Raw genomic sequence first — 48,420 nt, 5'->3', positions numbered from 1 at the left:
ATCCGCGAAGAATAAGGCAATCAAAATGACGCAGAAAATTGAACAATCTCAACGACAAGAACGGGTAGCGGCCTGGAATCGTCGCGCTGAATGCGATCTTGCCGCTTTCCAGAACTCGCCAAAGCAAACCTACCAGGCTGAAAAAGCGCGCGATCGCAAACTGTGCGCCAACCTGGAAGAAGCGATTCGTCGCTCTGGTTTACAGGACGGCATGACGGCTTCCTTCCATCACGCTTTCCGTGGCGGTGACCTGATCGTCAATATGGTGATGGACGTCATCGCGAAGATGGGCTTTAAAAACCTGACTCTGGCCTCCAGCTCCCTGAGTGATTGCCATGCGCCGCTGGTAGAACACATTCGCCAGGGCGTGGTTACCCGCATTTATACCTCTGGCCTGCGCGGTCCACTGGCGGAAGAAATCTCCCGTGGTCTGCTGGCGGAACCGGTGCAAATCCACTCTCACGGCGGACGTGTGCATCTGGTACAGAGCGGCGAACTGAATATCGATGTGGCTTTCCTCGGCGTCCCGTCCTGTGATGAATTCGGTAATGCCAACGGCTACTCCGGTAAAGCCTGCTGCGGCTCCCTCGGCTATGCAATGGTTGATGCCGACAACGCAAAACAGGTCGTGATGCTTACCGAAGAACTGCTGCCTTATCCGCATAATCCGGCAAGCATTGAGCAAGATCAGGTTGATCTGATCGTCAAAGTTGATCGCGTTGGCGATGCTGCAAAAATCGGCGCTGGTGCTACCCGTATGACCACTAACCCGCGCGAACTGCTTATTGCCCGTAGCGCTGCGGATGTGATTGTTAACTCTGGCTACTTCAAAGAAGGTTTCTCTATGCAGACCGGCACCGGCGGCGCTTCGCTGGCGGTAACCCGTTTCCTGGAAGACAAAATGCGTAGCCGCGATATTCGCGCCGACTTCGCCCTCGGCGGTATTACCGCAACGATGGTTGATCTGCACGAAAAAGGTCTGATCCGCAAACTGCTGGATGTGCAGAGCTTTGACAGCCATGCTGCGCAATCGCTGGCCCGTAACCCCAATCACATCGAAATCAGCGCCAACCAGTACGCTAACTGGGGGTCGAAAGGCGCATCGGTTGATCGTCTCGACGTGGTGGTACTGAGTGCGCTGGAAATTGACACCCAGTTCAACGTTAACGTGCTGACCGGCTCTGACGGCGTACTGCGTGGTGCTTCCGGTGGTCACTGCGATACCGCAATTGCCTCTGCGCTTTCCATCATCGTCGCGCCGCTGGTACGCGGTCGTATTCCGACGCTGGTGGATAACGTGCTGACCTGCATCACCCCGGGCTCCAGTGTCGATATTCTGGTCACAGACCACGGCATCGCTGTTAACCCGGCACGTCCGGAGCTGGCAGAACGTCTGCAGGAAGCGGGGATCAAAGTGGTTTCTATTGAGTGGCTGCGTGAACGTGCGCGTCTGCTGACCGGTGAACCACAGCCGATTGAATTCACCGACCGCGTCGTTGCCGTTGTGCGTTACCGCGATGGCTCGGTGATCGATGTTGTGCATCAGGTGAAGGAATAAGTCATGCACCTGCTTCCTGAACTCGCCAGCCACCATGCGGTGTCAATTCCCGAGCTGCTCGTCAGCCGGGATGAAAGGCAAGCACGGCAACACGCCTGGCTCAAGCGCCATCCTGTTCCACTGGTCTCCTTTACCGTGGTTGCGCCTGGGCCGATTAAAGACAGCGAGGTCACACGCCGAATTTTTAATCATGGCGTGACAGCCTTGCGTGCCTTAGCCGCAAAACAGGGCTGGCAAATTCAGGAGCAGGCTGCACTGGTTTCCGCCAGCGGGCCGGAGGGCATGTTGAGCATTGCCGCCCCGGCTCGCGACCTCAAGCTCGCCACCATTGAGCTTGAACATAATCATCCTCTCGGGCGGTTATGGGATATCGATGTCCTGACGCCCGAAGGCGACATTCTCTCCCGCCGCGATTATTCACTGCCGCCTCGCCGCTGCCTGTTGTGCGAGCAAAGCGCAGCTGTTTGCGCGCGTGGAAAAACCCATCAACTGACCGATTTACTCAACCGCATGGAGGCGCTGCTGAACGATGTCGATGCCTGCAACGTCAACTAAAACCACAAAGCTTGCGACGTCATTAATCGATGAGTACGCCCTGCTGGGCTGGCGCGCCATGCTGACTGAAGTCAATCTGTCACCGAAACCAGGCCTCGTGGATCGGATTAACTGCGGTGCGCATAAAGATATGGCGCTGGAAGATTTTCACCGCAGCGCGCTGGCGATTCAGGGCTGGTTACCCCGTTTCATTGAATTTGGTGCCTGTAGTGCAGAAATGGCACCGGAAGCGGTACTCCACGGATTACGCCCAATTGGTATGGCTTGCGAAGGTGATATGTTCCGCGCCACTGCGGGCGTAAACACGCATAAAGGCAGCATTTTTTCTTTAGGGCTGCTATGTGCGGCAATTGGCCGTTTGCTTCAGCTCAACCAGCCGGTAACGCCAACAACCGTATGTTCTACGGCGGCAAGTTTCTGCCGTGGCCTGACCGATCGTGAACTGCGTACCAATAATTCACAACTGACGGCAGGTCAACGGTTGTACCAGCAGCTAGGCCTTACCGGCGCACGCGGTGAAGCCGAAGCGGGTTATCCACTGGTGATCAACCACGCCTTGCCGCATTACCTCACTCTGCTGGATCAGGGATTAGATCCTGAACTGGCATTGCTCGATACCTTGCTCCTACTGATGGCTACCAACGGCGATACCAACGTTGCATCGCGCGGTGGCGAGGGGGGCCTGCGCTGGCTACAGCGCGAGGCGCAAACATTATTGCAAAAAGGGGGCATCCGAACCCTCGCCGATCTCGATTATCTCCGGCAGTTCGACAGGGAGTGTATCGAACGAAATCTCAGTCCAGGCGGCAGTGCCGATTTGCTAATTGTCACCTGGTTTTTAGCGTCCCTAACCGGGCGCTGAATCATTAATATATCCGGAGTTAACTATGTTAAAAGAATACCGTAAGCATGTAGCTGAGCGTGCCGCTGAGGGGATTGCGCCCAAACCCCTGGATGCAAACCAAATGGCCGCGCTTGTAGAGCTGCTGAAAAACCCGCCCGCGGGCGAAGAAGAATTCCTGTTAGATCTGTTAACCAACCGTGTTCCCCCTGGCGTTGATGAAGCCGCCTATGTCAAAGCAGGCTTCCTGGCTGCTGTCGCCAAAGGTGAAGCCAAATCCCCACTGCTGACACCGGAAAAGGCCATCGAACTGCTGGGCACCATGCAGGGTGGTTACAACATTCATCCGCTGATCGACGCGCTGGATGATGCCAAACTGGCACCGATCGCTGCCAAAGCACTTTCTCACACGCTGCTGATGTTCGATAACTTCTATGACGTAGAAGAGAAAGCCAAAGCAGGCAACGAATATGCGAAGCAGGTAATGCAGTCCTGGGCGGATGCCGAATGGTTCCTGAATCGCCCGGCGCTGGCTGAAAAACTGACCGTTACCGTCTTCAAAGTCACTGGCGAAACCAACACCGATGACCTCTCTCCGGCACCGGATGCGTGGTCACGCCCGGATATCCCACTGCACGCGCTGGCGATGCTGAAAAACGCCCGTGAAGGCATCGAGCCAGATCAGCCTGGTGTTGTTGGCCCGATCAAACAGATTGAAGCTCTGCAACAGAAAGGTTTCCCGCTGGCGTACGTCGGTGACGTTGTGGGTACGGGGTCATCGCGTAAATCCGCCACGAACTCCGTTCTGTGGTTTATGGGCGATGATATTCCACATGTGCCGAACAAACGCGGCGGTGGTTTGTGCCTCGGCGGTAAAATTGCACCCATCTTCTTTAACACGATGGAAGATGCGGGTGCACTGCCAATCGAAGTCGACGTCTCTAACCTGAACATGGGCGACGTAATTGACGTTTACCCGTACAAAGGTGAAGTGCGTAACCACGAAACCGGCGAACTGCTGGCAACCTTCGAACTGAAAACCGACGTGCTGATTGATGAAGTGCGTGCTGGCGGCCGTATTCCGCTGATTATCGGGCGTGGCCTGACCACCAAAGCGCGTGAAGCACTTGGCCTGCCGCACAGTGATGTGTTCCGTCAGGCGAAAGATGTCGCTGAGAGCGATCGCGGCTTCTCGCTGGCGCAGAAAATGGTAGGTCGTGCCTGCGGTGTGAAAGGCATTCGTCCGGGCGCGTACTGCGAACCGAAAATGACTTCTGTAGGTTCACAGGACACCACCGGCCCGATGACCCGTGATGAACTGAAAGACCTGGCGTGCCTGGGCTTCTCGGCTGACCTGGTGATGCAGTCTTTCTGCCACACCGCGGCGTATCCGAAACCAGTTGACGTGAATACGCACCACACGCTGCCGGACTTCATTATGAACCGTGGCGGTGTGTCGCTGCGTCCGGGTGACGGCGTAATCCACTCCTGGCTGAACCGTATGCTGCTGCCGGATACCGTCGGTACCGGTGGTGATTCCCATACCCGTTTCCCGATCGGCATTTCTTTCCCGGCAGGCTCCGGTCTGGTGGCATTTGCTGCTGCAACTGGCGTCATGCCGCTGGATATGCCGGAATCCGTTCTGGTGCGCTTCAAAGGCAAAATGCAGCCGGGCATCACCCTGCGCGATTTGGTACACGCTATTCCGCTGTATGCGATCAAACAAGGTCTGCTGACCGTTGAGAAGAAAGGCAAGAAAAACATCTTCTCTGGCCGCATCCTGGAAATTGAAGGTCTGCCGGATCTGAAAGTTGAGCAGGCCTTTGAGCTGACCGATGCGTCCGCCGAGCGTTCTGCTGCCGGTTGTACCATCAAGCTGAACAAAGAACCGATCATCGAATACCTGAACTCCAACATCGTCCTGCTGAAGTGGATGATCGCGGAAGGTTACGGCGATCATCGTACCCTGGAACGCCGTATTCAGGGCATGGAAAAATGGCTGGCGAATCCTGAGCTGCTGGAAGCCGATGCAGATGCGGAATACGCGGCAGTGATCGACATCGATCTGGCGGATATCAAAGAGCCAATCCTCTGTGCTCCGAACGACCCGGATGACGCGCGTCCGCTGTCTGCGGTACAGGGCGAGAAGATCGACGAAGTGTTTATCGGTTCCTGCATGACCAACATCGGTCACTTCCGTGCTGCGGGTAAACTGCTGGATGCGCATAAAGGCCAGCTGCCGACCCGCCTGTGGGTGGCACCGCCAACCCGTATGGACGCCGCGCAGTTGACCGAAGAAGGCTACTACAGCGTCTTCGGTAAGAGTGGTGCGCGTATCGAGATCCCTGGCTGTTCCCTGTGTATGGGTAACCAGGCGCGTGTAGCAGACGGTGCGACGGTGGTTTCCACCTCTACCCGTAACTTTCCGAACCGTTTGGGTACTGGCGCGAATGTCTTCCTGGCTTCTGCGGAACTGGCCGCTGTTGCGGCGCTGATTGGCAAACTGCCGACGCCGGAAGAGTACCAGACCTACGTGGCGCAGGTAGATAAAACCGCCGTTGATACTTACCGTTATCTGAACTTCAACCAGCTTTCTCAGTATACCGAGAAAGCGGATAGGGTGATTTTTCCTAGTGTGGTTTAAGAAGTCAGTGTGCTGCGTATAAAAAGCTAATACCAGGCTGCCTGTCATATCGATTTCATGCAGGATAAGTAGAACTCCGTCTAATCTAGACGGAGTTCTATTGTATTGATGGCTTTGGTAGAAGCGTAAGTGTACAGCGAGAGCTGTATTGACAGGAATGCGTTATTCAGTTGGCAGTGTATTGCGCAGGGGGAGCCGTTCGCTGACGTAAGCGGCTCGTCAGAACCGTATTGATATTTACTGAGCGGTCAGTTCAACTTTCCAGGGCAACAGATCACGTACCCGGTTTGCCGGCCAGTCCTGGATATGTTCAATGACGTAACGCAGCCATTTTCTGGCTCCTCATTGTTCAGACGGCATGTGCCGATCAGCGAGTACAACACCGCCGCATGTTCGCCACCGTTGTCGGAACCCACGAAGAGCCAGTTTTTCCGGCCTACGGCCACTCCCCGTAAGGCGTTCTCTGCGATGTTGTTGTCGATTTCCACCCAGCCATTGCTGCAGTACACATTCAGGCCATCCCACTGTTTCAGCAGGTATGCGAACGCTTTTGCCGTATCCGAGTGACGCGACAGTGTTTTCATCTGAGTCTGTATCCAGTCATACAGTGACTGCATCAGTGGCGCAGCTCTGGCTTTTCTTGCTGCCAGACGCTGTTCTGCTGAACATCCCCGGACTTCTGCCTCGGTGGCATACAGTTCACCGATACGCTGCAGGGCTTCCGTGGTGATGTCGGTTGGCACTCTTACATGCACATCGTGGATTCTTCTCCGGGAATGAGCCATACACGCGGCTTCCGTTACTCTGCCGGATTCGTATAACGCCTAAGCATCGGCCTGAAGCACACCACAAAGACTGGCCTTCAGGCTGTACACGCAGCCAAAGCGTTTATCGTTGAACACCACATTTTTCTGGCTGATGTCCCATTCTTCACGCAGCATAGCAATCAGTTGTGGTGTGCAGGTAAGCAGCAAGCGAAAAGGCAGTTCAAAACTGGTGACGTAATCCACATTCAGCAGGGCAATACGCAGCAGTTCTTCTGGCCCTGCCTCTGTCTGCCGACACTCCTCCAGAACATCCTGCTACTGCCGACGAAGATATGGAGATTCATTCAATTCTGTAAAACCGTATTTATCCGCCAGATAGTCAATTCGTGTACGCATACTGAAAAGAATTCCGTATAAAAATTCAGCAGACAAAACTTTATCAGCCCATAAGAATCAACGGAAGAGCCAGTAACGTACCAGATTATCACCTGGCTATTGTTGCCATAACGGGTAACATAAGGGACTGAACAGTTGTCTTTAGCACAACGAACTGATCTAATGTACCTGAACGGTCAACCTGAAAACAGCTTTCCAACCGACATTGTCCGCCAGCGTTTATCCCCGACCAGGTCTGTTGCAGTAAATCCACCACTTGCGAACATTCTTCATCAACTGTGGCACTGACCCGCAGATGGCAAATGCTCGCCTGGCTGAGCAGCAACAGGCATCGTATTGTTGCTTCTCCATGTTGTTCCAGCAACCAGCGTAATACCACCGGCGGTGCTGGACTGGCAGTGTGATTACGCTCAGTAATATGTTCTTGCACCTGTCGGTAAAAGGCAGTACAGAATGCATGAATCTGTTGCCCGTTGATGTTTCCTTCTGCCGAATAGAGCGTGAAGTGGACTGCCAGCAGACGCGGCCAGTGGTCCACCGCCTGCTGAACAAAACGCCAGATATCTCCCGGCTCTGAAAGTAACGCTTCGGTTATTTGCACGGAATACTACTCCTTCAGACTCTGTTAAGTTTTGTTTGTTAAACCGGTGCAGACCTGCAGGAAAGCACGCCAGCACCGGCACTGTACGATATAAACATCCGGTACCGGGGATACGAATGGAATGACGAATACGCCAGAAAAGGGATAACAACCTTCCTCATAATGGTGAAATCATTCGCTATCGGTTACACGGTACGCGATGTCGCCAAAGGCAGCTGGATCGACGAATCCACGGTCACGCTACCGAAAGCGCCGCCGCTTAACACCCTGCCTCGGGCGACCAAAGTGCCGGAGCCACTGCCGCCGCAGGAAGATTACACCTTTGAAGGTTACCGCAACGCCGACGGCAGCGTGGGCACCAAAAACCTGTTGGGTATTACCACCAGCGTGCACTACATGGCAGACGTTGAGGACTACGTGGTTAAAATTATCGAACGCGACCTGCTGCCGAAATACCCGAGCATCGACGGCGTGGTCGACTTGAACCACCTCTACGGCTGTGGCGTAGCGATTAATGTACCGGCCGCCGTGGTGCCAATTCGCACCATCCATAATATTGCGCTGAACCCAAACTTCGGTGGCGAAGTGATGGTGGTGGGCATGCAGTGCGGTGGCAGCGACGCGTTCTCCGGCGTTACCACTAACCCCGCTGTCGGCTACGACTCTGACCTGCTGGTGCGCTGCGGCGCAACGGTGATGTTCTCCGAAGTCACTGAAGTACGCGACGCCATTCATCTGTTAACGCCACGCGCCATCAATGAAGAAGTGGGCAGGCGTCTGCTCGAAGAGATGGCCTGATACGATAACTATCCCGATATGGGCAAAACCGACCGCAGCGCCAACCCTTCGCCGGGCAACAAAAAGGGCGGCCTCGCCAACGTGGTAAAGAAAGCACTCGGCTCCATTGCTAAATCGGGTAAAACCGCAATTGTTGAAGTGCTGTCGCCCGGTCAACACCCGACTAAACGCGGATTAATTTACGCCGCGACGCCAGCCAGCGATTTTGTCTGTGGCACGCAACAGGTGGCTTCGGGTATCACCGTGCAAGTGTTTACGACCGGCCGTGGTACGACGTACGGCCTGATGGCGGTACCCGTCATTAAAATGGCGACCCGCACCGGGCTGGCGAACCACTGGTTTGATTTAATGGATATTAACGCAGGCACTATCGCTACCGGCGAAGAGACCATTGAAGAGGTGGGCTGGAAGTTGTTCCACTTTATTCTCGACGTCGCCAGCGGGAAGAAGAAAACTTTCTCGGATCAATGGGGATTGCATAACCAGCTGGCAGTGTTTAACCCGGCACCGGTGGCCTGATATTCTCTTCATACATTAAGTTGTATTATGCCCGATAACGCTTGTTTATCGGGCATAGTGAATCACAGCGAAGACGCGAGCTCCCCGACCAGAATCACTTCAACCCCAGCCTTTCGCAAGCCTTCCAGACTATCCGCAGGAATGCCTTCATCAACAATGATCATGTCGATACGTTTAGTATCAATGATCTTATGTAAACTGGAACGATTGAACTTACTGGAATCGGTGACCACGATGATCCGTTCCGCAACTTCGCACATCCGGCGGTTTAAACGGGCTTCATCTTCATTATGCGTGCTGACGCCGCGCTCCAGATCGATCGCATCTACACCAAGAAACAGCATATCGAAGTGGTAATTTTGCAGCGATTGCTCAGCCTGATCGCCGTAAAAAGATTGCGACTGACGGCGCAAATGCCCGCCGGTCATCAGCAGCTCAACGCCTTCCGCTTCCAGCAACGCATTAGCCACGTTCATACCGTTGGTCATCGCAATTACGTCAGTGTGCTTGCGCATCAGACGAGCAATCTCAAAAGTGGTGGTCCCGGAATCGAGGAGCACCCGATGACCTGGCTGAATCAACTCAACGGCAGCTTTCGCAACGCTGCGTTTCATCGCGGTGTTCAGTGCGCTTTTGTCTTCCACTGATGGCTCGACTGACGGCGTCGTGCTATCGCAGATCAACGCGCCACCATAGGCACGCACAGCGATCCTCTGCTTTTCCAGAAACGCCAGATCGTTGCGGATCGTCACAGTAGATACGCCATACAATGCCGACAGATCGTTAACCTGCACACTCCCTTGCTGTCGCAGACGCTGAATGATCTGTTCTCGTCGCTCGCTGGTGCCTGTCACTCGCTTCTCACCTGAAGCGTCGGTATTACTCATAGTAAGTCCTTTCGTAAAACTTTCGTTTCATTTCGTTTTGCCTATTAACGCCTTTCTATTAAGCAAATGCAAGCCCACCTTGCCCATTGGCGCAAGCTACTCTCGTTTCACTGACTTTCATTATGTTTCTTTTGTGAATCGGATCAGAAAACCATTATCTTTCGTTTTATTTTTATCTCACCATGACGCAGTATGAACTGAAACAAAACGAAAGATTAATATCGCAGCAATCTGAACTGGAGAGGAAAGTGAAACATCTGACAGAAATGGTGAGGCAGTACAAAGCGGGCAAAACAAATGGAATTTATGCCGTTTGTTTTGCCCGCTTTGTGCTGCATGGGGCGAGCGATGTGCCGGATGAGTATGTTCGTCGCACCATTGGGCCAGGCGTCTGCAAAGTCAACGTTGCAACCGAGTTGAAGATCGCCTTCTCTGACGCCATCAAAGCTTGGTTTGCTGAAAATCAGCAGAGCAACGATCCGTGCTTTTACATGCGGGTTGGCATGGACGCCATGAAAGAGGTGGTCAGAAGCAAAATCGCCGTCTGCGGCTCGGCAAATCGATTACGGCTACCGGCGGAGGCCTGATCCAACAGCGTATTACCTCAATATTTCAAAATAATTATAAGTCTCACAAATATGAAGGCGCGTCCTTAAACCGGGTAGCGCCTTCCATTATCCTAAAATTCGAGGAGCCCTATATGACACAAAAAAAATCTTTTAAATCAAAATTATGGGAGTTTTTACAAAGTCTGGGAAAAACCTTTATGTTCCCGGTTTCGCTTCTTGCCTTTATGGGATTGCTGCTGGGTATCGGTAGTTCAGTCACCAGCCCTTCCACCATTACTAGTTTTCCCTTTCTGGGCGGCGAATTTACCCAGTTGACCTTTGGCTTTATCGCTATGGTCGGTGGCTTTGCTTTTACCTATCTGCCGCTGATGTTTGCCATGGCGATCCCCATGGGGCTTGCCAAGCGCAACAAAGCGGTCGCTGCCTTTGCCGGGTTCGTTGGCTACATGCTGATGAACATGAGCATTAATTATTACCTGACGGCTACCCACCAGCTTGCCGACCCCGCCACCATGAAACAGGTAGGACAATCGATCGTGCTGGGCATTCAAACCCTGGAGATGGGGGTATTAGGTGGCATTGTGGTTGGGGTTATCACCTATTTTCTGCATGACCGTTTTCAGGACACGGTTCTGCATGACGCCTTCGCCTTCTTTAGCGGCATTCGTTTCGTGCCGATTATTACCGCGCTCACCCTGTCGCTGGTGGGTCTGTTCATTCCCATGCTGTGGGAATACGTCGCGCTGGGCATCGCGGGTATTGGGCATATCATCCAGAGCACCAGCGTTTTCGGCCCCTTCCTCTACGGCGTAGGCGTGCTGCTGCTTAAACCTTTTGGTCTGCACCACATCCTGCTGGCGATGGTGCGTTTTACCCCAGCAGGCGGCATTGAAATGGTAAATGGCCATGAGGTCGCCGGGGCGCTGAATATCTTCTACGCCGAGCTCAAAGCCGGCCTGCCGTTTAGCCCGCACGTTACCGCGTTTCTGTCACAAGGGTTTATGCCGACCTTTATCTTCGGTTTACCCGCCGTGGCTTACGCCATCTACCGCACCGCGCGTCCGGAAAATCGGCCGGTCATTAAGGGGTTGCTGCTTTCCGGCGTGCTGGTTTCCGTCGTCACCGGTATTTCAGAGCCGATTGAGTTCCTGTTCCTGTTTATCGCCCCCGCGCTTTACGCCTTCCATATCGTCATGTCTGGCCTGGCGCTGATGGTAATGGCCCTGCTGGGAGTGACCATCGGCAATACCGACGGCGGCATTCTGGATCTGCTGATTTTCGGCGTGATGCAGGGAATGTCGACCAAATGGTATCTGCTGTTCCCGGTTGGTATTGCCTGGTTTGCCATCTACTTCTTTGTCTTCCGCTGGTACATCCTCAAACACAACATCAAAACGCCGGGCCGCGAGGTGGATGTTCAGGGGGCACAGCAAGCCGTCGAGGCGAACACCCGCGCGCGCGGAAAATCAAAATACGATCACGAGCTTATCCTGCGTGCGCTCGGAGGTAAAGAGAACATTGAGTCGCTTGATAACTGTATTACCCGCTTGCGTCTGGTGGTGAAAGATATGGGCCTTATCGATCAGCAGGCGCTGAAAGCGGCAGGCGCGTTGTCAGTGGTGGTGCTTGATGCGCATAGCGTGCAGGTGATCATCGGACCGCAGGTACAGAGCGTCAAAACCGGCATTGAAGCCTTAATTTAACAGGAGGAGTGATGTTTGATTTCGACAAAATCATTGAGCGTCAAAGTGATAAGTGCCGTAAATGGGACCATACCTTTGTTTGCTCGCGTTTCGGTGACGTCCCGGAGTCCTTTATCCCCCTGTGGATAGCCGATATGGATTTCACCTCACCACCTGCGGTGATTGACGGTTTCCGGCGCATCGTGGAGCACGGCACCTTTGGTTATACCTGGTGCTTTGACGAATTCTACGACGCGGTCATTGCCTTCCAGCGCAAACGTCATCAGGTTGAGGTGGAAAAGTCGTGGATCACGTTGACCTACGGCACCGTATCCACGCTGCACTACACGGTTCAGGCATTCTGCAAACCGGGTGACAGCGTGATGATGAACACGCCGGTCTACGATCCTTTTGCGATGGCGGCACAGCGCCAGGGCGTGCAGGTACTGGCTAACCCGCTGCGCGTGGAGGAAAACCGCTATCAGCTTGATTTTAATCTGATAGAAGAACAGCTCAAAACCCACCGTCCAACGCTGTGGTTCTTCTGCTCGCCACATAACCCGTCCGGCAGGATCTGGCGCGAGGAAGAAATACGCCAGGTGTCCGATCTCTGTCAACGCTACGGCACGATTCTGGTGGTCGATGAGGTTCACGCTGAACACATTCTGGATGGCAAATTCGTCAGTTGTCTCACCTCTGGCTGTGCCGCCCAGGACAACCTGATCGTGCTCACATCGCCCAACAAAGCGTTCAATTTGGGCGGGCTGAAAACCTCCTACTCCATGATTCCAGACGACTCGCTGCGCCAGCGCTTCCGCCAGCAGCTCGAGAAGAACTCCATTACCTCGCCCAATTTGTTCGGGGTATGGGGAATCATTCTGGCCTATCAACACGGTCTGCCCTGGCTCGACGCGCTGAACGGTTATCTGCAAGGCAACGCCCGGTATCTGGCGGATGCCCTCCAGACCCACTTCCCGGCGTGGAAGATGATGAACCCGGAATCGTCGTATCTGGCGTGGATAGACGTAAGCGCGGATGAGCGTAGCGCAACGCAGCTAACCCAACATTTCGCACGGCAGGCAGGCGTGGTCATAGAAGACGGCAGCCACTATGTACAAAACGGTGAAAACTACCTGCGGATTAATTTTGGCACCCAGCGCTACTGGCTGGAGCAGTCCATTAACCGAATGCTGAAAAATGACAAATAAGGATCTTACCCCGATGAAGAAAGTGCTCACTCTCTCACTGCTGGCTCTCTGCGTTTCTCATGGTGCAGCGGCAGCAAACTACGCGCTCAATAACGACAATATTGCCCTCTTGTTTGATGATACAAACTCAACGGTCGTGGTGAAGGACAACAAGGCTAACCATCCGCTCACGCCGCAGGAGTTGTTCTTTCTGACGCTGCCGGATGAGAGTAAAATCCACACCGTGGATTTCAAAATCAAGCACGTCGAAAAGCAGGATAACGCGATTATCATCGACTTTACGCACCCGGATTTTAACGTCACGGTGAAGCTGAACCTAGTGAAGGGAAAATACGCCAACATCGGCTACACCATTGCCGCCGTGGGGCAGCCGCGCGACGTCGCTAAAATCACCTTCTTCCCGACCCAAAAACAGTCTCAGGCTCCTTACGTAGACGGCGCAATCAATAGCTCTCCGATCGTTGCGGACTCGTTCTTTATCCTGCCGGATAAACCGATCGTGAATACCTACGCCTATGAAGCCACCACCAATCTCAACGTAGAGCTGAAAACGCCGATTCAGCCAGAGGCGCCGGTCAGCTTTACTACTTGGTTCGGCACTTTCCCGGAAACCAGCCAGCTGCGCCGCAGCGTGAACCAGTTTATTAATGACGTACGTCCACGCCCATACAAGCCTTATCTGCACTACAACAGCTGGATGGATATCGGCTTTTTCACTCCCTACACTGAACAGGATGTGCTGGGGCGTATGGACGAGTGGAACAAGGAGTTCATTACGGGCCGCGGCGTGGCGCTGGACGCCTTCCTGCTGGATGATGGCTGGGACGATCTGACCGGACGCTGGCTATTTGGCACGGCATTCAGAAACGGTTTTAGCAAAGTACGGGAGAAAGCCGACAGCCTGCACAGCTCCGTTGGGCTATGGCTTTCACCGTGGGGTGGCTACAACAAACCGCGCGACGTTCGCGTTTCGCATGCAAAAGAGTATGGGTTCGAAACCGTGGACGGCAAACTGGCGCTGTCGGGAGCGAACTACTTTAAAAACTTCAATGAGCGGATCATCAAGCTTATCAAAAACGAGCACATCACCTCGTTTAAACTCGACGGGATGGGTAACGCCAGTTCGCATATCAAAGGCAGCTCGTTCGCCTCAGATTTCGATGCATCAATCGCCCTGCTGCACAATATGCGCAGCGCAACTCCGAATCTGTTTATCAACCTGACCACCGGCACCGACGCCAGCCCGTCCTGGCTGTTCTACGCTGATTCTATCTGGCGTCAGGGAGATGACATCAACCTGTATGGTTCCGGTACGCCGGTGCAGCAGTGGATGACCTACCGCGATGCCGAGACGTACCGCTCCATTGTCCGTAAAGGCCCTCTGTTCCCGCTGAACTCGCTGATGTACCACGGGATAGTCAGCGCCGAGAATGCCTATTACGGGTTAGAGAAGGTGCAAACGGACAGCGACTTTGCCGATCAGGTCTGGAGCTACTTCGCGACCGGCACCCAGCTGCAGGAGCTGTATATTACCCCGTCCATGCTGAACAAGGTGAAGTGGGATACGCTGGCGAAGGCTGCAAAATGGTCGAAGGAAAATGCCAGCGTGCTGGTTGATACCCACTGGATTGGCGGCGACCCAACGGCGCTTGCCGTGTACGGCTGGGCATCCTGGAGCAAAGACAAAGCCATTCTCGGTTTGCGCAACCCATCGGATAAGCCACAGACCTACTATCTGGATTTGGCGAAGGATTTCGAAATACCGACAGGAGACGCGGCGCAGTTTAGTCTGAAAGCGGTATACGGCAGCAATAAAACCGTGCCCGTTGAGTATAAAAACGCGACGGTGATTACGTTGCAGCCGCTGGAAACGCTGGTGTTTGAGGCGGTGCCCGTTAACTAAACGCTTGTCCCAATGAGCAGACCGAGTAAGGCGCAAGCGCCACCCGGCAAAACCGGCAGCAGGGGCTTATTCCCCCTGCTTTTCCAGCGCATACTTATACAACGCATTCTTCTTCACTCCGTGGATTTCTGCCGCCAACGCCGCCGCTTGCTTCAACGGCAGCTCAGCCTACAACAGCGCCAGCGTACGCAGCGCATTGGCGGGCAGTTCGTCATCCTGGGCTTTATGGCCTTCAATAATCAGCACCATCTCGCCTTTGCGAGGGTTTTTATCTTCTTTGATCCACGCCAGCAGTTCGCCGACCGACGTGCCGTGGATGGTTCCCAGGCGGGTGTTCATCACATAACGGTATAGGGCATCATTCAGCGGAGCCATTAACTGGCAGCACGCGTCAACCCAGTTGGAGAGTAATGCACGGCTCAGCTCGACGCCCTAACGGGCAAAGATTTCACTCTGACGGTACAGTGGCAGATGTTCGCAGTATTTCCCGTTAACACACGGGCAAGCAAGCCGGGACCTGCGATACCACGCTCTATCGGACGGGACGGCGCCGGTGCTTCAACAATACAGTCACATTTTGTACAGGCTTTTTTTACCCGAACAGTGCGGATCACTTTCAGGGCACTGCTCACCAGTTCCAGCTGCTCAGCACTGACTTCCCCCAGATAATCCAGCTCACTGCCACACTCCTGGCAACAACTTTCTTCAGGTTCCAGGCGGTGTATTTCACGGGGAAGATGTGCCGGTAACGGACGACGATGACGTGACTGTCGCAACTGGCGGGGAACCTGCGGGTCATCCTCTCGCCCACTGTAACGATCGCTGTCCTGTTCTCGTTGTTTCAGTTGGGACTCAGCCTGTTCAACCTCACGCTGCAGTTTTTCAGAACGGGTACCGAACAGCATCCGGCGCAGTTTTTCTATCTGAGCCCGAAGATGTTCTATTTCCCGTTCCTCCTCTTCGATCTTTTCTTCGGCGCGGGCCAGCGCAGAGCGCAGGAAGGCCTCCGTCTCTTCAACCAGACTCAGTTGCTGGTCTTTCTGACGGAGGGCTTCAGCCTGCTCAGAGAGCAACCTTTCCAGTTCTGCAATGCGAATGAGGTATTTCTGACTCATGACCGTTTTTATAATGCGGTCAGGAGTTTTTTACAACATTGTCAGTGAGTTAAGGCGGGATGTTTTTGGCTGACGCCAGTCCAGCTTATCGAGGAGCATTGCCAGTTGCGAGCGGGTAATGGATACCTTGCCGTCACGTACCGCAGGCCAGATAAACTGGCCTTCCTCCAGGTGTTTGGTGAACTGGCACAGACCATCAGAATCGGCCCAGAGTATTTTAACAGTGTCACACCGTCGGCCACGAAAGATAAACAGGTGACCTGAGAAGGGGTTCTCATCCAGCACATGTTGTACCTGTTCTCCCAGACCGTTGAAGGATTTACGCATATCGGTAACGCCGGCAACGAGCCAGATGCGGGTACCTGATGGGCGTGAGATCATCTTCCCCTCCCGGTCAGTTCACGGATCAACACAGTGAGCAGCTCTGGTGAAGGATTTTCCAGTGTCATTTTACCGTAATGGAATTCCACATGGCAGGAAGCCGCACAAGCAACTGATAATGCCTCCGGAGCAGGAGCATCTGTAGCACAGAGCGGGGTGTCGGTAAGTTCCACTGGAACCAGAGTCGGAGAGGCCGGAAAAGATTGTGGTACTGTAGGGCCTACAATAGTTGGAGGTATTCTACGAGAAATACGTATTTCTCTTTGCCAGAGGCGTAGCCATTTAAAAATCAGGTTGTTATCAACGCCATGTTCCCGGGCCAGTTGTGCAACATTGGCATTTGGTTTCGAAGCCAGTTCAACCATATGAAGCTTAAATTCATTAGAAAATATCCGGCGGGTCCCAGTGCGCCAGTCTGTAGATTTATCCATCAATAGAACTCCGTCTAATTTAGAAGGAGCTCTAATTTAGTCTGCAAGGATCAGGTGTTACAGACGGCACTGGCTTTACGTTTACAAACAGTACGTGATGAGTATGAGGCTTTTTTATCTGTATATAATCCCTCATTCTGTAAATTGGGATAGGGCAATTTCACAATCATCCTCCTCCCATATCACCAGTATATACTGAGCCGTGTTTATCTATTTGGTTAAAATTCGCTACAATCCCATTTTCTCTTTTGGGAATATAACAGTCTCCATTGTCTCTTTATTGGTTAATGGAGACTGTGTTTAAAGGAAGAAATCAGGAGTGATTGACAGGGTACCTGTCAGCAATCAATACAATTCAGATTCCAGTTTTCCGTTCCCTGCAATTTTATTTAGTCCGGGAGAGTTCAATCTCTCCAGACATAACGAAAACAGTTCAACACCTGTATCCAGCACATTTTCATCAAAATCAAAATCAACTTCGTGATGACCTGCTTTTAAATCACTGCCAAGTATTATATATGCAGCTTTTCCTCCTCTCTTCTGTACACGGCGAATAAGGATCGTTGCATCTTCACTGCCCCCAAATGATTTATCTGTCAAAGACATGTTCATATCTTCTTGTGCTATATAGTGTATCAGATTGACAAGTAAAGGGTCATTATGTAAATCCGTTGCTTCACCAACCACTTTGTACTCAAAACGTAAACCAAATATGGAAGAAATACCTTGTGCTATTTTTAGAGCATGTTCACGCATGTATTGATTTATTGTTTCCGTTTCTCCACGAACTTCAAGCTGCATCCTTGCAAAAGACGGGATTATGTTCCTTCCTTCACCTGCGTTTAGAGTGCCAATATTTATCCGGGACATACCTTCACCATGGCGTGGAATGGCAAGTAATTGCGTTGCACAGTGACAAGCTGCTGCCAGTGCATTATTTCCCAGGTGAGGATTTACACCAGCATGTGCCGGAGTACCATAGAAAAAGAAATCCATTTTTGTCGTACACAACAAATCTGTAGGTGAAGCGACAACATTTCCTGTAGGAACTCCCATACCAATATGTGCAGAAAGGAAGTAGTCGCAGTCATCAAGAATACCACCTTCTGCAATAGGTTTTGCACCGCGAACGCCTTCTTCTGCAGCCTGAAAAATTAGCTTAATTTTCCCGCATAACTTATGGTTATTTTCAGATACCCATTGTGCCAATCCTAAACCAATCGATATATGACCATCATGTCCACATGCATGCATTAAGCCAGAGTGTATGGATGCAAATCCCATTTTTTCAGGAATATGATCTTTCGATTTTGATTCACTTACCTGTACACAATCAATGTCAAAACGAAACGCAGTGACAGCTCCATTTTTTCCTGTATCCCATAAAGCAACACACCCTGTAAAGCCATCCATTTCATCCAGCAATTCATGGGGAACGCCTGAATCAACTGCACGTTTTATACTATCTGCAACTTCAGTTGCATTACGGCCCATAATATATTCTATTGACAGGTATTTATTCCCCGTAATAACCTGCCATCCCATACCACGCAGAATAGTAATTATCTTTGACGTTGTGATAAATTCGCACCACCCACTTTCCGGAATATGGTGAAATTCTCTCCGCCATTTTTGTAACTGATTCAGTTCAGACATATACGCCTCCTGTTAAAGGAATAATAATGCAATAAACAATACCGTCACAATCATTCCGGGGGCAGTGCGTTTTGCAATTTCAACTGGATTAACTCCAGCCAGACCGGCACAGATAATAGTTGCACCAGCCAACGGAGACATGTTTCTCCCCAGCGCAGAAGCCAGCATAACTGCAGCACCCAGAGTATTTGTATCGTAACCAAAATTGTTCGCATGTGGTGTGACAACTTCATTGAATGCGAATGCAGTCGCATCCCCTGTTCCGGTTATAAGTCCCATCAGGAATGGCCCCAATGTACCGCCCCAGCGGGCAAATTCTGGTGAGTCAATAAGAAATCTGATAAACACATCAATGATACCAACAGATTTTAAACCTTCAATGAAAACAGCTGCGGCAATTATGATCCCAAGAATATTTGCATATGATGTCCCCATACCCTCAAAGAAGCTGGAAACTAATTCTTTGGGATTGGATTTACTGACAATCAGGGCATAAAGACAACCGAGAATCATTGCGGCTGGAACGGTTATTTTAGTCTCTCCAAGAAAACCAAATTCAGCCAGCATAAGTAATGCTATGGGAAGAAATGGTGCTACAGATTTCAGATAAAAACAGATACCACGGTCAGTGAACTCAACCTGTGTTTGTTCTGATATGTTTCCTGCAGAATCACATTTTGTTTCTTTTCTTACAATAGCAACAACTGTAAGAATAACAGCACATATTACACCACATGTTATCGTAGTCGGAGTATGGAATACAACGAATTCCATTAATGGTGTTTGTGATATTTTAGATATAAATGCATTATGTGCAACACCGGGATTGAGGTAAGCACCTATAGTTCCTGAAAGGATAGCTGCCCCGGCTATTGCAGGATGAATACGTGCTGAAATAAGTAATGGTATCAACGTTGCACCAACAGCAGCTGATGCGCCAGCAGCAGATGGAATCGCGATGCAAATAATAAAACTGACGGTAACCGCAGCAGGAATAAGAAAGATACCAAGACGAGATAATCCTTTCGTTAGAAAATGAACCAGGCATGTATCACAACCAGTGAATTTCATAACACAGGCAAAGCCCATACTGGTACAAATAGCCTGAATAAGGCCGGACTCAGTCATTCTGCTTGCAAATGCCGAAAATGCGTTTAAAGGTGACATGGCAACTATACATAGCAGAAGACCTGCACCAATTAGTGTCGTTCGTGTGTCGTATCTTTTTATCAAAAGCACAACTGTGATTATCAGAATCACACATCCAGTTATCACGTTAAACATGAGATCCACCTCCTTCAAAGATAGATAATCTTTACTTTATGTGATTTGCTCAAATATTGATCATGAACAAAAAAAACAATTAACCGGGGATACTATTATGATGGAGGTGATAACAGAAAATTATCAGGCGAAAAAATGAAACATATGCCTAAACTTCAACAAATTAAATTTTTTAATGAAATAGTCCTGTGCGGAAGTTTAAGATCTGCCGCCCGTAAAATGAATATATCTCAGCCAGCATTAAGCAGAACGATAAAAGAATTGGAGAATGTATTAGGATGTAACCTTCTGATTCGAACAAGGGATGGTATCGTTTTAACAGAAGCTGGAAAGATATTCTCGGTCCATTCACGTATGATTCTTGAAGAGGTTGAAACTGCAGCTCTTGAAGTTGCGAAAGTAAATATAGATAACACAGGGAAAGTAGCTTTTGGAATTTCTTCGCTGTTTGGCGTAACAATACTGAATAATGTACTTGATAACTTCCGGATGAAATATCCGAAAACGCGTGTGATGATAAGAGAGGGACAGTTGTCTTCCCTTATCCCTTACCTGAGAGAAGGTGTTCTGGATTTTGCAATGGGTACATTAACAAAAGACATGCCAGTTGGAGATTTTATTGCGGTTGAATTGTTTAACGCACCGTTCACTATAGTGGCAAGAAAACACCATCCTTTAAGGAACTGTACATCAATTGATGAACTTGCAACTGCAAGATGGGTATTCCCGGAAACTCAAATGGGATACTATCATTATATATCCCGTCTTATTCCCTTTGGACATCCTGATGAACCATATGCTCCAATATTTACCGATTCGGTAGTTTGTATTATGAATCTTGTTCTCTATGATGACTATATAACGGTTCTCTCCAGAGCAAGGTTACAGGAAGCAAGATTCAAAGAAATATTGTGTTCAATTCCTGTTAAGTATCAACTACCCGTTAGCCAGTACGGGCTTATTTATCCACGAAAAAGGTTAATGACGGCACCAGCACAAATAATGATTGAATATTTTCAACAAGAGATACAACGATATGACTGGAATGGATGAGCAATACCCGGAATGATGGTGCCGTTACGGGGAAGTCATCTTCACAGAAATTTTCAGTCCATTAGCATTCCGGTATTCGTACAACTTCCTTTGGTGGAGAGTAAACAATGACCAGGATGCGATGGACGCTTGACCAGAAAAAACATCACGTTGCTGCATGGCGTGCCAGTGGTCTTACACGCCAGCAATACTGTGAACTCAACGATATTCCCTTCACATCACTTCGCGAATGGCCGCAGGATGTCGCAAAAGCTGAACGCCGGGCAAATGAACCGACCGTTCTTCCCGTTCATATTGCGCCACCACTGCATGCTGATGTATCACAGCCCGTCACGAATGAGCCAGTCACGCTCTTCCTCCCCGGCGGAGTACGGATGTGCTGTCAGCCGTCACAACTTACCGATGTCTTCAGGGCGCTCAAATGTGCTCAGTCCTGATAATGTCTTCATCGCGATTAAACCTGCTGATATGCGCCGGGGCATCGACACACTGACGCAGTATATACAGGATGAACTCAGGTCGACATGGCATGAGGGAGCCGCCTTCGTCTTTGTTAACAAAGCCCGTTCGCGTATCAAAGTTCTGCGCTGGGATAAACACGGGGTGTGGTTGTGTACCCGTCGTCTGCATAAAGGCAGCTTCCGCTGGCCACGTACAAATGACGTTGCCTGGCACCTCACTCCCGACGAGTTTAATTGGCTTATTGCCGGTGTTGCCTGGCAGCAAGTTAAGGGACATGACCTGACGAAATGGGTCTGGCTGAATGAAGCTGAACTGCGTGCTATGGCACTTGCCATGGTGCAAAAAGTCATGTCGGAGAATGCCGAAAAAGAGCGGGAATTACTGGAGAAAAGCCGGCGCATCCAGCTTCTGGACGAAATGCTGAAACTGGTTCGTCAACAGCGCTTCGGTAAAAATGTGAGACGCTGGCTGGTATGCAACGCTCCCTGTTCGAAGAGGATGTTGATGCCGATATCGCCGCGCTCACCGCACATCTGGATAAACTGCTCCCGCAATCCCCTGAAGAAGACGAAAAAGCGCCCCGTTCATGCCCGATACGCAAACCCTTACCGGTCCATCTTCCACGGGTGGAAAAAATTATCCAGCCGGACACTGACCATTGCCCTGAATGTGACGAGCTGCTGCACTATATCCGTGATGCGGTGAGTGAAAAGCTGGAGTATATTCCCGCTCACTTCGTGGTGAACCGTTATGTCCGTCCGCAATACAGTTGTCCCTGTTGCCTGAAGGTGTTTAGCGGTGAAATGCCGGCACATATCCTCCCGAAAAGTGCCGTTGAGCCGTCAGTCATCGCACAGGTGATCATCAATAAATACAGTGACCACCAGCCTCTGTATCGCCAGCAACAGATCTTTGCCCGTTCAGATGTCGGGCTGCCCGTCAGTTCGATGGCTGATATGGTTGGCGCGTCGGGAGCCACATTATCCCCCCTGGCGGCGTTACTCCATCGCGAGTTGATAAGCCGTCAGGTGGTGCATGCAGATGAGACTACCCTGAAGATCCTGAACACGAAGAAAGGCGGTAAATCCTGCTCCTGTTATCTGTGGGCATACGTCAGTGGAGAAAGGACAGGACCGTCAGTTGTGTGTTTCGACTGCCGGACCGGACGTAGCCATGAGTATCCTGAAAACTGGCTTCAGAGCTGGGTCGGGACACTGGTTGTTGACGGACATAAAGCTTACCGGACTCTGGCAAACAAAGTGCCGGAGATCACGCTGGCCGGATGCTGGGCCCATGTCAGTCATGCCAGTGAAACTGGTGATGTAGTTCATGTCGATCAGTAGAGTGTTGGCACGCAGCAATACGCTGTCGTGGCTTGTTGTGGCCAACATGGTCAGAATGTCCTCTGTGAGATTTATGAAGGTTGTGCGAATGCGGGGGAATCTGCTGAACGGTGCTTTCAGAGCTGGCCTGCTACGGGATACCCGGGATTACCTGCGAGGTAATGGGCTTCCGGATCGCACACCTCACGACGATCGCAGGCGAAATCACTGAATGCTCTTTGAGTATATCTTCGCTGTCAGGTAACCAATGAACCCGTTCCACATCCCGGGAGCTTCTGGTACTGCGCCGCTTCGTCCGGTGACACAAAGCTCTTACATTGCCCATGGCATCCATAATCAACTGCTCCAGAACAGGGGCATCGAAATACGCCTTTCGGGCACATCACACCACTTTATATTCCGGCATATCAGGAGCATAGTTCCGGGTCAGAAGTACCGGTCATCAGATCGAGCAGGATGTCAGTCAATGCTGCCCCCGGGATTAACTATGCAGAAACAGTCCTGAGACACAGACAAGATCAGAGACGACGCACGCGTGTGGTTGATTGACACCAACGTGCGGGTTCAGCGAATCAGCGATCACGGTGCGATTTCGCGCCACAGTACACAATCAATAGTAAGCGTAAACTGACCGCCGTATGTAGCCATTAAGCCTGTATTGGTAACGTAGGTGCCCACTTTTTCAACTAGTGGACACCTGTTATGGAACAGAAAATATTATCCGCAGAACCCCGCAGAACATTTTCAAATGAGTTTAAACTTCAAATGGTTAAACTGGCTTCACAACCAGGAGCCTCTGTTGCCCGTATTGCCAGGGAACACGATATCAATGATAATCTTCTGCTCAAATGGCTCTGGCTGATCGGCCTTCCCCCACTTTTTACGCGAGGTGATTATGAAGATCAATGACTAGCCGTCGAACCGTGTGCATGAACTGCTGCACTGAAACTTCTCAGCTGTAAAGTAATCCTTACGCTACGTACTTCTCGGAGCGCTTACGATTAATCAGATGCAGTCCTGACTGGAAGAAAGAAAAATGGAAAAATAAGAGGAATTAATATATTCCACGTTCCTGAAATCCTGGAGGATATTAATGTCATCAAAATATTAGCGAACGATAATCCCTAACAAAATACCCAGTACGCCAAAGTCAGCATCACTGGAGGTGGTGTTAGCAAAACCAATATCATCCAGCACAGGCAATAAGAATACTGGCGGGAAGGTAATAGGCAAGCCTTGAGCGAAGGCACCCAAAATCGCACCACGACGTCCCCCCGTTGCATTACCGAATACCCCTGCAGTTGCACCTACGAAGAAGTGCGGCACCATACCAGGAATAATCACGATCATGTTCAGCAGATACAACGTGAACATACCGATTAAACCTGCAGCAAAGCTGCTCAGGAAACCAACCAGTATAGCGTTAGGTGCGTAAGGGAAGACGACCCGGGAATCGAGAGCTGGTCTGGCATTCGGAACCAGCTTGTCTGAAATACCTTTGAATGCCGGGACAATCTCCGCAATCACCATGCGCACACCCTGCAGAATGATGTAAACACCTGCTGCGAAGGTAATAGATTGCATGATGGAGAACATGAACCAGTTTTTACCACCACTAAGCTCTTTCACCACATCTGCACGCGCAAACAGGCACGTCACCAGGAAAATTATGCTCATGGTAAAAGAGATAGCAACCGGCGTGTCGCGCAAGAACAGCAGACTTTTCGGCACATTCATGTCTTCAGTCGAGTGGTCTTTATTACCAAACTTGCTGCCGATGAAACCGGCCAATACATAAGATAATGTTGAGAAGTGGCCGATGGCAACGTCATCAGAACCGGTCACTTTCTTCATGTACGGATGCGCAATAGCCGGGAAAAAGACCATTGCCACGCCAACAACCAAAGAGCCAACGGCTATAAGCGTAATGCCGGTCATGCCTGCTGTTGCCAGAATTACCGCTACCATCATCGACATAAACAACGTGTGATGACCGGTCAGGAAGATAAATTTCCACGGTGTGAAACGGGCAATCAGAATGTTGATAACCATCAGAAACGCTGGACTATCCCTCGGAAACGTTAGCTGAGATCCGCCATACCGGCGCACGAGCCGGGCTGGCATTTAATCCGGCGACCCCAATCGACGCCTGGCAATATCTGGCGTCTGAGCTGGACGGCGTGATGGTGATGACCTGTGAGCCCGATGGGCACGGACAGCGGTTTATTCCCTCTATGTGCGAGAAAATCCAAAAAGTACGCACGGCTTTTCCTCAGACCGAGTGCTGGGCCGACGGTGGAATTACGCTGGCGGCAGCACAGCAACTGGCTGCAGCCGGGGGGCAGCATATGGTGATTGGGCGCGTCTTGTTCTTTTCATCTGACTATCGCGCGACCTTAGTTCAATTCGCCACCCTGTAAGAGGAGATTGTTTCTGATGAGCCAACAGAGACCTGACCGTATCAAACAGATGCTGCACTACCTGTGGCAACATCGTCACCTCTCCACACAGCAGGCCATGGAGCTTTTTGGCTATGCGGAGGCGACTGTCCGTCGTGATTTTCAGTATATTGCCAACCAGTACCCAGGCATGATCCGCGGTCACGGTTGTCTCGACTTCGACGACAGTACTGACGACAAAGAGTACGTTTTCGATGTGAAACGTACATTGCAATCTGTGGCGAAGAGAGAAATAGTCGCCCTTGCCCGAACGATGATCAAAGATGGCGACTGCTTTTTTCTCGACTCCGGCTCAACCTGCCTCGAACTGGCGAAATGCCTGGCCGATGCACGGGTGAAGGTCTCCTGCAACGACATTAAAATCGCCAATGAGCTGGGCTGTTTTCCCCATGTGGAAAGCTATATTATCGGTGGACTGATTCGCCCGGGGTATTTTTCGGTAGGAGAGAGTCTGGCGCTGGAGATGATCAATGCCTTTTCCGTAGAACGTGCGTTTATCTCCTGCGATGCGCTGTCGCTGGAGACGGGGATCACCAATGCCACCATGTTTGAGGTCCGGGTGAAAACACGGATTATTCAACGCTCGCGTGAAGTTATTCTCATGGCCGAACACTCAAAATTTGATGCCGTTGAGCCGCATGCTGTAGCAACACTCTCATGTATTAAAACGATCATTAGTGACAGCGGGTTACCTGAGACTATTGCACAGCGTTATCAGCGAGCCGGATGTCAGTTGTTTTTACCTCATTCAATAAAGTGATAGGTAAGTTCGTTCGAGAGGGATTTCAAGCAAAAACAATCAATGGCACCCAATAGAAAATATTGGCGATGTGCTCGAACGAATAAAGAAGCCCTATGCGCAATCCACACGCTACGATGTTGCAACAACACTCCATCTACTTTTTATTCTCATTCACTAAATGTGGCTGTTCTGGATTCATTATTCAAAGTGTGTACAAGATCACATTTAATCACTTCATTACGGTTCAGCATGCTGAACAAAGCATATTTTCCACTATGTAATGCCGATACCATTTATTCCATGAGCAAGGAGGAGCCATTATGGTTCGCAAAGGGTGTAATTCATTAGTCCGTGCTGAAAAAATATTAACCCATATTGCATGGGTTGGTATGGCAAGTTATATGGAGTTATTAAATAAATTTCAGTACCCAAAAAGCAGCCTGCTTAATTTATTGAATGTAATGGTGGAGTGTGGTTTCTTAATTAAAAACAAAAACGGCTACTATTCACTGGGAATAAAAAACTACGAATTGGGTTGTCAGGCGTTACACCGCCAAAATATATTTGAGGTGACTAAGCGGCCAATGCAGGAGTTGTCGCTGAAAAGTGGACTGGTTTGTCATCTTGGGGCGATGGAGAGCATTTCAGCTATTTATCTCGACAAGATCGAAAGTCCGGACTCTGTACCGACGAGCAAAAGCTGGATTGGCAAAAAACTTGAGTTGCATATTACCGCGTTGGGTAAGGCATTATTAGCCTGGAAGACACGAGAAGAACTGGATTATTTTTTAGAAGTACTCACGTTAACTCCGCATACGCGCAATACATTTACCGATAAAAAATCATTTCTGGAAGAATTACAAAAAACACGCCTTCGGGGATGGGCCATAGACAACGAAGAATCAACCTATGGTGCGGTATGTTTAAGTATGCCGGTATTCAATATGTATAACAGAGTTAACTATGCAATCTCACTTTCTGGCGATCCGGTAATTTATTCAGGAAATAAGATAGACAGCTATCTGGAGTTGCTCCGGAAATGCACAGGGCAAATATCATATGGGCTGGGATACAGAAACGAAAATGAACATTTACGAAAAGGAAACTGAGGTAATGAAAAAATTCAGCGGCATTATTCCACCGGTATCCAGCACGTTTCATCGTGACGGAACCCTTGATAAAAAGGCAATGCGCGAAGTTGCCGACTTCCTGATTAATAAAGGGGTTGACGGGCTGTTTTATCTGGGTACCGGTGGTGAATTTAGCCAGATGAATACAGCCCAGCGCATGGCGCTCGCCGAAGAAGCTGTAACCATTGTCGACGGGCGAGTGCCGGTATTGATTGGCATCGGTTCCCCTTCCACTGACGAAGCGGTCAAACTGGCGCAGCATGCGCAAGCCTGCGGCGCTGATGGTATCGTCGCCATCAACCCCTACTACTGGAAAGTTGCGGCGCGGAATCTTGACGACTACTACCAGCAGATCGCCCGCAGCGTCACACTGCCGGTGATCCTGTACAACTTTCCGGATCTAACCGGTCAGGACTTAACCCCGGAGACCGTGAAACGTCTGGCACTGCAAAATGAAAATATCGTCGGCATCAAAGACACCATCGACAGCGTCGGCCATCTGCGCACGATGATCAACACCGTTAAGTCTGTACGTCCGTCATTTTCGGTATTCTGCGGCTTCGACGACCATTTACTGAATACCCTGCTGCTGGGCGGCGATGGCGCGATATCCGCCAGCGCTAATTTTGCTCCGGAACTCTCTGTCGGTATCTACCGCGCCTGGCGCGAGGGCGATCTGGCAACTGCCGCCACCCTGAATAAAAAGCTCCTGCAACTGCCCGCGATTTACGGCCTTGAAACGCCGTTTGTCTCACTGATCAAATACAGCATGCAGTGCGTGGGGTTGCCGGTGGAGACATATTGCCTGCCGCCGATTCTTGACGTCTCAGAAGAAGCCAAAGAAAAAGTCCACGCACTGCTGGCCGCGCAGGGCATTTTATCGGACTGAGGAGAAGATCATGTCTGTTCGCCATATTTTTGCTGACGAAAGTCGCGATATCTACACCGTCAGAACCCACGCCGATGGCCCTGACGGAGAACTGCCGCTTACGGCGGAAATGCTCATCAACCGCCCGAGCGGGGATCTGTTCGGGATGACCATGAATGCCGGAATGGGCTGGTCCCCAGACGAACTGGATCGGGACGGTATTCTACTGCTCAGCACGCTGGGAGGGTTACGCGGGGCAGACGGTAAGCCCATCGCGCTGGCGCTGCACCAGGGTCACTACGAGCTGGATATCCAGATGAAAGCGGCCGCGGAGGTCATCAAAGCGAACCGTGTCCTGCCCTATGCCGTGTATGTTTCCGATCCGTGCGACGGACGAACTCAGGGTACGACGGGTATGTTTGACTCGCTACCGTACCGTAATGACGCCGCCATGGTGATGCGTCGTCTAATCCGCTCTCTGCCCGATGCGAAAGCCGTCATTGGCGTGGCGAGCTGCGACAAGGGACTTCCGGCCACCATGATGGCACTTGCCGCGCAGCATGACAAAGCGACGGTGCTGGTGCCCGGTGGCGCGACGCTACCCGCAAGGGATGGGGAGGATAACGGCAAGGTGCAGACCATCGGCGCCCGCTTCGCCAATGGCGAGTTATCGCTACAGGATGCCCGCCGTGCGGGTTGTAAAGCCTGCGCCTCCTCCGGCGGCGGCTGTCAATTTCTGGGCACCGCCGGGACATCGCAGGTCGTAGCCGAAGGATTAGGACTGGCCATCCCGCACTCAGCACTGGCCCCTTCCGGCGAACCGGTGTGGCAGGAGATAGCCAGAGCCTCCGCGAAGGCGGCGTTGAACTTATGTAAACAAGGCATCACCACCCGGGAAATACTCACCGATAAAGCGATTGAGAATGCGATGACGGTCCATGCGGCGTTCGGTGGTTCAACAAATCTGTTGCTGCATATTCCGGCGATTGCCCATCAGGCCGGCTGCCATATTCCAACCGTTGACGACTGGATCCGCATCAACAAGCGGGTGCCCCGACTGGTAAGCGTACTCCCCAATGGTCCGGTTTATCACCCGACAGTGAATGCCTTCATGGCGGGAGGTGTGCCGGAGGTGATGCTGCATCTTCGTAGTCTGGGATTGCTGCATGAAGACGTGATGACGGTCACCGGCAGCACGCTGAAAGAAAACCTGGACTGGTGGGAGCATTCCGAACGGCGTCAGCGGTTCAAACAGCTTCTGCGCGAACAGGAGCAGATCGATGCCGACGAGGTGATCATGTCGCCACAGCGGGCACGGGAGCGCGGCCTGACCTCAACGATCACTTTCCCGGTGGGCAATATTGCCCCGGAAGGGTCGGTTATCAAATCCACCGCCATCGATCCCTCGGTGATTGATGATCGGGGCATCTATTACCATAAAGGCGTGGCGAAGGTTTATCTGTCCGAGAAAAGCGCGATTTACGATATCAAGCACGAGAAGATTAAAGCGGGCGATATTCTGGTCATCATCGGCGTTGGCCCTTCCGGCACCGGGATGGAGGAAACCTACCAGGTCACCAGCGCCCTGAAACATCTGTCCTATGGCAAGCATGTTTCACTGATCACCGATGCGCGTTTCTCGGGTGTTTCCACGGGAGCCTGTATCGGCCACACAGGGCCAGAAGCACTGGCCGGAGGGCCAATCGGTAAATTACGCACCGGAGATATTATTGAAATTAAAATTGATTGTCGCGAGCTTCAGGGCGAAGTCAATTTCCTCGGAACCCGTAACGATGAAACATTACCCTCACGGGAGGAGGCCACCGCAATATTAAACGCCCGACCCAGTCATCAGGATTTACTTCCTGATCCTGAGCTGCCCGATGACACCCGACTCTGGGCGATGCTCCAGGCGGTAAGCGGCGGGACATGGACGGGTTGTATTTATGATGTAAATAAAATCGGCGCGGCCTTGCGCGATTATATGAATAAGAACTGAAAGCAAAAATAAAAACATCCAGACACCTGAATTATCCGGTTACGCATTATTCATCCTGTGCGCAGCCGGATAATGACGGGTCGTTACCCTATGATGAGAGGACGTTATGCCACTAATTATCGTTGTGGCAGGGATTGCTTTACTCCTGCTTTTAACCATAAAAATTAAGCTTAATACGTTTGTTTCGTTAATTATTGTCTCGATTGCTGTCGCCATCGCCAGTGGTATGGATTTGAGTAAAGTCGTCACCTCAGTCGAATCCGGACTTGGCGGTACGCTGGGCCATATTGGTTTGATATTTGGGTTCGGTGTTATGCTCGGTCGCTTGCTGGCCGATGCGGGGGGGGCGCAGCGAATAGCGCTGACCATGCTGAATTATTTCGGGAAAAATAAACTTGACTGGGCAGTGGTCTGTTCGGCGTTTATTGTCGGTATCGCACTTTTTTTCGAAGTCGGTTTAATTCTTCTGGTACCTATTTTATTCGCTATTGCCCGTGAAGCAAAAATATCACCGATGTTTATGTGTGTGCCGATGCTTTCCGGTTTGCTGGTCGCACACGGTTTTTTGCCGCCGCACCCCGGCCCGACAGTAATCGCCAGAGAATATGGTGCTGATGTAGGATTGGTACTGATATACGGTATCATTGTCGGCATTCCAACCTTTATTCTTTGCGGCCCGGTATTGAATAAATTCTGCCAGCGCATTATTCCGGAAGCCTTTAAAAAAGAGGGGAATATAGCCTCTCTCGGCGCGACCCGCCGGTTCAGCGAAAGCGAAATGCCTGGCTTTGGGATCAGTTTTCTCACGGCAATGCTGCCGGTGATCCTGATGGCGGTTGTCACCATCATCCAGATGACTCATGCCAAAAGTGCCGCGGATTCAGGCTTATTCTACAACGTGCTACTGTTCTTAGGTAATTCGACGATCGCCATGCTGATTTCACTGCTGTTCGCGATCTATACCATGGGCCTGGGGCGCGGGAAAACAATCCCTGACCTGATGGATTCTTGCGGAAAAGCTATCGCGGGTATTGCCGGTCTGCTGCTGATTATCGGTGGTGGTGGTGCATTCAAGCAAGTTCTCATCGACTCTGGCGTTGGTCAGTATATTTCCACCCTGGTTTCGGGTATGGATATTAACCCGATCCTGATGGCCTGGGGCGTGGCCGCATTCCTGCGTATTTGTCTGGGTTCAGCCACCGTCGCGGCGATCTCTACCGCCGGTCTGGTCATCCCATTGTTGGCAGTACATCCCAATACCAACCTGGCCTTGATTACGCTGGCTACCGGTGCCGGATCCTGTATTTGTTCTCACGTTAACGATGCCAGTTTCTGGATGATTAAAGACTTTTTTGGCCTGACCACCAAAGAAACGCTGTTATCCTGGACGCTGATGTCCACACTCTTATCCATCAGTGGGCTGATTTTTATTCTGCTCGCCAGCTTAGTTTTATAATCGGGTTCTTGCCAGTGAGCCAACCTGTTGTTCACTGTCCCCCATAATTTAGTGAGTGACGGCAACCGTCTGCACGGTGACGAATCGCTGGCGATCAAAAAGGGGCGATATTGAACCGTCGATTATGCTTGTTGAGTGTACTCTCAGTAATACTGTAAAGCCGGAGCATGTCTCCGGCTTTACAGTATGGGGGAACAGCGGGAGATCGCTCAAATGGTATGCTGGTTTATTTCATGTAAAAGAATAAAATATCTGTATAAAATCATGCCACTGGCAATCTGCATCAACTCTCCGGGTAAACAGGGTTAAGATGAGCATTTCCCCGGTTTAATACAGGTATACAAAAGTGGATAGAGATCAAACAAACAGCAGCCTGTTCAATGATGATCCCGTACTTCATGCAACATGGCTGTACTATCAGGAAGGCAAAAGCCAGACTGAAGTTGCAGCTATCATGGGGGTGTCCCGCGTCACGGTTGTCAAATACCTGCAAACAGCCCGGGAAAATGGACTGGTTCATATCAACCTGGATGTGAATGTCTTTGGCTCTATCGACGCTGCTTTGCAAATTCGCGATAAATTCAATCTCCTGAGAGTGATCATCGTGCCGGATGGCGAACATGCCGGAAAACGTGATGATACAAAGCTGATGCGGACTCGCCTTTCACGTGCCGGTGGCATGTATCTGAATCAGGTGATTGAGAATGGTGATGTGCTGGGGGTTGCCTGGGGAAGAACAATCCATCAGATGAGCAAAACCATGACGCCGAAGTCATGTAAAAATGTCACCGTTATACAGATGCTCGGTTCCATGCCATCTCAGCCAGACCTGACGATCATTGAATCCTCATCGCAAATCGCCTACAAGCTTTCAGGCCGTGTCGCTTCGCTGCACGTGCCCGCCGTGGTATCAAGCGCCAGACTGGCCATGGAGTTACAGGCAGAGCCTATTATTCGATCGAATTTTGACGTTCTGACTCGCTGTACGAAAGCCTTTTTTGTCGTGGGTAACACGCTTGATGAAAATCCCCTGATTCGGGTGGGCGTGCTGAATAAGAAGGAAATGCAGACGTATCGAGATTTAGGCGCAGTAGGTGTCATTTGTGGCCGCTTCTATGACAAGGAAGGGATGCCCGTCGTGGCTGATGTTGACCAGCGTATTCTGGGAATCAGTCTGGCTCAGTTAAGGCAGATTGAACGGAAGATCTTTCTTGCTGGTGGCGAAAGAGGCTATGACGCAACGTTGGGTGCCTTGCTGGGAGGATATGTCACTGACCTGATTGTTGATGAAGGAACGGCAGAGTTTTTGCTGGCGTGTGAATTACCACACTAAAAGAATGAACAACTGCCCCATGTGGATATGGGGCAGGATTTTATTGATTAGCGGCGATAATAAGAACAATACCCACAATGTATGAAATAAACATAGTCAGCAGCAGTTTATTGGTTCCGGCTGGCGCACTGGCAAATTCTCTCCAGATGAAGACTCCCCAGATCACGGCAATCATTGTGGCACCCTGTCCCAGACCGTAGGAAATGGCATAACCCGCCTGACCAGACGCAATCAAACTGAATGCCAGACCGACACACCAAATCATACCGCCCAGCCAGCCGCAAACATGATCCCGTAAACTCCCGGAAAAATACATTTTCCTGTTGACCGGTTCTCCTGAAATAGGCTTTTTCATGACCAGCGTGTTAAGGACAAAGTTCGACAAAAACAGCCCCACTGCAAACAGAACAAGTGCTGAGTACGGCGTCATCAGACCGCTGGCAGGCTGGCTGAAATTGTCAGACATGGAGTCCGCCAGGAAGCGGAAAAACCATCCCATGATGATACCCGCAAGAATGGCAGTGATGAGGCCTTTGTTACGGCGAGATTTATCCGCCTCCTGCGTGACACGGCCATAGGCTATCGCGGTAAAAATAATGGCGATCACAACGCAGGCGACACCGAGGAACAGAATGAGCGGATCGCCCTGCGGATTGCCGATATAGGTGGTGATCACACCCAGAGCCAGTGCCAGCCCCACCCCCACAGGAAAAGCTACCGCCATACCGGCAAGATTAATAGAAGCCACCAGAAGAATATTGGAAATATTGAAGATAATCCCTGCCAGTATTGCCGACATCAGACTACTGCTGCTCGCCTGCTGAATATCAGGTATAAAGCTGCGACCGGCTTCGCCCATAGAACCCAGAGTGAAGGCAAATAACAAAGAACACAGCAATAATCCAATTGAATAATCCCAATAGAATAGAGGGAACTCCCATTTTTTATTACTGACAAGTTTAGTTGTATTCGCCCATGAACCCCAGCAAATCATGGTAATAAAACACATTATTATGGCGACAGCATACGATTCCACGATAAACATAAATAACTCCTTGTGGTAGTTACAATCAATCGTTGTGGACAGAGGGCATAACAGCCATTCCTCGAATGGCTGTTATATGTTATTAATTAAAATAAAGCTGTAATTACGCTTTCAAACCATACGTTTTGAATTTTTCAAGAACGATGGTCATTTCGGCTTCAGACAGAACGGGAACATCGTGATGTAATCCGCCACATTTGATGTATAAATCAGCCAGCGTCTCAGTTTCACCCGCCAGCCACAACGTCTTTTCCAGCGTGACGTCCATGGCCAGCATACCGTGGTGCTGCATCAGTAAGGACTTACTTTCTCTGATTCCTTGAGATACACTGTCGGCCAGTTCAGGGCTGCCAAAGGTATAATAGGGAATACAGGGAATATGATCCGTCCCCGATACCGCCACCATATAATGAATAGCCGGAATTGAATGATTATGTATTGCCACCGCCGTGGAATTCACCGCATGCGTATGTATGACAGCATTCAATTCTGGTCTGGCTTTATAACACGCCAGATGAAATAGCCATTCACTTGATGGTATTTTACCCGCTTCAGGTATTCCCTTATCGTCTACAAAGACAATCATGTCCGGCGTCATCTTTGAATAAGCGATCCCACTCGGTGTAATCAACATGCCACCGGTATATCTGGCACTCACATTACCTGATGTTCCTTGATTCAGACCTGACGCATTCATTTCCCGACAAATGGAAATGATATTTTCTGCTAACTTAATCCTTTCCATTACTGCTCCTTAACAGAAGTGATCGTCGTTTTAATGCAGCTCGTCCTGGAGTGCTTTACTCTTCAGGTCAGCAAACATATCCGCCAGAGCTGACTTACTGGCAGCACAGACTCCCCGTTCAGTAATGAGGCCGGTAATGTATCGGGCAGGCGTGACGTCGAAAGCGTAGTTCCCACAACGGGTTCCTTCAGGGGCGGTATTGACCCAGCTCAATTCTCCCTGAGTATTTATCCCATAGACATGGGACTGCTCTTTTCCGTCACGTTGCTCAATCGGAATGGTTTTTCCGTCCTCGATAGTCCAGTCAATAGTGGGAGAAGGTAACGCGACGTAGAAGGGAACATGGTTATCATGGGCCGCCAGCGCCTTAAGATAGGTACCAATTTTATTACAGACATCCCCTCTGGCCGTGGTTCGATCGGTCCCCACTATACAGAGATCAACGTCACCGTGTTGCATCAGGTGGCCACCCGCATTGTCGGCAATCAGGGTGTGAGGAATACCGTGTGAACCCAGTTCAAATGCCGTGAGTCCACCCTGATTACGTGGCCGCGTTTCATCCACCCAGACGTGAACAGGGATTCCGTTTTCATGCGCTTTATAGATGGGAGAAAGCGCGGTTCCCCAGTCTACAGTCGCCAGCCAGCCTGCGTTACAATGTGTCAGGATATTGACCACACTCCCGGCCGATTTTTTCTGGGCTATTTCGCGGATGACTTCTGCACCATGTAATCCAATTTGTTCACACAACGCGACATCTTCCTCGGCAATTTCTGCCGCCAGCGCCCAGGCCACATCCTTGCGCTCTGATACACAGAGATCCTTCAGTGTGGCTATCATCCTGTCGAGAGCCCATTTGAGGTTAATTGCAGTTGGTCGGGTTTTGATAAGAAGGTCATAGTAACGCTGCAGACCTACGTCACTGGCATTGTGGTTCATTCCCAGTGCGATACCATATGCCGCAACGACACCAATAAGCGGGGCGCCACGAACCCACATCTCCTGAATAGCCGCAGCGGCCATTTCCGCAGAGGTAAGCGCCACCACTTCAAACTTAAAAGGCAGCTTAGTCTGATCGATGATCTCTACCGCTTTTCCATCCCCGGAAACCCAGACCGTTCGGTAGTGTTTACCTTTAATATTCATAATGACCTCTTACTTAACCTTCGCAGACTGGATGACGGAGTCCATATTTTTAAACTGGCGGGCATTGACAATAAGATCGCGCGCCATGGTCAATGCACGTCGTTCACATTCTGCGCGAAGCTCTGTATTTTCAATCTGTTTCAGCTCGGCAACGCCAGCAAAACCAATGATCCGGCGATTCATTTCCATGCCGGCATTCACCAGGGAATCTTCAAGCAGCGTGGCAAAAAACTGATCCTGTGCGTCCTCAAGAGCGGCCCTGTTCTGTTGATACATTTCTGTCGGCCACGCGTCACCCTGTGTTTTGTTGTCCCAGAGCTGGCGGAACTCCCGGGTGAAAACTGACCAGGTGTGGACAATCTGCTGAAGTAGCCATTCCTGATAGTCAGCGCGACGTTGCTCATTTGCATCCCACCCAGGGCGTGAGAAGAACGCCAGCAGGAGGTTGCCAATATAGTTGCCGATATCAAACGCCATTGGTCCCATGAAACCGAACTCCGGATCAATCACTTTGGTATCCGTGTCGGTCACCATGATTGAGCCTGAATGAAGGTCACCATGTAACAATGCCTGCGCTTCTGTCATAAATTTGTACTTATAACGCATGGCAACCTGGAGCATCTCTACATCAGCCCAGGCCTTATGGACGGCATCGTCCAGCTCAGGAGAAGTCCAGTTATTCCGTTCCGCGTTGTAATAGGGCTCTGTGAAGATCAGATCTTCCGTAATTTTGCACAGCTCATGATTTAACGCGAACTCAGCAGTAAGCGCTTTTTTCTGTTCTGCTGACATGCCAATGTCAGACGTATTAAAGAGAGTCTGTGCTAAAAATCTGCCGATATCTTCAGCTAGCTTAGGGAATTTTTTACCGTTAATCAGTCCCTTACGCAGAATTACGTGAGGCGTCAAATACTCCATGGCAAACAGTGCCATTTCCGGGTCATAAAAATAGACCTGGGGAATCAGTGTGTGACCCGCGTACTTGGCTTCCTGACATAAGACGTTGTACTCAAAGCCCGCACGGCTCAGAGATAAAGGCCATCCTTCGCCCCCTGCACGAAGCCAGGGCAGAGCTTGTTTTACAATGATGGTTTTATGTGTCCCCTTAACGATAAACACCATGTTCAGGTTTCCGTCCCCCACTTCTGAAACTTTCCACTCTTCTGGTAACCCTCCCGGTTCGCATGAAGGGGTCAGTCTGGACGAGAGATAACCAGGCAGCGTGTCACATGTCAGCGGCTTGTAACCTGATGGAATTGAATCCGTCATAACAGTTCTCCTTGTCTACACAGAATGATAACTGACTTATCATATGGCAACTATACTTTATCATGTGTAAAGTAATTTGTGATGCATGTAGATTTTTTGAACTGGAGAAAATTAAAAATAATGTTGTATGGAGTCATGATCTTTACAGGAATTAGTAGGGTGCATTCCTGTTATTTATATAAAATTCATTGTATTACATAAAAATGACGGTGCTGCGCGGGGAATTGTCTCGGGCAATCTTAGACGAAAGGAAGTATTGAAGTGACAGAATAATCTACATTTTTTATACATGTGTATTTTTCTGTTGTCTTTTGTTTTTAGCGTATGGTGTTTTTATGCCGATGTCTAATAGACAGATAGATTCGAGGGCCAACAGCCCCATTATCATGATGGAGCAACAGAGGTGAGTCTAACGTTTCCGTACTTCTTATCGATCGGCACTAACAATCCTTTGTGATAACGGTATTCCCACACAGAGAAACCCACGTACCTGAATAAAAAAAAGATTACTGGTGTGGAAATGGGATTAACAGATTATGCCATCAAATCGGATGGTAATGAGGTCAATAATCCTCGTCATCTCATTAACGTCAACTGTAATCTGCGACGCAAATTAGCCAGCATGATGAATAACAAACACAATCTGGCAAGAGCGTTAGGTGATGCTGATTGGCACGGCTTTATCAACAAACTGGAGTACAAGGCAGCCGAAAAAGGCGTTCATCTGGTAAAAATCGACCAGTAGTTTGTCTGTTCGAAAAGCTGCTATTGTTGTGGTTACAAAATGTCGCTTCAAAAACGGATCTGGCGATGCCCTGAATGCGGTGTTGAACATGACCGGGATATAAATGCGGCAATCAACATAAAACTTAAAGACATACAGGAATTAAAGGCGGCGGGCCCCGTCGTCTCTGTCTATGGAGGAGCTGCGTAAACCCGTCGTACAGACGGTTGCAGCCTGAAAAGTGGGAAGGCCTTGCCCGATTGGGCGGGGAGTAGTCACCCTTGGAGTCATTTTTATCCGGTGTATTAATATGCTCCTAATAGTTAATCTGGTTATAATATTTTTTTTTTGATTATGATCACGAAAATATCTCGGTTTTTATTTGCAAAACTTGAAACGTGAATCCAAAAAAGATAAATATTTGTCCGCAGTGACTTCTTTTCTGTTGAAAAGTTCAATCTAAAGGGCAAAAAAATGAAAAAAATTACAGTGGCACTTTCTGTGGTTGCGGCATCTGTTCTGATGGCAATGTCTGCACAAGCGGCAGAAATCTATAACAAAGACGGTAACAAACTGGATCTGTACGGCAAAGTTAATGCAGAGCATTACTTCTCTTCTTCAGCTAGTGATGACGGGGATAAAACTTATGCTCGTATGGGTTTCAAAGGTGAAACTCAGATTAATGACCAGTTAACCGGTTTTGGTCAGTGGGAGTACGAATTTAAAGGTAACCGTACTGAAACTGAAGGTTCTGATAAAGATAAAACTCGTCTTGCGTTTGCAGGGCTTCGCTTTGGCGATTATGGTTCGCTCGACTATGGTCGCAACTACGGTGTAGCTTATGATGTTGGCGCTTGGACTGACGTGCTGCCGGAGTTTGGTGGAGATACCTGGACTCAGACTGATGTATTTATGACCCAGCGTGCTACTGGCGTAGCGACCTATCGTAACAATGATTTCTTCGGCTTGGTTGATGGTCTGAACTTTGCTTTGCAGTATCAAGGTAAAAATGATAGTGCTGCAAAAGTGAATAACTGGAAAGGCCGTGACGAAGTTGAATCTAATGGTGATGGCTTTGGTCTGTCAGCTACTTACGATTATGAGGGATTTGGCGTTGCTGCAACCTATGCAAAATCTGACCGTACTGATGGGCAGGTATCCTATGCTAAAGACAGCCCTCTGAATGCCTCTGGTAAAACTGCTGAAGTATGGGCTACGGGCCTGAAATATGATGCAAACAACATTTACCTGGCTGCAACTTATTCTGAAACTCAGAATATGACAGTCTTCGGTGATGACCATATCGCAAACAAAGCGAAAAACTTTGAAGCTGTTGCTCAATACCAGTTTGATTTCGGCTTGCGTCCGTCCATCGCTTACCTACACTCTCGCGGTGAAAATATTGGTGCGTTCGGTAACCAGGATCTAGTTGAATACATCGACGTAGGTGCGACTTATTACTTCAACAAAAATATGTCCGCTTTCGTTGACTACAAGATCAACCTGATTGATGAAAGTGAATTTACCAAAGCATCTGAGGTTGCAACCGACAACATCGTTGCTGTTGGTATGACCTACCAATTCTAATTTTGGTAGGTAAGAATATGCGGGAAGGGAGTGATGTCACTGCCCGCATATAGGTGGCACCCTCATGCCACCTTTGAAGAGGCAATTTTATTGCCTCTTCTCAATTTAACTTCATGTTATTTATTACCCTTTTATTGATTTGAAACTCTATTGTTGGGGCGCTTTGTTGCGCCCATTTTTTTACACCAATTAGGTAAAGTTATTTTTAAGTAATCGAGCAACTTGATCCTACCCACGTAATGTGGACACGGCCCTAAGCGAGATTATGGTTTTCAAATTGTTCCGGGCTGAGACCGCCACAGGCACTGTGACGACGCCAGCGATTGTAATCACACTCGATATAATTAAACACCGTTGCCCGCATTATTTCCCGGCTGCTAAAGCGTTCCCCGTGGATACATTCCACCTTCAGCGAATGAAAGAAGCTTTCCACACAGGCATTGTCATAACAGTAGCCTTTCGCACTCATACTGCCACGCAGGTTGTGTCGCTTCAGCAGCGCCTGATAATCCCCTGAACAGTATTGACCACCACGGTCCGTATGAACAATGACGCTTTCCGGGCGTCTTCTCCGCCACAACGCCATTTGCAGTGCATCACAGGCCAGTTGTGCTGTCATTCGCGGTGACATCGACCAGCCAATGACGGCGCGTGACCACAGGTCGATGACTACTGCGAGATACAACCAGCCCTCATCGGTACGCAAGTACGTGATGTCACCCGCCCACTTCTGGTTCGGGCCACTGGCGCTGAAGTCCTGCTCCAGCAGATTCTCCAATACGGGCAGACCATGTGCACGGTAGCTGACCGGGCTGAACTTCCGGCTGGCTTTCGCCCGCAGCCCCTGACGACGCAGGCTGGCGGCAATGGTTTTAATATTGAACTCCGGCAGTTCGTCAGCAAGGCGGGGATCACCGTATCGCTGCTTTGCCTCAAAGAATGCCTTATGGACAGCGGCATCGCAGGTGAGCCGAAACTGTTGGCGCAGGCTCATCTGGTGACGACGCCTGAGCCAGACATACCAGCCGCTGCGGGCAACCCGAAGTACACGACACATCGCTTTGATGCTGAACTCTGCCCGATGATTTTCGATGAAGACATACTTCATTTCAGGCGCTTCGCGAAGTATGTCGCGGCCTTTTGGAGGATGGCCAGTTCCTCAGCCTGCTCCGCCAGTTGTCGTTTAAGGCGGACATTTTCAGCGGCCAGTTCGCTTTCGCGCTCTGACGAACTCATTTGTTGCTGCTGTTTACTGCGCCAGGCATAAAGCTGAGATTCATACAGGCTGAGTTCACGGGCTGCGGCGGCCACACCGATGCGTTCAGCGAGTTTCAGGGCTTCGTTACGAAATTCAGGCGTATGTTGTTTACGGGGTTTCTTGCTGATTGATACTGGTTTTGTCATGAGTCACCTCTGGTTGAGAGTTTACTCACTTAGTCCTGTGTCCACTATTGGTGGGTAAGATCACGGCGGGGTTAGGTGCGTGCGCTGAACAAAATGACGAAGGTAGGAATGCCAGAAAGCGTGCGTATTGCCTGACGGTAGCAACCAGCTGAAGGGATGCTTATCCCCAAACCTGATTTATTCAACAAAGCCGCTATAGCCTTACCAGAACAATCACCACCTCCCCTGGAGGTGGTCAAGAATACAGCTCTGGCGAGCCGCATACCTTTAATTACCTGCTCTGATTAGATAAATCAGATGCAGGTACATAAGTATGCCAGCATTATATGCAATTAACGTTTCCGTCCTGGAAATACAAATAGTGCAATAACGGGAGATATTACCATCAGAACAAAAACATAGGTAAATCCAAGTGTAAATCCGCCTGTTAGATCGACCGACCAGCCAATTAACTGACTGTTTATCGTTGCCAAAATAAATGTACAAACCCAGAAGGTGGACATTGAATAAGTAACAGTTTGGGTATTCGCATTTTTTTGTTCTTCTTTTGGAATGGAGAAGATGAATGCAAACCAGGTGGCAAAAATAGAACCCGTCAAAAACGAACAAACCAATATAACGATATCATTAGTGGCAAATAACATTGCAAAGGTTGTAATAGCCATAAAGATACTGGAAATAAATAGCCATGATTTATAATTATACCCACGGTTTTTAAAGTACGGCCCCATCAATGCACCAAGTAAAATTCCCACCTGATTGACTGTGCCACTCAAGTGAGCACAGGAGTCAGGGGGAAGATTAGCATATTTTGCATAGTACAGAGGCAGAAATGTGAACATAAAAATCATCATGATCATTGCCCCAGCATACTGAATAATCATTCCCCAGACAATACGATTAAACAATACATCCTTTAATACAGATATTCGCTGTTCATAACTTATAGATATATGGCTATTCTGTTGTTGCTCTTCATCCGTGAAACATATTATCCAGACAACCCCCAATATTAACGTAATTATTCCATAGATAGCTAACAGATTACGCCACCCGTTGAACAGCAGTGATAAATAACCTGCCAATGTCAATGCAATAATTGTACCGATAATATTTGAAGTGCAATTTATACTATTTAATGTTGACGCCATTTTGTTATCGAAAAAGCGAGCAACCGTGGGCACCAGTGATACAAGGCAAATAGCCCCCCCCAGCCCACCAAGAAAACGAATAATCAATAACAAAGTAAAGTTATTAATAAATGGAATGAGCAAGGAGCTCCCAATCATTATACATCCAAGAAAATAGGATTTTCGGGTGCCGAGCCGGGAAACAAAGACTGCAGTACAAACAGCTCCCACAATTTTAGCCCATAAAATTACATTTGACATCAATGCAGCATGTGATACATCAACATTAAAATCACTCATAATTTGTGGCATTACGGCCCCTGTCGTAGCCCAGGCGGCACCAAATACCATATAAACGGTGTAAAGAATGAATTCAATGACCCATTTTTTCATTTTTGTACCTCAGGGACACTTAGCTCAACCATTTCCAGCAGCATTTCACTGGCAAGACGCAGGGATTCCACAGGCAAAAACTCTCTGGTTGAGTGAAAATTGTGCGCCCCTGTAAATATATTAATAGTAGGCAGCCCTTTTGGGGTGATGACGCTACCATCATAACCACCGCGCATAATCAGTGGTTTTGGTGTAATGCCAAGGTTACGCATTGCCTTTCTAACGTTATCTAAGATTGCAGGTGTTTTATCAAGCGCTGGTTTGACATTTTCATATATATCGGTTAACACTAATGTTATTCTTTCACTCTTCCAGCGCTGATTAATACTCTTAACAATGTTCTCGAGTACGGCTTTACGTTGTTTATATCCTGTTAACTCAAAGTCCCGAATAGCAATATCAAGCGTGGCGCTGGCTGTATCACCATGGAGATTATGGACCCAATAATATCCTTCCCGTTTTTCAGTATGCTCAGGCCTTTCTTTTTCAGGTAATGCGGCGATAATTTCCGTTGCTATACACAACGCATTAACAAGCTTACCTTTAGCACTCATTGGATGTGCTGTAACACCACGAACTGTAATTCGTGCACTACCTGCATACCAGTTTTCAACAACATATTCTCCAATCTCACAACAGTCGAGACAGATACCAAAATCAGAATTCAGTTCACCAACATCAAGCGCTTTTGCCCCTCTGATACCGGTCTCCTCATCAGGCAAAAGAACAAGACGAATATCACCATGAGAAAAGGAGGGTGTATTAATCATATATTTGAGAGCTTCAACACCTGCTGCAATGGCAGCTTTGTCGTCAGCCCCCAGCAAGCTGGTGCCATCAGTTACAATAATATCCTGACCGATATAGTTGAGTAGTTCTGGATTATCCTGTGGGGATAGTTTTTCCACACTCCCTGCAAACGGTATAGCACCTCCGTTATACTTTTTCACTCGGAAAGCATGTGTATCTGTACTGTGGTCCGGAGCTGTATCAAGGTGTGCAAAGAATACGATAGAAGGTGCATCAGGAATATTAGCGGGTAAATGAATTGTGGCAATAGCATTTTCTTTTATGCTTGTTTGTACCTCTGGAACATCAGAAAATTGATTTACAACATATTCTGCCAGTTTATATTGATTTTTACAGCTTGGAAGCTCCTTGCTACCATCAACCGATGTCGTATTTATTTTTGTGTAATATAAAAAAGTCTCAATTATTTTCTCTAAGTCAATGCGTTTTTTCATGATCATATACCTAATTGTTTACTATCAATATCCTGACTATCTATATTTAGATAATATCCTGCAAAAATTAGTGAGTATAGAAAAGGTCGTCAGTTCCTGACTGGTAAATGTCCCTTCGAGATTTATTAGAGTCATAATTTGCCTCATCCCAATACAAAAAACAATACGAAAGTATGAAAAAGTGTAGTGATCAACAAAATATTGCCACGTTTGTTTCGGTGTTATTGGAGAGGTTTTTGGTGTTTTGTCCTTACGAGCATCACGCAGTTGTTTGCCCCATCTTGTCATCGTGGAAAGGCGACATCAATAGCTTGGTGTAACTCTGGTCAACAACCAGTTGCACGGAGTTGCATATGAATTCAGGAGCTTTTCACTGGTGCACCTATATTGGCATATCTGAACCGCCCCGGAAATCCTGGAGACTAAACTCTCTGAGAAAGAGGCAAACAGGATGACTAAAAAAACACGTTTTTCCCCCGAAGTCCGTCAACGGGCAGTTCAATGCTTTGTCGAATAAACATTTACCTGAACGATTAACTGCAACGGCTATCCTTACCGACAATCAACGTCAATAAAAATCTGTACTGACTCGTCAGCACTGGGTTCGATCAGTAGGAACATGAATTCAAAGGCCTCCTTGCTGAATCTCAAGACTCCTCCGATTCCAAAGATAAACCCCGTCTTAAGTTCGCTGGCCTGAAATTCGGTGACTATTGTCTATATCGGGATCACCACGGTTGTGTGATTAATCATCGTCGATCATAAAGCGTCTATGGATGTACTGCGGCGTTCCTGCTACTGGTGATCACCCTGTGGTTGTGCAATTCCAAACGGATGAAGCGAGAGTAACAGACATCACGCCGCAATCGGGGGCGGCGTGTAGACGTGGTTAATTACTATCAAATATATTAATCAGGCCGATTCTATTTGCTTTCATTTATGGTTTCCATCATGAGCTGTTGCTGCTTTTCTTTGGACAGTCGAGCGATACCAAAGCCTGTGAACCCCCACAGCGTCGCAAAGAAAATGCCACTCCAGCAGAGAATAGCCCACGGAAGATAGCTTAATGTAGCAACGCCAAGTGTACCTGCCATGTAGGCACCCGCGGCAGTCCAGGGCAGAATTGGTTCAAATATGGTGGCAGAGTCTTCTACAGTCCTTGCCAGATTTTTTGGATGTAGGCCGCGCTCAATATAAGCACTTCGTAGCATTTCAATCGGAATCAGGATTGATATCTGACCATTACAGGTCACGCTAATCATTGTTAAACCACAGGCAATAGTCGCAAGAATCATGGTTCCTGTGGAATGAACTAATTTGAGCAGATTATGGACGATGACTTCTAAAGCGCCGCTCAAGGCTAATGTTCCTGCAAATGAAAGGGCGCAGAAACAAATAAGCAACGTACTCATCATCGAGTTCATGCCACCGCGGTTTAACAAATTACCTAATAGCGGATTAACATCTTTATCGGTAAGCATTGAAACGTTAAATCCGTCTACTGCACTTTTAACAATGTCGTGTAGTGCGAACCCCTGAATAACGCTGGCGTTGATCATGGCTACCAGTGCCGAAACAAGCATAATTGGAATGGTTGGTTTCTTGGTAATCGAACCGTACAGGACAATGGCAATGGGTAGCAATAACAATAAATTAAAATGATAAATTCCTTTTAATCCTTCAGTGATTAGCTGAATTTTTTCGGGAATGGTTGAGCCGCCGAGCTCGCCATTCATCCCATAGAGCGTCATAACAAAGGCTGACAGTATCAATGAAGGAAGGGTTGTATAAAGTAAATGAGCGATGTGTTCATAGAGATCTATCTGGGCTGCCATTGCGGCTAAGTTAGTATCACCAGAAAGGGGAGACAGTTTGTCCCCGAAGTAAGCCCCTGCCACAATAGCGCCTGCAGTTGCTGCCAGATTAGCCTCCATTCCGATAGCCACACCCATAAACGCAACACCGACGGTGCCTGCGGATCCCCAGGATGTCCCTGTGCATACAGAAACGACGGCAGTAACGAGCAGGGCCGTCACATAGATCATGGAAGGATTTATCAGAATAAGGCCGTAATAAATCATCAGCGGAATAGTACCGCCTATCATCCATGTCCCAATCAGGAGGCCCACGCTGATCAAAATTAGCAGAGCAGGCATTGTTTTAGCGATTTTCTGCGATATTGATTCAAGGATTGCATTGTAGCCATACCCCAACCGCTTAACTAACAGTGCAGCAATGACGGTTGAAAGAACCATTAATGGCTCAGGTGGCAGATCGAATGCCGCATAACCAAATCCCAGCAATAGTATCATCGCTAGTATTGGTAATAATGATTCCACCAGAGTTGGGGATCTTGGAGTATTGTTATTATTCATGAAGGGAAACTCCTGTAGTGAAGGGGATGCTCTGATAAATCCGTTCAAATGCTTGTGTAAGATTGCTTCTCGGCGTGGCTATGTTCACACGGAAAAAACCAAGTCCTTCATCGCCAAAATCTGATCCCCAGCTCATCTCAACACCTGCGAGCGAGACAAACCAATGGCGTAGTTGCTCTTCGCTGATGTTCATTGCCCGGTAGTCGATCCACAACATGTAAGTTCCGCCACCAGAGGCGACAAACCAGTCTGGAAAATGAGCTTGGCAGAATGATTGAACCCAGCTCCTGTTTTCGACCAAATAATCTTTTAATGCTGCTAACCAAGAATCGCCATGGCGGTAAGCACAGAGAAATGCAGGAACAGAGAAATAACCAGGATTATGGATACCTGCTGCAATAAGAGCTAATTTAAACTGTTCACGATATTTATCGTTAGCAATAACAATATTTGCGATTTCAAGTCCGGCCATATTAAAAGTTTTTGCTGGAGATGTACAAATAAACGAGTTTTGTGCAACGTATGAGCTTATAGAAGAAATTGTTTGATGTTGTTTTTGGGTGAAGTTGAAGTCTGCATGAACATCATCAGAAATAATAAAAACATTATATTTTTCTGCTAATGAAGCTATTTTCCTTAGATTGTCTTCTGACCAGATTGTTCCTGTTGGATTATGCGGCGATATTAGAATGAAACAACAAGCCATTTTAAACTTATCTTCGAGATCCGCAAAGTCTATTTCATAGTGGTGGTCACGATAAAGTAACGCACTTTCCAGCAATACTCGATGGTTGACTTCAACTGCATGACTAATAGGATGATAGGCTGGTGCCAGGCTGACAATAGCATCTCCCGGTTGGGTAAAGTTCTGGATAAATAATGAGACGGCCTGTACTACCCGTGGGCAAAAAACAATGTGTTCAGGGTTGACCTTCCACGAGTAATGGCGTTGATACCACTGTGCTGCCACTTGCTGCCAGTCATCACTTAATAATGTATAACCGTAGATACCTTTCTGATTTGCGACAGATAATTCAGAAACTATAAAATCAGCTACAGGAATATCCATATCAGCTACAGACAGGGGAATGATGTCACGCCCCTTGTTATTATATTTAGCGCTATAGGTTCCGTCGCGTGAAATAACTTTATCAAAATTATAAACTTTCATATTTGTTACTCGCCCGGTTTTATCGTTAGGGTAATGTAATATTTCGAGGGAGGAAGTGTTATTCTGTATTTTGTTTTCGTTATTATGAAAATTTGCATATGTGATGTTTATCACAAAGATGTTAACTATCTGTCAATAAAAAGACTCCAGCAAATGTAAACGTTTTACATCGCTTAAGCCTATGGAATTTACATAAAAAAAGGGCGTGCCGAGTCTTTCGACCCAATCATTATCTCGGTAACTCCATTCACAAGAGCAGGAAATAACCTCTTCAACAAATAACAGACTGATGCCTGCGAGCGCGCTCCCCAGGTTTCCGGGCTGAAAGTACCGCCGCACTCGTTTAACGCGGAACAGTCTGTGTTGGCGGTTTAATGGTGGATGTTGCTGTAGACCACAACTGATGAGGCAACGGAGTTTACCGTGATGATTCCTATTTATCATTTTCTGGTCAGTGCCGCGATTCTGGTATTCATGGTGATTTTCTGTCAGACACGCCATCGCGACCACCGTAACTGGCTGGCTCTGCTGCTATTCGTATTATGATCTGTAAACAGCTGGCCATTGCGGATGGTTAAAGGAACAATTGTGGGGACAACTGACACATTGCGTAAAATGCAGCGTTATGAACAACTGAGTCAGCACGGGGCTGACAGCTGGAAAATCCTGCTGGGAGCACCGTTATATGACACGATTGTTATTGTCACTAGTGAGAGTGTGCGCAGGAATTATATGACAGCGTATGGCTATCCCGTATCAACCACACCGTGGCTGAATATGGCACCCGGTTTATTTATTGACGGTTATAACTCGACAGCCTCCAGTACTGTGCCTTCCCTGAGCCGGACACTGATTTATGACTATGAGCAGCCCCCTGATTCCGACAACAACGTGGTGGCGCTGGCAGCAAAAGCAGGATACAGCACATAGTGGATATCCAATCAGGGAAAACTGGGGGAGTATGACACACGCATCTCTGTTATTGCTTCTGATGCGGAGCATACCGCTTTCCTCAAGAAAGGCAGCTTCGCTTCCCGTAAAACAGATGACAAACTGTTGTTACAGGAAACAGAACGTGCGCTGGCGGATACATCCTCTCCGAAGATAATTTTCCTGCACATGATGGGTTCTCATCCAAATCCGTGTGACAGCCTTAACTCCTGGCCGAATAATTACCTGGAGCAGTATCCCCGAAAAATTGCCTGTTACCTCGCCAGCATCAGTAAACTGGATAACTTTCTTGGCCAGCTTGATGGTATCCTTCGCCGGTACTCACGTCATTTCGCCATGCTTTACTTTTCTGGCCTTGGGCTGTCGGTCAGCGACAGTGCTAATCCTGTTCATCATGATGGTCATGTGCAGGGGGGCTACAGCGTTCCCCTGATTATTACCGCCAGTGACATCACGTCTCATCAGTCCGTCAGCAGGAAAATCAATGCCCGTAATTTCGCAGGCATTTTTCAGTGGCTGACCGGTATTCGTACCGAAAATATAACGCCATTCAATCCGCTGACAGACGAAGATAATGAACCCGTTATGGTTTTTAA

The 48,420-nt window shown here is 49.0% G+C and carries 31 protein-coding genes and 18 pseudogenes; 27 read left to right on the top strand and 22 right to left on the bottom strand.

From position 1 onward, the window contains the following. Nucleotides 1-25 precede the first annotated feature (25 nt). From citF to acnB, 4 genes are read left to right on the top strand one after another with little or no spacing between them, the layout of a single operon-like run. Nucleotides 26-1,558 (top strand): citrate lyase subunit alpha, encoded by a 1,533-nt coding sequence (gene citF / locus ACJHW7_RS22535; RefSeq protein WP_040235191.1) that lies wholly within the window; start codon nt 26-28, stop codon nt 1,556-1,558. Nucleotides 1,559-1,561: 3 nt separating this feature from the next. Further along, the gene (gene citX / locus ACJHW7_RS22530; protein WP_000550406.1) at nt 1,562-2,113 is read left to right on the top strand and encodes a citrate lyase holo-[acyl-carrier protein] synthase; all 552 of its coding nucleotides are present in this window, start codon (nt 1,562-1,564) and stop codon (nt 2,111-2,113) included. Further along, the gene (citG, locus tag ACJHW7_RS22525) at nt 2,088-2,975 is read left to right on the top strand and encodes a triphosphoribosyl-dephospho-CoA synthase CitG (protein ID WP_001596152.1); all 888 of its coding nucleotides are present in this window, start codon (nt 2,088-2,090) and stop codon (nt 2,973-2,975) included. The genes citX and citG overlap by 26 nt, the downstream gene beginning before the upstream one ends. Before the next feature lie 25 nt (nt 2,976-3,000). Further along, entirely contained in the window at nt 3,001-5,598 is a 2,598-nt protein-coding gene (gene acnB, locus ACJHW7_RS22520; protein ID WP_001596151.1) for a bifunctional aconitate hydratase 2/2-methylisocitrate dehydratase, read from the top strand. Between the two features lie 237 nt (nt 5,599-5,835). Here the strand turns inward: acnB and tnpC (ACJHW7_RS22515) are convergent. The 3 genes and pseudogenes from tnpC (ACJHW7_RS22515) to ACJHW7_RS22505 form a co-directional block, all read right to left on the bottom strand. After that, nucleotides 5,836-6,422 (bottom strand): annotated as a pseudogene (gene tnpC / locus ACJHW7_RS22515) (IS66 family transposase); the annotation flags it as partial. 18 nt (nt 6,423-6,440) lie between these two features. Next, nucleotides 6,441-6,761 (bottom strand): annotated as a pseudogene (locus ACJHW7_RS22510) (DNA-binding protein); the annotation flags it as partial. A gap of 88 nt (nt 6,762-6,849) precedes the next feature. Further along, on the bottom strand, nt 6,850-7,362 hold the full coding sequence (locus ACJHW7_RS22505; RefSeq protein ID WP_001167450.1) for a hypothetical protein: 513 nt from the start codon (nt 7,360-7,362) through the stop codon (nt 6,850-6,852). A 149-nt stretch (nt 7,363-7,511) separates the two neighbouring features. On the opposite strand from ACJHW7_RS22505, the pseudogene ACJHW7_RS22500 reads away from it, so the two are divergent. Continuing rightward, nucleotides 7,512-8,679 (top strand): annotated as a pseudogene (locus tag ACJHW7_RS22500) (UxaA family hydrolase); the annotation flags it as partial. Between the two features lie 62 nt (nt 8,680-8,741). Here ACJHW7_RS22500 and agaR read toward each other — a convergent pair. Then, the gene (gene agaR / locus ACJHW7_RS22495) at nt 8,742-9,566 is read right to left on the bottom strand and encodes an aga operon transcriptional regulator AgaR (protein WP_072647658.1); all 825 of its coding nucleotides are present in this window, start codon (nt 9,564-9,566) and stop codon (nt 8,742-8,744) included. Between the two features lie 248 nt (nt 9,567-9,814). Here agaR and ACJHW7_RS22490 point away from each other — a divergent pair. From ACJHW7_RS22490 to ACJHW7_RS22470, 5 genes and pseudogenes are all read left to right on the top strand, one after another. Then, nucleotides 9,815-9,889 (top strand): annotated as a pseudogene (locus ACJHW7_RS22490) (aldolase); the annotation flags it as partial. Between the two features lie 6 nt (nt 9,890-9,895). After that, nucleotides 9,896-10,153 (top strand): annotated as a pseudogene (locus tag ACJHW7_RS22485) (class II fructose-bisphosphate aldolase); the annotation flags it as partial. A gap of 113 nt (nt 10,154-10,266) precedes the next feature. Continuing rightward, nucleotides 10,267-11,838: a maltose/glucose-specific PTS transporter subunit IIBC gene (malX, locus tag ACJHW7_RS22480; RefSeq protein WP_001596146.1), complete on the top strand. Its 1,572-nt coding sequence runs from the start codon at nt 10,267-10,269 to the stop codon at nt 11,836-11,838. Nucleotides 11,839-11,849: 11 nt separating this feature from the next. Continuing rightward, a complete protein-coding gene (locus ACJHW7_RS22475; RefSeq protein WP_000459229.1) occupies nt 11,850-13,025 on the top strand; it encodes a MalY/PatB family protein in 1,176 nt (391 codons plus the stop codon). A gap of 13 nt (nt 13,026-13,038) precedes the next feature. Next, nucleotides 13,039-14,928: an enterotoxin gene (locus ACJHW7_RS22470; RefSeq protein ID WP_040235199.1), complete on the top strand. Its 1,890-nt coding sequence runs from the start codon at nt 13,039-13,041 to the stop codon at nt 14,926-14,928. 66 nt (nt 14,929-14,994) lie between these two features. Here ACJHW7_RS22470 and ACJHW7_RS22465 read toward each other — a convergent pair. The 6 genes and pseudogenes from ACJHW7_RS22465 to dcuC all read right to left on the bottom strand — a co-directional run. Beyond that, nucleotides 14,995-15,255 (bottom strand): annotated as a pseudogene (locus ACJHW7_RS22465) (hypothetical protein); the annotation flags it as partial. Then, nucleotides 15,256-16,043, bottom strand: a pseudogene (locus tag ACJHW7_RS22460) (transposase); the annotation flags it as partial. 30 nt (nt 16,044-16,073) lie between these two features. Next, the gene (gene tnpB, locus ACJHW7_RS22455) at nt 16,074-16,424 is read right to left on the bottom strand and encodes an IS66 family insertion sequence element accessory protein TnpB (protein WP_000625622.1); all 351 of its coding nucleotides are present in this window, start codon (nt 16,422-16,424) and stop codon (nt 16,074-16,076) included. Beyond that, nucleotides 16,421-16,855 carry a transposase gene (locus ACJHW7_RS22450; protein WP_040235200.1) on the bottom strand — a complete coding sequence of 145 codons (435 nt, stop codon included), beginning with the start codon at nt 16,853-16,855 and terminating at the stop codon, nt 16,421-16,423. The genes tnpB (ACJHW7_RS22455) and ACJHW7_RS22450 overlap by 4 nt, the downstream gene beginning before the upstream one ends. Before the next feature lie 345 nt (nt 16,856-17,200). Then, a complete protein-coding gene (locus tag ACJHW7_RS22445) occupies nt 17,201-18,511 on the bottom strand; it encodes an amidohydrolase (protein ID WP_040235201.1) in 1,311 nt (436 codons plus the stop codon). A gap of 12 nt (nt 18,512-18,523) precedes the next feature. Beyond that, nucleotides 18,524-19,795, bottom strand: a complete 1,272-nt coding sequence (gene dcuC / locus ACJHW7_RS22440) for a C4-dicarboxylate transporter DcuC (RefSeq protein WP_040235202.1) — start codon at nt 19,793-19,795, stop codon at nt 18,524-18,526. A 135-nt stretch (nt 19,796-19,930) separates the two neighbouring features. Here dcuC and ACJHW7_RS22435 point away from each other — a divergent pair, with 135 nt between their 5' ends. From ACJHW7_RS22435 to tnpC (ACJHW7_RS22420), 4 genes and pseudogenes are all read left to right on the top strand, one after another. Beyond that, complete coding sequence (locus ACJHW7_RS22435) at nt 19,931-20,848, top strand: LysR substrate-binding domain-containing protein (RefSeq protein WP_040235204.1); 918 nt, start codon at nt 19,931-19,933, stop codon at nt 20,846-20,848. 107 nt (nt 20,849-20,955) lie between these two features. Then, nucleotides 20,956-21,285 carry an IS66 family insertion sequence element accessory protein TnpA gene (gene tnpA, locus ACJHW7_RS22430; protein WP_040235205.1) on the top strand — a complete coding sequence of 110 codons (330 nt, stop codon included), beginning with the start codon at nt 20,956-20,958 and terminating at the stop codon, nt 21,283-21,285. Further along, nucleotides 21,272-21,607 (top strand): annotated as a pseudogene (tnpB, locus tag ACJHW7_RS22425) (IS66 family insertion sequence element accessory protein TnpB); the annotation flags it as partial. The gene tnpA and the pseudogene tnpB (ACJHW7_RS22425), both read left to right, overlap by 14 nt. 24 nt (nt 21,608-21,631) lie before the next feature. Continuing rightward, a pseudogene (gene tnpC, locus ACJHW7_RS22420) lies at nt 21,632-22,605 on the top strand (IS66 family transposase); the annotation flags it as partial. Here the strand turns inward: tnpC (ACJHW7_RS22420) and ACJHW7_RS22415 are convergent. After that, nucleotides 22,606-22,701 (bottom strand): annotated as a pseudogene (locus ACJHW7_RS22415) (AlpA family transcriptional regulator); the annotation flags it as partial. It abuts the pseudogene before it with no gap. A gap of 68 nt (nt 22,702-22,769) precedes the next feature. Beyond that, a pseudogene (locus ACJHW7_RS22410) lies at nt 22,770-23,086 on the bottom strand (hypothetical protein); the annotation flags it as partial. A gap of 269 nt (nt 23,087-23,355) precedes the next feature. Here ACJHW7_RS22410 and ACJHW7_RS22405 point away from each other — a divergent pair. After that, a pseudogene (locus tag ACJHW7_RS22405) lies at nt 23,356-23,505 on the top strand (transposase); the annotation flags it as partial. A gap of 255 nt (nt 23,506-23,760) precedes the next feature. Here the strand turns inward: ACJHW7_RS22405 and ACJHW7_RS22400 are convergent. Further along, nucleotides 23,761-24,711: pseudogene (locus tag ACJHW7_RS22400) on the bottom strand (PTS ascorbate transporter subunit IIC); the annotation flags it as partial. Between ACJHW7_RS22400 and ACJHW7_RS22395 the strand changes: the two are divergent. The 7 genes and pseudogenes from ACJHW7_RS22395 to ACJHW7_RS22365 all read left to right on the top strand — a co-directional run. Continuing rightward, nucleotides 24,705-25,073, top strand: a pseudogene (locus ACJHW7_RS22395) (epimerase); the annotation flags it as partial. The pseudogenes ACJHW7_RS22400 and ACJHW7_RS22395 sit on opposite strands and share 7 nt — an antisense overlap. Nucleotides 25,074-25,089: 16 nt before the next feature. Continuing rightward, on the top strand, nt 25,090-25,872 hold the full coding sequence (locus ACJHW7_RS22390) for a DeoR/GlpR family DNA-binding transcription regulator (RefSeq protein ID WP_040235206.1): 783 nt from the start codon (nt 25,090-25,092) through the stop codon (nt 25,870-25,872). A 302-nt stretch (nt 25,873-26,174) separates the two neighbouring features. Then, a complete protein-coding gene (locus ACJHW7_RS22385; RefSeq protein WP_040235207.1) occupies nt 26,175-26,963 on the top strand; it encodes an IclR family transcriptional regulator in 789 nt (262 codons plus the stop codon). A gap of 4 nt (nt 26,964-26,967) precedes the next feature. Beyond that, entirely contained in the window at nt 26,968-27,873 is a 906-nt protein-coding gene (locus ACJHW7_RS22380) for a dihydrodipicolinate synthase family protein (protein ID WP_040235339.1), read from the top strand. A gap of 10 nt (nt 27,874-27,883) precedes the next feature. After that, the gene (gene yjhG, locus ACJHW7_RS22375) at nt 27,884-29,851 is read left to right on the top strand and encodes a xylonate dehydratase YjhG (RefSeq protein ID WP_040235208.1); all 1,968 of its coding nucleotides are present in this window, start codon (nt 27,884-27,886) and stop codon (nt 29,849-29,851) included. A gap of 106 nt (nt 29,852-29,957) precedes the next feature. Further along, a complete protein-coding gene (locus ACJHW7_RS22370; protein WP_040235209.1) occupies nt 29,958-31,307 on the top strand; it encodes a GntP family permease in 1,350 nt (449 codons plus the stop codon). A 346-nt stretch (nt 31,308-31,653) separates the two neighbouring features. After that, on the top strand, nt 31,654-32,640 hold the full coding sequence (locus tag ACJHW7_RS22365) for a sugar-binding transcriptional regulator (protein ID WP_040235211.1): 987 nt from the start codon (nt 31,654-31,656) through the stop codon (nt 32,638-32,640). A 40-nt stretch (nt 32,641-32,680) separates the two neighbouring features. Here the strand turns inward: ACJHW7_RS22365 and ACJHW7_RS22360 are convergent, their stop codons facing one another. The 4 genes from ACJHW7_RS22360 to mtnK form a co-directional block, all read right to left on the bottom strand. Beyond that, nucleotides 32,681-33,685: a GRP family sugar transporter gene (locus ACJHW7_RS22360; protein WP_040235213.1), complete on the bottom strand. Its 1,005-nt coding sequence runs from the start codon at nt 33,683-33,685 to the stop codon at nt 32,681-32,683. Between the two features lie 103 nt (nt 33,686-33,788). Further along, entirely contained in the window at nt 33,789-34,430 is a 642-nt protein-coding gene (locus tag ACJHW7_RS22355) for an L-fuculose-phosphate aldolase (RefSeq protein WP_040235215.1), read from the bottom strand. A gap of 30 nt (nt 34,431-34,460) precedes the next feature. Then, entirely contained in the window at nt 34,461-35,576 is a 1,116-nt protein-coding gene (gene mtnA, locus ACJHW7_RS22350) for an S-methyl-5-thioribose-1-phosphate isomerase (protein WP_040235217.1), read from the bottom strand. 9 nt (nt 35,577-35,585) lie between these two features. After that, nucleotides 35,586-36,845, bottom strand: coding sequence for an S-methyl-5-thioribose kinase (gene mtnK, locus ACJHW7_RS22345; RefSeq protein WP_040235219.1), 1,260 nt, complete (start codon nt 36,843-36,845; stop codon nt 35,586-35,588). A gap of 443 nt (nt 36,846-37,288) precedes the next feature. Here mtnK and ACJHW7_RS22340 point away from each other — a divergent pair. Together ACJHW7_RS22340 and ompC are read left to right on the top strand one after the other, a co-directional pair. After that, nucleotides 37,289-37,807, top strand: a pseudogene (locus tag ACJHW7_RS22340) (RNA-guided endonuclease InsQ/TnpB family protein); the annotation flags it as partial. A gap of 236 nt (nt 37,808-38,043) precedes the next feature. Beyond that, nucleotides 38,044-39,156 carry a porin OmpC gene (ompC, locus tag ACJHW7_RS22335; protein ID WP_040235221.1) on the top strand — a complete coding sequence of 371 codons (1,113 nt, stop codon included), beginning with the start codon at nt 38,044-38,046 and terminating at the stop codon, nt 39,154-39,156. A gap of 253 nt (nt 39,157-39,409) precedes the next feature. Here ompC and ACJHW7_RS22330 read toward each other — a convergent pair. From ACJHW7_RS22330 to pepT, 3 genes are all read right to left on the bottom strand, one after another. Beyond that, nucleotides 39,410-40,560, bottom strand: a protein-coding gene (locus ACJHW7_RS22330; protein ID WP_104213609.1) for an IS3-like element ISEc16 family transposase whose coding sequence is annotated in 2 segments (ribosomal slippage) — nt 39,410-40,299 and nt 40,299-40,560 — 1,152 coding nt in all. Because the reading frame shifts where the segments join, the coding sequence is not laid out codon by codon here. 332 nt (nt 40,561-40,892) lie between these two features. After that, nucleotides 40,893-42,083 carry an MFS transporter gene (locus tag ACJHW7_RS22325; protein WP_040235225.1) on the bottom strand — a complete coding sequence of 397 codons (1,191 nt, stop codon included), beginning with the start codon at nt 42,081-42,083 and terminating at the stop codon, nt 40,893-40,895. Beyond that, complete coding sequence (gene pepT, locus ACJHW7_RS22320; protein ID WP_040235340.1) at nt 42,080-43,327, bottom strand: peptidase T; 1,248 nt, start codon at nt 43,325-43,327, stop codon at nt 42,080-42,082. The genes ACJHW7_RS22325 and pepT overlap by 4 nt, the downstream gene beginning before the upstream one ends. Nucleotides 43,328-44,042: 715 nt before the next feature. Between pepT and ACJHW7_RS22315 the strand changes: the two are divergent. Beyond that, nucleotides 44,043-44,176 (top strand): annotated as a pseudogene (locus ACJHW7_RS22315) (phosphate-starvation-inducible protein PsiE); the annotation flags it as partial. 74 nt (nt 44,177-44,250) lie between these two features. Here ACJHW7_RS22315 and nhaC read toward each other — a convergent pair. Beyond that, nucleotides 44,251-45,702 (bottom strand): Na+/H+ antiporter NhaC, encoded by a 1,452-nt coding sequence (nhaC, locus tag ACJHW7_RS22310; protein WP_040235226.1) that lies wholly within the window; start codon nt 45,700-45,702, stop codon nt 44,251-44,253. Beyond that, nucleotides 45,695-46,873, bottom strand: coding sequence for a MalY/PatB family protein (locus ACJHW7_RS22305; RefSeq protein WP_040235341.1), 1,179 nt, complete (start codon nt 46,871-46,873; stop codon nt 45,695-45,697). The genes nhaC and ACJHW7_RS22305 overlap by 8 nt, the downstream gene beginning before the upstream one ends. A 231-nt stretch (nt 46,874-47,104) precedes the next feature. Here ACJHW7_RS22305 and ACJHW7_RS22300 point away from each other — a divergent pair. After that, a pseudogene (locus ACJHW7_RS22300) lies at nt 47,105-47,256 on the top strand (hypothetical protein); the annotation flags it as partial. A gap of 10 nt (nt 47,257-47,266) precedes the next feature. Then, nucleotides 47,267-48,420 (top strand): annotated as a pseudogene (locus ACJHW7_RS22295) (phosphoethanolamine transferase); the annotation flags it as partial.

Source organism: Escherichia sp. WS1152 (assembly GCF_046487665.1).
Taxonomy (GTDB): Bacteria; Pseudomonadota; Gammaproteobacteria; order Enterobacterales; family Enterobacteriaceae; genus Escherichia; species Escherichia coli.
Note: the sequence above shows the minus strand (reverse complement) of the source record. Positions and strands in the feature narration are given on the sequence as shown.

Coding starts and splice junctions, on each gene's coding strand:
- ACJHW7_RS22325 (WP_040235225.1), bottom strand. CDS start 42,083: ATGAAAAAATGGGTCATTGAATTCATTCTTTACACCGTTTATATGGTA.
- citX (WP_000550406.1), top strand. CDS start 1,562: ATGCACCTGCTTCCTGAACTCGCCAGCCACCATGCGGTGTCAATTCCC.
- nhaC (WP_040235226.1), bottom strand. CDS start 45,702: ATGAATAATAACAATACTCCAAGATCCCCAACTCTGGTGGAATCATTA.
- ACJHW7_RS22370 (WP_040235209.1), top strand. CDS start 29,958: ATGCCACTAATTATCGTTGTGGCAGGGATTGCTTTACTCCTGCTTTTA.
- agaR (WP_072647658.1), bottom strand. CDS start 9,566: ATGAGTAATACCGACGCTTCAGGTGAGAAGCGAGTGACAGGCACCAGC.
- yjhG (WP_040235208.1), top strand. CDS start 27,884: ATGTCTGTTCGCCATATTTTTGCTGACGAAAGTCGCGATATCTACACC.
- citF (WP_040235191.1), top strand. CDS start 26: ATGACGCAGAAAATTGAACAATCTCAACGACAAGAACGGGTAGCGGCC.
- acnB (WP_001596151.1), top strand. CDS start 3,001: ATGTTAAAAGAATACCGTAAGCATGTAGCTGAGCGTGCCGCTGAGGGG.
- mtnK (WP_040235219.1), bottom strand. CDS start 36,845: ATGACGGATTCAATTCCATCAGGTTACAAGCCGCTGACATGTGACACG.
- ACJHW7_RS22470 (WP_040235199.1), top strand. CDS start 13,039: ATGAAGAAAGTGCTCACTCTCTCACTGCTGGCTCTCTGCGTTTCTCAT.
- ACJHW7_RS22360 (WP_040235213.1), bottom strand. CDS start 33,685: ATGTTTATCGTGGAATCGTATGCTGTCGCCATAATAATGTGTTTTATT.
- ompC (WP_040235221.1), top strand. CDS start 38,044: ATGAAAAAAATTACAGTGGCACTTTCTGTGGTTGCGGCATCTGTTCTG.
- dcuC (WP_040235202.1), bottom strand. CDS start 19,795: ATGTTTAACGTGATAACTGGATGTGTGATTCTGATAATCACAGTTGTG.
- pepT (WP_040235340.1), bottom strand. CDS start 43,327: ATGAAAAAACGCATTGACTTAGAGAAAATAATTGAGACTTTTTTATAT.
- ACJHW7_RS22390 (WP_040235206.1), top strand. CDS start 25,090: ATGAGCCAACAGAGACCTGACCGTATCAAACAGATGCTGCACTACCTG.
- ACJHW7_RS22450 (WP_040235200.1), bottom strand. CDS start 16,855: ATGGATAAATCTACAGACTGGCGCACTGGGACCCGCCGGATATTTTCT.
- ACJHW7_RS22445 (WP_040235201.1), bottom strand. CDS start 18,511: ATGTCTGAACTGAATCAGTTACAAAAATGGCGGAGAGAATTTCACCAT.
- ACJHW7_RS22380 (WP_040235339.1), top strand. CDS start 26,968: ATGAAAAAATTCAGCGGCATTATTCCACCGGTATCCAGCACGTTTCAT.
- ACJHW7_RS22475 (WP_000459229.1), top strand. CDS start 11,850: ATGTTTGATTTCGACAAAATCATTGAGCGTCAAAGTGATAAGTGCCGT.
- ACJHW7_RS22385 (WP_040235207.1), top strand. CDS start 26,175: ATGGTTCGCAAAGGGTGTAATTCATTAGTCCGTGCTGAAAAAATATTA.
- mtnA (WP_040235217.1), bottom strand. CDS start 35,576: ATGAATATTAAAGGTAAACACTACCGAACGGTCTGGGTTTCCGGGGAT.
- malX (WP_001596146.1), top strand. CDS start 10,267: ATGACACAAAAAAAATCTTTTAAATCAAAATTATGGGAGTTTTTACAA.
- ACJHW7_RS22355 (WP_040235215.1), bottom strand. CDS start 34,430: ATGGAAAGGATTAAGTTAGCAGAAAATATCATTTCCATTTGTCGGGAA.
- tnpA (WP_040235205.1), top strand. CDS start 20,956: ATGACCAGGATGCGATGGACGCTTGACCAGAAAAAACATCACGTTGCT.
- ACJHW7_RS22305 (WP_040235341.1), bottom strand. CDS start 46,873: ATGAAAGTTTATAATTTTGATAAAGTTATTTCACGCGACGGAACCTAT.
- citG (WP_001596152.1), top strand. CDS start 2,088: ATGTCGATGCCTGCAACGTCAACTAAAACCACAAAGCTTGCGACGTCA.
- ACJHW7_RS22435 (WP_040235204.1), top strand. CDS start 19,931: ATGAAACATATGCCTAAACTTCAACAAATTAAATTTTTTAATGAAATA.
- tnpB (WP_000625622.1), bottom strand. CDS start 16,424: ATGATCTCACGCCCATCAGGTACCCGCATCTGGCTCGTTGCCGGCGTT.